The sequence below is a fragment of the Rhodococcus sp. PvP016 genome (assembly GCF_017832185.1).
In the GTDB taxonomy this organism is placed as follows: Bacteria; Actinomycetota; Actinomycetes; order Mycobacteriales; family Mycobacteriaceae; genus Rhodococcoides.
This window is the reverse complement of sequence record NZ_JAFIBH010000001.1, coordinates 342,963-398,494: the sequence shown is the minus strand read 5'-3', so window position 1 is coordinate 398,494 and position 55,532 is coordinate 342,963. Positions and strand designations below refer to the sequence as shown.

At 67.3% G+C, this 55,532-nt stretch carries 59 protein-coding genes (2 of these 59 cut by a window edge); 39 read left to right on the top strand and 20 right to left on the bottom strand.

The annotated features are described in order from the left end of the window. From JOE30_RS01705 to JOE30_RS01660, 10 genes are all read left to right on the top strand, one after another. A protein-coding gene (locus JOE30_RS01705; protein WP_204869126.1) for a 3-hydroxybutyryl-CoA dehydrogenase crosses the window boundary here: on the top strand, positions 1–441 show its final stretch. Its footprint begins 444 nt before the window's first position; 441 of the gene's 885 nt are visible here — the last part of the coding sequence; its start codon lies off the left edge, out of view; the stop codon is at positions 439–441. A gap of 131 nt (positions 442–572) precedes the next feature. Continuing rightward, positions 573–1,376: an ABC transporter permease gene (locus tag JOE30_RS01700; RefSeq protein WP_204869125.1), complete on the top strand. Its 804-nt coding sequence runs from the start codon at positions 573–575 to the stop codon at positions 1,374–1,376. Between the two features lie 4 nt (positions 1,377–1,380). After that, positions 1,381–2,250 (top strand): ABC transporter permease, encoded by an 870-nt coding sequence (locus JOE30_RS01695; RefSeq protein WP_204869124.1) that lies wholly within the window; start codon positions 1,381–1,383, stop codon positions 2,248–2,250. 6 nt (positions 2,251–2,256) lie between these two features. Continuing rightward, on the top strand, positions 2,257–3,303 hold the full coding sequence (locus tag JOE30_RS01690) for an MlaD family protein (protein WP_204869123.1): 1,047 nt from the start codon (positions 2,257–2,259) through the stop codon (positions 3,301–3,303). After that, positions 3,300–4,325 (top strand): MlaD family protein, encoded by a 1,026-nt coding sequence (locus JOE30_RS01685; protein WP_307806024.1) that lies wholly within the window; start codon positions 3,300–3,302, stop codon positions 4,323–4,325. The genes JOE30_RS01690 and JOE30_RS01685 overlap by 4 nt, the downstream gene beginning before the upstream one ends. Continuing rightward, positions 4,322–5,302: an MlaD family protein gene (locus JOE30_RS01680; protein ID WP_204869122.1), complete on the top strand. Its 981-nt coding sequence runs from the start codon at positions 4,322–4,324 to the stop codon at positions 5,300–5,302. Before JOE30_RS01685 ends, JOE30_RS01680 begins: the two co-directional genes overlap by 4 nt. 1 nt (position 5,303) lies before the next feature. Beyond that, positions 5,304–6,368 carry an MCE family protein gene (locus tag JOE30_RS01675; RefSeq protein WP_204869121.1) on the top strand — a complete coding sequence of 355 codons (1,065 nt, stop codon included), beginning with the start codon at positions 5,304–5,306 and terminating at the stop codon, positions 6,366–6,368. After that, a complete protein-coding gene (locus JOE30_RS01670; protein WP_204869120.1) occupies positions 6,365–7,435 on the top strand; it encodes an MlaD family protein in 1,071 nt (356 codons plus the stop codon). Before JOE30_RS01675 ends, JOE30_RS01670 begins: the two co-directional genes overlap by 4 nt. Then, the gene (locus JOE30_RS01665; protein ID WP_204869119.1) at positions 7,432–8,382 is read left to right on the top strand and encodes an MlaD family protein; all 951 of its coding nucleotides are present in this window, start codon (positions 7,432–7,434) and stop codon (positions 8,380–8,382) included. Before JOE30_RS01670 ends, JOE30_RS01665 begins: the two co-directional genes overlap by 4 nt. 40 nt (positions 8,383–8,422) lie before the next feature. Next, a complete protein-coding gene (locus tag JOE30_RS01660; RefSeq protein ID WP_204869118.1) occupies positions 8,423–9,004 on the top strand; it encodes a hypothetical protein in 582 nt (193 codons plus the stop codon). Here the strand turns inward: JOE30_RS01660 and JOE30_RS01655 are convergent. Then, complete coding sequence (locus JOE30_RS01655) at positions 8,977–9,807, bottom strand: class I SAM-dependent methyltransferase (RefSeq protein WP_204869117.1); 831 nt, start codon at positions 9,805–9,807, stop codon at positions 8,977–8,979. The two genes, JOE30_RS01660 and JOE30_RS01655, sit on opposite strands and share 28 nt — an antisense overlap. 104 nt (positions 9,808–9,911) lie before the next feature. On the opposite strand from JOE30_RS01655, the gene JOE30_RS01650 reads away from it, so the two are divergent. Both JOE30_RS01650 and JOE30_RS01645 read left to right on the top strand, forming a co-directional pair. After that, positions 9,912–10,172 carry a hypothetical protein gene (locus JOE30_RS01650; protein ID WP_204869116.1) on the top strand — a complete coding sequence of 87 codons (261 nt, stop codon included), beginning with the start codon at positions 9,912–9,914 and terminating at the stop codon, positions 10,170–10,172. Between the two features lie 64 nt (positions 10,173–10,236). Then, positions 10,237–11,277, top strand: coding sequence for an NAD(P)-dependent alcohol dehydrogenase (locus JOE30_RS01645; protein WP_204869115.1), 1,041 nt, complete (start codon positions 10,237–10,239; stop codon positions 11,275–11,277). 73 nt (positions 11,278–11,350) lie between these two features. On the opposite strand, the gene JOE30_RS01640 is transcribed toward JOE30_RS01645, so the two are convergent. The 3 genes from JOE30_RS01640 to JOE30_RS01630 are packed head-to-tail and all read right to left on the bottom strand — an operon-like array spanning position 11,351 to position 13,467. Then, a complete protein-coding gene (locus JOE30_RS01640; RefSeq protein WP_204869114.1) occupies positions 11,351–12,217 on the bottom strand; it encodes a PPK2 family polyphosphate kinase in 867 nt (288 codons plus the stop codon). A 30-nt stretch (positions 12,218–12,247) separates the two neighbouring features. Further along, complete coding sequence (locus JOE30_RS01635) at positions 12,248–13,039, bottom strand: SigB/SigF/SigG family RNA polymerase sigma factor (RefSeq protein WP_204869113.1); 792 nt, start codon at positions 13,037–13,039, stop codon at positions 12,248–12,250. After that, positions 13,036–13,467, bottom strand: coding sequence for an ATP-binding protein (locus JOE30_RS01630; RefSeq protein ID WP_056442299.1), 432 nt, complete (start codon positions 13,465–13,467; stop codon positions 13,036–13,038). The genes JOE30_RS01635 and JOE30_RS01630 overlap by 4 nt, the downstream gene beginning before the upstream one ends. Before the next feature lie 347 nt (positions 13,468–13,814). On the opposite strand from JOE30_RS01630, the gene JOE30_RS01625 reads away from it, so the two are divergent. The 3 genes from JOE30_RS01625 to JOE30_RS01615 all read left to right on the top strand — a co-directional run bounded on the left by JOE30_RS01625 (position 13,815) and on the right by JOE30_RS01615 (position 17,693). Further along, positions 13,815–14,183, top strand: a complete 369-nt coding sequence (locus JOE30_RS01625) for an STAS domain-containing protein (protein ID WP_204869112.1) — start codon at positions 13,815–13,817, stop codon at positions 14,181–14,183. A 120-nt stretch (positions 14,184–14,303) separates the two neighbouring features. Further along, positions 14,304–15,338 (top strand): PHP domain-containing protein, encoded by a 1,035-nt coding sequence (locus JOE30_RS01620; protein ID WP_204869111.1) that lies wholly within the window; start codon positions 14,304–14,306, stop codon positions 15,336–15,338. A gap of 120 nt (positions 15,339–15,458) precedes the next feature. Continuing rightward, entirely contained in the window at positions 15,459–17,693 is a 2,235-nt protein-coding gene (locus JOE30_RS01615) for an EAL domain-containing protein (protein WP_204869110.1), read from the top strand. Here the strand turns inward: JOE30_RS01615 and JOE30_RS21585 are convergent. Next, a complete protein-coding gene (locus JOE30_RS21585) occupies positions 17,619–18,650 on the bottom strand; it encodes a GGDEF domain-containing protein (RefSeq protein ID WP_204869109.1) in 1,032 nt (343 codons plus the stop codon). The two genes, JOE30_RS01615 and JOE30_RS21585, sit on opposite strands and share 75 nt — an antisense overlap. 126 nt (positions 18,651–18,776) lie before the next feature. On the opposite strand from JOE30_RS21585, the gene JOE30_RS01605 reads away from it, so the two are divergent. Continuing rightward, entirely contained in the window at positions 18,777–19,265 is a 489-nt protein-coding gene (locus JOE30_RS01605) for a PPOX class F420-dependent oxidoreductase (protein ID WP_204869108.1), read from the top strand. A 7-nt stretch (positions 19,266–19,272) separates the two neighbouring features. Here JOE30_RS01605 and JOE30_RS01600 read toward each other — a convergent pair whose 3' ends face one another. After that, positions 19,273–19,848, bottom strand: coding sequence for a type 1 glutamine amidotransferase domain-containing protein (locus JOE30_RS01600; RefSeq protein WP_204869107.1), 576 nt, complete (start codon positions 19,846–19,848; stop codon positions 19,273–19,275). 205 nt (positions 19,849–20,053) lie between these two features. Between JOE30_RS01600 and JOE30_RS01595 the strand changes: the two genes are divergently transcribed. Continuing rightward, positions 20,054–20,308, top strand: a complete 255-nt coding sequence (locus tag JOE30_RS01595) for a hypothetical protein (protein WP_204869106.1) — start codon at positions 20,054–20,056, stop codon at positions 20,306–20,308. A 43-nt stretch (positions 20,309–20,351) separates the two neighbouring features. Next, complete coding sequence (locus tag JOE30_RS01590; protein WP_204869105.1) at positions 20,352–20,534, top strand: hypothetical protein; 183 nt, start codon at positions 20,352–20,354, stop codon at positions 20,532–20,534. Between the two features lie 6 nt (positions 20,535–20,540). On the opposite strand, the gene JOE30_RS01585 is transcribed toward JOE30_RS01590, so the two are convergent. Beyond that, complete coding sequence (locus JOE30_RS01585) at positions 20,541–21,296, bottom strand: TetR/AcrR family transcriptional regulator (protein WP_204870684.1); 756 nt, start codon at positions 21,294–21,296, stop codon at positions 20,541–20,543. 231 nt (positions 21,297–21,527) lie between these two features. Between JOE30_RS01585 and JOE30_RS01580 the strand changes: the two genes are divergently transcribed. The 5 genes from JOE30_RS01580 to JOE30_RS01560 all read left to right on the top strand — a co-directional run bounded on the left by JOE30_RS01580 (position 21,528) and on the right by JOE30_RS01560 (position 26,097). Beyond that, positions 21,528–22,799 (top strand): DUF445 domain-containing protein, encoded by a 1,272-nt coding sequence (locus tag JOE30_RS01580; RefSeq protein WP_204869104.1) that lies wholly within the window; start codon positions 21,528–21,530, stop codon positions 22,797–22,799. Positions 22,800–22,846: 47 nt separating this feature from the next. Continuing rightward, positions 22,847–23,764, top strand: coding sequence for a ParA family protein (locus tag JOE30_RS01575; protein ID WP_204869103.1), 918 nt, complete (start codon positions 22,847–22,849; stop codon positions 23,762–23,764). A gap of 208 nt (positions 23,765–23,972) precedes the next feature. Next, positions 23,973–24,308, top strand: a complete 336-nt coding sequence (locus JOE30_RS01570) for a hypothetical protein (protein WP_204869102.1) — start codon at positions 23,973–23,975, stop codon at positions 24,306–24,308. 137 nt (positions 24,309–24,445) lie between these two features. Next, a complete protein-coding gene (locus tag JOE30_RS01565) occupies positions 24,446–24,985 on the top strand; it encodes a MerR family transcriptional regulator (protein ID WP_204870683.1) in 540 nt (179 codons plus the stop codon). A gap of 215 nt (positions 24,986–25,200) precedes the next feature. Next, positions 25,201–26,097, top strand: a complete 897-nt coding sequence (locus JOE30_RS01560) for a DUF6615 family protein (RefSeq protein WP_204869101.1) — start codon at positions 25,201–25,203, stop codon at positions 26,095–26,097. A gap of 344 nt (positions 26,098–26,441) precedes the next feature. On the opposite strand, the gene JOE30_RS01555 is transcribed toward JOE30_RS01560, so the two are convergent. Continuing rightward, on the bottom strand, positions 26,442–28,193 hold the full coding sequence (locus JOE30_RS01555) for an SIR2 family protein (protein WP_204869100.1): 1,752 nt from the start codon (positions 28,191–28,193) through the stop codon (positions 26,442–26,444). Between the two features lie 509 nt (positions 28,194–28,702). Here JOE30_RS01555 and JOE30_RS01550 point away from each other — a divergent pair. Beyond that, positions 28,703–29,179: a helix-turn-helix domain-containing protein gene (locus JOE30_RS01550; RefSeq protein ID WP_204869099.1), complete on the top strand. Its 477-nt coding sequence runs from the start codon at positions 28,703–28,705 to the stop codon at positions 29,177–29,179. A gap of 29 nt (positions 29,180–29,208) precedes the next feature. Next, positions 29,209–30,027 carry a zeta toxin family protein gene (locus JOE30_RS01545; RefSeq protein ID WP_204869098.1) on the top strand — a complete coding sequence of 273 codons (819 nt, stop codon included), beginning with the start codon at positions 29,209–29,211 and terminating at the stop codon, positions 30,025–30,027. A 212-nt stretch (positions 30,028–30,239) separates the two neighbouring features. Here the strand turns inward: JOE30_RS01545 and JOE30_RS01540 are convergent, their stop codons facing one another. Beyond that, on the bottom strand, positions 30,240–31,073 hold the full coding sequence (locus JOE30_RS01540) for a hypothetical protein (protein WP_204869097.1): 834 nt from the start codon (positions 31,071–31,073) through the stop codon (positions 30,240–30,242). Between the two features lie 158 nt (positions 31,074–31,231). After that, positions 31,232–32,497, bottom strand: coding sequence for a HEPN domain-containing protein (locus JOE30_RS01535; protein ID WP_204869096.1), 1,266 nt, complete (start codon positions 32,495–32,497; stop codon positions 31,232–31,234). Positions 32,498–32,837: 340 nt separating this feature from the next. On the opposite strand from JOE30_RS01535, the gene JOE30_RS01530 reads away from it, so the two are divergent. Both JOE30_RS01530 and JOE30_RS01525 read left to right on the top strand, forming a co-directional pair. Then, positions 32,838–33,458, top strand: coding sequence for an HNH endonuclease (locus tag JOE30_RS01530; protein WP_204869095.1), 621 nt, complete (start codon positions 32,838–32,840; stop codon positions 33,456–33,458). Between the two features lie 278 nt (positions 33,459–33,736). Beyond that, on the top strand, positions 33,737–35,152 hold the full coding sequence (locus tag JOE30_RS01525; RefSeq protein ID WP_204869094.1) for a hypothetical protein: 1,416 nt from the start codon (positions 33,737–33,739) through the stop codon (positions 35,150–35,152). 234 nt (positions 35,153–35,386) lie between these two features. On the opposite strand, the gene JOE30_RS01520 is transcribed toward JOE30_RS01525, so the two are convergent. After that, entirely contained in the window at positions 35,387–35,713 is a 327-nt protein-coding gene (locus JOE30_RS01520; protein ID WP_204869093.1) for a hypothetical protein, read from the bottom strand. 236 nt (positions 35,714–35,949) lie between these two features. Here JOE30_RS01520 and JOE30_RS01515 point away from each other — a divergent pair, with 236 nt between their 5' ends. The 3 genes from JOE30_RS01515 to JOE30_RS01505 all read left to right on the top strand — a co-directional run bounded on the left by JOE30_RS01515 (position 35,950) and on the right by JOE30_RS01505 (position 37,644). Further along, positions 35,950–36,417, top strand: a complete 468-nt coding sequence (locus JOE30_RS01515) for a helix-turn-helix domain-containing protein (RefSeq protein WP_042574932.1) — start codon at positions 35,950–35,952, stop codon at positions 36,415–36,417. Continuing rightward, positions 36,414–37,283, top strand: coding sequence for a heparin-binding hemagglutinin (locus JOE30_RS01510; RefSeq protein WP_204869092.1), 870 nt, complete (start codon positions 36,414–36,416; stop codon positions 37,281–37,283). The genes JOE30_RS01515 and JOE30_RS01510 overlap by 4 nt, the downstream gene beginning before the upstream one ends. A 67-nt stretch (positions 37,284–37,350) precedes the next feature. Continuing rightward, complete coding sequence (locus JOE30_RS01505; RefSeq protein WP_027506325.1) at positions 37,351–37,644, top strand: DUF2516 family protein; 294 nt, start codon at positions 37,351–37,353, stop codon at positions 37,642–37,644. Positions 37,645–37,651: 7 nt separating this feature from the next. Here the strand turns inward: JOE30_RS01505 and JOE30_RS01500 are convergent, their stop codons facing one another. The 3 genes from JOE30_RS01500 to JOE30_RS01490 form a co-directional block, all read right to left on the bottom strand. Then, entirely contained in the window at positions 37,652–38,908 is a 1,257-nt protein-coding gene (locus JOE30_RS01500; protein WP_204869091.1) for an Nramp family divalent metal transporter, read from the bottom strand. Between the two features lie 68 nt (positions 38,909–38,976). Beyond that, positions 38,977–39,189 (bottom strand): helix-turn-helix transcriptional regulator, encoded by a 213-nt coding sequence (locus JOE30_RS01495; RefSeq protein ID WP_027506327.1) that lies wholly within the window; start codon positions 39,187–39,189, stop codon positions 38,977–38,979. Then, entirely contained in the window at positions 39,189–39,668 is a 480-nt protein-coding gene (locus JOE30_RS01490) for a DUF2975 domain-containing protein (RefSeq protein WP_204869090.1), read from the bottom strand. Before JOE30_RS01490 ends, JOE30_RS01495 begins: the two co-directional genes overlap by 1 nt. A gap of 76 nt (positions 39,669–39,744) precedes the next feature. On the opposite strand from JOE30_RS01490, the gene JOE30_RS01485 reads away from it, so the two are divergent. From JOE30_RS01485 to JOE30_RS01475, 3 genes are read left to right on the top strand one after another with little or no spacing between them, the layout of a single operon-like run. Then, positions 39,745–40,578, top strand: coding sequence for a MerR family transcriptional regulator (locus JOE30_RS01485; protein WP_307806022.1), 834 nt, complete (start codon positions 39,745–39,747; stop codon positions 40,576–40,578). Next, the gene (locus tag JOE30_RS01480) at positions 40,575–41,591 is read left to right on the top strand and encodes an alpha/beta fold hydrolase (protein WP_371831695.1); all 1,017 of its coding nucleotides are present in this window, start codon (positions 40,575–40,577) and stop codon (positions 41,589–41,591) included. Before JOE30_RS01485 ends, JOE30_RS01480 begins: the two co-directional genes overlap by 4 nt. Continuing rightward, on the top strand, positions 41,588–42,181 hold the full coding sequence (locus JOE30_RS01475) for a bifunctional 2-polyprenyl-6-hydroxyphenol methylase/3-demethylubiquinol 3-O-methyltransferase UbiG (RefSeq protein ID WP_204869089.1): 594 nt from the start codon (positions 41,588–41,590) through the stop codon (positions 42,179–42,181). The genes JOE30_RS01480 and JOE30_RS01475 overlap by 4 nt, the downstream gene beginning before the upstream one ends. A 13-nt stretch (positions 42,182–42,194) precedes the next feature. Here JOE30_RS01475 and purU read toward each other — a convergent pair whose 3' ends face one another. After that, the gene (gene purU / locus JOE30_RS01470; protein ID WP_204869088.1) at positions 42,195–43,085 is read right to left on the bottom strand and encodes a formyltetrahydrofolate deformylase; all 891 of its coding nucleotides are present in this window, start codon (positions 43,083–43,085) and stop codon (positions 42,195–42,197) included. A gap of 75 nt (positions 43,086–43,160) precedes the next feature. Here purU and deoC point away from each other — a divergent pair, with 75 nt between their 5' ends. Beyond that, positions 43,161–43,838, top strand: a complete 678-nt coding sequence (deoC, locus tag JOE30_RS01465) for a deoxyribose-phosphate aldolase (protein ID WP_204869087.1) — start codon at positions 43,161–43,163, stop codon at positions 43,836–43,838. 18 nt (positions 43,839–43,856) lie between these two features. Here deoC and JOE30_RS01460 read toward each other — a convergent pair whose 3' ends face one another. Beyond that, positions 43,857–44,594, bottom strand: a complete 738-nt coding sequence (locus JOE30_RS01460; RefSeq protein ID WP_204869086.1) for a DUF2993 domain-containing protein — start codon at positions 44,592–44,594, stop codon at positions 43,857–43,859. A 112-nt stretch (positions 44,595–44,706) separates the two neighbouring features. Between JOE30_RS01460 and JOE30_RS01455 the strand changes: the two genes are divergently transcribed. Next, positions 44,707–45,282, top strand: coding sequence for a hypothetical protein (locus JOE30_RS01455; protein WP_204869085.1), 576 nt, complete (start codon positions 44,707–44,709; stop codon positions 45,280–45,282). 15 nt (positions 45,283–45,297) lie between these two features. Beyond that, positions 45,298–47,370, top strand: coding sequence for an aminodeoxychorismate synthase component I (gene pabB, locus JOE30_RS01450; protein ID WP_204869084.1), 2,073 nt, complete (start codon positions 45,298–45,300; stop codon positions 47,368–47,370). On the opposite strand, the gene JOE30_RS01445 is transcribed toward pabB, so the two are convergent. From JOE30_RS01445 to JOE30_RS01430, 4 genes are all read right to left on the bottom strand, one after another. Next, a complete protein-coding gene (locus tag JOE30_RS01445; protein ID WP_204869083.1) occupies positions 47,329–48,120 on the bottom strand; it encodes a class I SAM-dependent methyltransferase in 792 nt (263 codons plus the stop codon). The genes pabB and JOE30_RS01445 overlap by 42 nt on opposite strands. Positions 48,121–48,232: 112 nt before the next feature. Continuing rightward, positions 48,233–48,736, bottom strand: coding sequence for a DUF2505 domain-containing protein (locus JOE30_RS01440; RefSeq protein ID WP_027506337.1), 504 nt, complete (start codon positions 48,734–48,736; stop codon positions 48,233–48,235). A 22-nt stretch (positions 48,737–48,758) separates the two neighbouring features. Continuing rightward, positions 48,759–49,277 carry a DUF2505 domain-containing protein gene (locus JOE30_RS01435; protein ID WP_204869082.1) on the bottom strand — a complete coding sequence of 173 codons (519 nt, stop codon included), beginning with the start codon at positions 49,275–49,277 and terminating at the stop codon, positions 48,759–48,761. An 81-nt stretch (positions 49,278–49,358) separates the two neighbouring features. After that, a complete protein-coding gene (locus JOE30_RS01430) occupies positions 49,359–50,468 on the bottom strand; it encodes a beta-mannosidase (protein WP_204869081.1) in 1,110 nt (369 codons plus the stop codon). A 294-nt stretch (positions 50,469–50,762) separates the two neighbouring features. On the opposite strand from JOE30_RS01430, the gene JOE30_RS01425 reads away from it, so the two are divergent. The 3 genes in view from JOE30_RS01425 to JOE30_RS01415 are tightly spaced (each overlapping or abutting the next) and all read left to right on the top strand, a layout consistent with a single transcriptional unit that may run on beyond the window. Further along, positions 50,763–52,793 (top strand): hypothetical protein, encoded by a 2,031-nt coding sequence (locus JOE30_RS01425; RefSeq protein ID WP_204869080.1) that lies wholly within the window; start codon positions 50,763–50,765, stop codon positions 52,791–52,793. Beyond that, a complete protein-coding gene (locus tag JOE30_RS01420) occupies positions 52,790–54,250 on the top strand; it encodes a hypothetical protein (RefSeq protein WP_204869079.1) in 1,461 nt (486 codons plus the stop codon). The genes JOE30_RS01425 and JOE30_RS01420 overlap by 4 nt, the downstream gene beginning before the upstream one ends. Next, a protein-coding gene (locus JOE30_RS01415; protein WP_204869078.1) for a glycosyltransferase crosses the window boundary here: on the top strand, positions 54,247–55,532 show its 5' portion. Its footprint extends 217 nt past the window's final position; 1,286 of the gene's 1,503 nt are visible here — the first part of the coding sequence; it begins with the start codon at positions 54,247–54,249; the stop codon falls past the right edge of the window. The genes JOE30_RS01420 and JOE30_RS01415 overlap by 4 nt, the downstream gene beginning before the upstream one ends.

Below are 55,532 nucleotides of genomic sequence, written 5' to 3'. Positions count from 1 at the left end.
GTGCCGGTTCTGCCTCTCGTGGAACTCATCTCGTCGCTGAAGACGTCCGATGCCGTCCTGGCACGCGCGGAACGCTTCGCGGCGGACGTCCTCGGCAAGCAGGTCGTCCGCGCGGCCGACAGGTCTGGCTTCGTCGTCAACGCTCTGCTGGTGCCATACCTCCTGTCGGCGATCCGCATGGTCGAGTCCGGCTTCGCCACGCGCGACGACATCGACAAGGCCACGGTGCTGGGCCTCGCGCATCCCATGGGCCCCCTCGCGCTGTCCGACCTCATCGGGCTGGACACCGTGAAGTCGATCGCCGACTCGATGTACGCCGAGTACAAGGAACCGCTCTTCGCGCCGCCGCCTCTCCTGCTCCGTATGGTCGAGGCCGGCCTGCTGGGCAAGAAGACCAGTGCCGGGTTCTACGAGTACGTCAACGGTCGCATCGCGACCTAGCCCGGGGCCCGATGTTTGTCAGGCGTCACTGAACTCGCGAGAAACCAACTCGATCCCCGTTCTGCCGCGCTAGTTTTCAGCGCGGCGCACCACCTGCGTCCGACTGACTCGAGACGTACGGGGGGATCGACATGGCGCGCAGCATGCCGCTCGTCTCACGTGTCACGACGGGCACCCGCACACTGGGTCGTTTCGCCGACCTCGTGGTCGCCGCGTTCGGTCACCTGGTGCGGGACCTGGCGGGCCTGCGCTTCGCCTGGCGCGAGTTCCTCGACCAGGCGTGGTTCATGGTCACGGTCACCGTGCTTCCCGCCATTCTCGTCTCGGTGCCGTTCGGCGTCATCGTCTCGGTCCAGGTGGGCAGCCTGACCAACCAGATCGGTGCCACGTCCATCGCGGGCGCCGCGGGCGGTCTCGGAGTCATCCGGCAGGGAGCGCCCATCGTGACCGCGCTGTTGCTCGGCGGCGCAGCGGGATCCGCGATCGCGGCCGATCTCGGTGCCCGCACGGTGCGCGAGGAGATCGACGCGATGCGCGTCATGGGCATCGACCCGGTGCGCCGGCTCGCGACCCCTCGGCTCGCCGCCATGCTCGTCGTCGCACCGCTGCTGTGCTCGCTGGTCATCTTCATGGGCCTGGTGTCCGGGTACGTCGTGAACGTCGGGTTCCAGGGCGGTACGCCGGGCAGCTACCTGTCCTCCTTCGCGTCCTTCGCCTCGACCACCGACCTGGTCGTCGCGATGGTGAAGGCCGAGATCTTCGGCATCATCGTGGTTCTCGTCGCGTGCCAACGCGGGTTCGAGGCCACGTCGGGCCCTCGCGGTGTCGCGAACGCGGTCAACGCCTCGGTCGTCGTCGGTGTGCTGTCGGCCTTCATCGTCAACGTCCTCGCCACCCAGTTGGTGTCGATGTTCCTTCCGCAGCGGCTCGGGTGACGCGATGACCGTCTCTCGCTACACCCCGCCCGGCACCGCGCCGCTCGTCCGCGGCGGCAAGCGCATCGCCCGAGTGCCGCTCGGGCTGGTCGAGCATCTCGGGCATCAGCTGACCTTCGTGTGGCAGGTACTCGTCGCGATTCCGCACACCCTGCGTGCCTATCGACGCCAGACCATGATCGTGCTCACCGACATCACCTGGGGCAGCGGCAATCTCGTGGTCGGCGGCGGTACCGTCTCGGTGCTGGTCATCCTCGGTGTGGCCGTGGGTTCGTCCATCGGGATCGAGGGCTACAACGCCCTGAACCTCGTCGGTATGGGTCCTCTCACCGGCTTCATCTCGGCCTACGCCAGCACGCGGGAACTCGCCCCGATGATCGCCGCGATCGGGTTCGCCTCCCAGGCGGGATGCCGCATGACGGCGGAGATCGGCGCGATGCGTATCTCCGAGGAGATCGACGCGCTCGAAGTCGTGGGGATCCGGTCGATCCCGTTCGTCGTCACCACGCGCGTCATCGCCGGCGTCGTCACGATCATCCCGCTGTACCTGCTCACGCTGATCCTGAGCTACGTCTCGTGTGCGTTCATCGTCGCCGCGTTCGGCGATCAGTCGTCGGGGACGTACGACCACTACTTCTCGGCGTTCCTGCAGCCGTCGGACCTGCTGTACTCGCTGCTCAAGGCCACCATCTTCGTCGGCGCCGTCATCATGATCCACGGCTACCAGGGCTACTACGCGACGGGCGGACCCGAGGGTGTCGGCCGTGCGTCGGGCCGCGCGATCCGCGCGTCTCTCATCGTCATCGTCGTGCTCGACATGATCCTCACCGTGGTCATCTGGGGAGTCGACGTCGGCATCAGGATCTCGGGGTAGGGGATCATGGCAGTCTTCGACGATCTGTCCCGCAGATCCGCGGGCCCTCGCTCGCTCCGGATACGCGGCCTCGTGGTGGCCGTCGTGCTCGTGGTCCTCGGTGTGGTGCTCGGCAAGTACGCCACCGGTGACTTCGAGTCCCGTTTCGATCTCACGATCGACAGCACCGCGGTCGGTGACGGCCTCGCGATCGGGTCGGACGTCAAGTACCGCGGACTCCCCGTCGGCCGTGTCGACGAGATCGAGCCGCTCGGGTTCGGATCGCAGCGAGTGCACACGCATATCGAGCCGGCCGTCGCCTCGGTCCTGACCGACGACGTCACCGCGCGGTTCTCCTCCGCGACGGTCTTCGGTGCGACGGTCATCGAGTTGTACTCGGAGGGACGGGGATCCCCTCTGCGCGAGGACACCGTCCTGGCGCTGGGCGACGACACCGAGACGGCGACGGTCACCGGCGTCTTCCGCCGACTCGCCGATCTGACCGACGTGCTCGACGCGGACAACACCGAGCGGGTGCTCGACCTGGCGTCCCGAGTGTCGTCGGAGTTCGGCGACAGCCTGAAGCCCTTCTTCGACACCGCGCAGATGATGGCCGAGACCCAGCGCGCGCCGCTCGCCTGGAAGCTGCACCGTGGTGGTGAGTTGGCGGACGGGCTGGGCGCCTCCATCGGACCGGTCACCGACGTGATCGACCAGGTCGTCACCAGCAGTGAGTACTTCGAGAATCCGGAGAACAGTGCGCGGGCGATCAAGGCCATGTCCGGCCTCGGGTCCGGCCTCTCGATCCCACTGGGAGATCTGTTGCGCGACAACGGTCCGTACCTCCGCCCGCTGCTCGACACCCTGCTGGACGTGCTGCTGCCGGTGGCCCTCTCGGCGGGAACGCTGGCGCCGGCCTACCAGCGCGTGCCCGGCGTGATCTCCGGCGTCGAGGACGCATTCCCGAACGTCGACGGCCGGACCCAGCTGCAACTCCAGGTGATCGTGAAGAACATGCCCGCCATGGCCGGTCCGGTGGAGGCCTTCGCTGCGGGACTCGGCGGTGTCCTGTGACGCGCTCGTCGGTGGTGGGGACGCCCGTGGCGACCCTGCTGAAGCTCGGTGCGTTCGCCCTCGTGGCCGTGCTGTGTCTCGTCCTCGTGGGCGGCGCGCTGCGCAACGGCGGCGGCGACGACCGGTCCACGTTCGACGCGCGTTTCGACGACGTCTCCGGCCTCTACGCCGGTGACGACGTCCGCCTCTCGGGTGTGCTCGTGGGATCGGTGACCGACATCGAGCTCGACGGGAATCGGGCCAGGGTGTCCTTCGAGGTCGACTCCGACCGGCCGGTGCTCACGACCACGAAAGCTGCTGTGCGCTACCAGAACCTGCTGGGTCAGCGGTATCTCGAGCTGATCCGCACGGACGACTCGGGGTCCGAGTTGGCACCGGGGTCCTCGCTGGCGGACGACATGACCGTGCCGTCGTTCGACATCACGACGCTCTTCGACGGGTTCCAGCCCATCTTCGAGACCATCGACACCGACCAGGTGAACCGGTTCGCGCAGAACGTGCTCGACCTCGTGCAGGGCGACGGGTCGGGTCTCGGGCCGGTCCTGCGAGACCTGGACGGGCTGACCACCTATGCCTCGCAGCGCGAGGACCTCATCGTGCTCCTCATCCGCAACCTGGGCGCCATCTCCGGTGTGGTGGCCGAGCGCTCGGAGCAACTGGGTCGACTGTTCGCCGAACTCGACCGCGTGGTGTCGACGTTCGCCGACAGGGCCGACACCCTGCTCTCGTCCGTCGACGACATCAATTCCGGCCAGGGACCGTTCATCTCGATCGGAGAGCAGTTGCGCGACACCTACGACTCCGAGTACGGCCCGGTGGATTCGGCCTTCAAGCGGCTCGTGCCGGGAGCCCAACAACTGGTGGACCTGCTCGCGATGGTGCCCAGCCTGCTGCGCGGCGTCGACCAGTCGGTGCGCAACGCACCCGAGGGGCAGGTCTCCGCGTGCTCGGCCGGCGACACCGAGATTCCCGGCATCGGCTCGGTCGTGCTCGGAACCCAGCGCCTGGTGGTGTGCCGATGAGCTCCGTGCGGCAGGGAAGCCAGACCGTCTGGGGGATCGTGGGTGTGCTCGCACTCGTCGTCGCCGTGGTGGCCGCCGTCGTCGTGTACTCGCTGCCCATCGGACACCGCACGTACACAGCGGCATTCGAGACGACCGGCGGAGCGCACGCCGGTGACGACGTCCGCATCGCCGGCATCTCGGTGGGGTCGGTGACGTCCATGAAGCTGGACGGCGACCACGTCGAGGTGGCCTTCGAGGTCGACGAGAACGTCGTACTGGGCGACGCGACGTCGCTCGGGGTGCGTCTGCTGACTCCGGTGGGTGGTCACTACTTCTCCTTGATCCCGGGCGGTACCGGCGAGTTGCAGGACGGGGAGATCCCGCTCGAGCACACCCGCGTGCCGTTCTCGTTGTCCGACACGGTCGAGGCGGCGACGCCGATCCTCCGCGATCTCGACGGAACGACGTTGCGGCAGAACATCGTCGAGATCGATCGGGCCGTCCAGGCTCAGCCGGAGTCGATCCGCGACATCACCACGACCCTGACGTCCATGACCGGCGCGATCGCCGATCGCCAGGACGATCTCGATCGGAGCCTCGACGTGGCCGACGAGTACATCGGCGAACTGGCGACCGATCGCGAGATCCTGCTGGGTCTGCTGAAGCAGATCGGCATCATCACCTCGAAGTTGGGCGCGAAGCGCGCCGACGTCGCTGCGGCCGCCGACAAGCTCTACCGGCTGTTCTCCCTCCTGCACCGCCCGATCATGGCGCTCGACGAGGGGCTCGGCCCCACGATCGACGAGGTCGAGAATCTCGTGGCATCGCTGAAGGAGCGCACGGGGTCCATCGACGACGCGATCTCCGCCGGCCGCGAGTTCTCCGAGTCCATGGCCGGCCTTCTCGACACCGGCGCCGGACCCGTGATCGACCGCAGTGCCGCCGTCGTCACGGGATCGACGCTGTGTGTCCCGGTTCCCGGAAAGGTGTGCTGACGTGGCCGCTCGCAGCAAGGTGGTGGCAGTGGCCGTCGCCGCCGTGGTCCTGGTCGGCGCCGGAACCGCGGCGTCGTCCGCAGCCCAGCTCGTCGGGACCCCGCGCTCGGATCTGTGCGCCGAGATGACCGACTCGGTCGGTCTCTACGAGGGGAACGACGTGACGCTCCTCGGGATCCCCGTCGGCGAGGTGACCGGCATCGAGCCCCGCGGCGACCACGTCCGGGTCACGATGTCCGTCGACGACTCGCTCACGCTGCCGGCCGACGTGGGCGCGGTGACGATGTCGGACTCGATCGTCACCGATCGTCGGCTCGAACTGACCACGCCGTATCGCGACGGCGTTCCCCTCGATCGTGACGAGTGCATCCCGCTCGAGCGCACCCGCACACCCATCGGGATCAGCGACACCCTCGAGGCAGTGAACAAGCTCGGCGCGGAGCTTCTCGGAACGACGTCGACGACCGATCCGGACAACCCCCGGCCGCCGGACGAGGAGATACTCGGCGACACCCTGCGCTCGCTCGACACCGCTCTCGACGGCAGCGGAGAGCAACTCGGTACCGCGCTGTCCCAGATCTCCGACCTGGTCGGCAATCCGGCGAACAAGGACACGCAGGTGCGCCGCATGGTCGACAGCGTCGACACGCTGACGGCGGCCCTGGTGGACCGGTGGCCGGACATCACCCTGCTGATCGAGAACCTGAAGCAGGGTCTCGGGGCCGCGGGCGACTTCTCGGAGCGGTTCGCCCAGGCGATCGATCTGACGGTCGAGTTCCTCCCCGTCCTCGAGAAGACGCTGCCGAAGTTCGCACCCACGCTCTACCGCGTGCTCGACGTCGTGGTTCCGATCGTGGCGATCATCGTCAGCAGGGTCGGCGACATCGCGAGCATTCTGTCGCGGGTGCCGAAGCAGACGGAACAGCTGGCCTCGTTGCAGGATCCGGACACACAGGCCGCCCGGCTGACCTTCGCACCTCCGCAGTTCGCGGTGCCCGTCGCGGGTGGGTCCACCGTGAACGTCGATCTGGTTCCGCTCGTGCTCGGATCGGCAGGGTCCCGGTGAAGCGGCTCCTGGCGGCGCTGACCGTGGCGGCCGCGGCCGTGACGGCGTCGGGCTGCGGTGCCTCGATCGCCGACCTGCCGGTGCCTGGCAGTTACGTTCCGGGCCCGACCTACCGGGTCGACATCGAGTTCTCGAGTGTGCTGAATCTACCGGCGCGCGCCAAGGTGGTCCTCGACGGTGTGGACGTCGGCCTCCTGGAGTCGGTCACCCTCACCGGTTCGACCGCCGTCGCCGCCGTGAACGTCGATCGCACCGTCGCACTGCCGGCACTCACGCGAGCGGAACTGCGCCAGGGCACGATCCTGGGCGAGATCTACGTCGCGTTGCAGCGTCCGGAGGACGGATCCGACACCTCGGGTGCCACCCTGCAGGACGGCGACGTCATCCCGCTCGAGCGGACGACTCCGGCGGACAACGTCGAGGACGTGCTGCGCGGACTCTCCGAGGTGGTGGCCGGCGGGCACATCGTCGACTTCCAGCGGTCCATCGATCGGTTCAACCGGGCGATCCCGCCGGATCCGGCGACGGTCGATCTCATCAACGACAAGGCCCGAGAGGCGTTGCGGGACTTGGCGACCAACACGACGGAGCTGGATCGCATCCTGGGCGGCGCCGAGGCGGTGACACGATCGTTCGCCGAGAAGACGGACACGCTCGACACCATCCTGACCAGTGGTCCGGAACGTGTCGCAGGACTCGCGGACGCCCTGCTCGTCGTGGTCGACGCCCTGATCGATCTGGGATACATGTCCCGGAACATCGGTGCCGTGATCAACCCGGTGGCGGGAGATCTGCACGACGTGATCGCCACTCTGCAGCCCATGATCCGGACTCTCGCCACGGCCGACCTGACGGCGCCGATGCTGGCGTCCCGCATGGACGCCCTGCTGCGCGAGAAGCTGGTGCCGTTCTTCACGTCCTCGCCGAACGTCCGCATCGCCTCCGTCTCGGGCGACACGCCCGCGGGAGAAGTTCCAGTCGATCGGGAAGGCCGGAGGCCGGCCGACGGCCTCGATCGGGCCGACGAGATGATTCAGGTCCTGCGATCGATCGGATTCGTGCGATGAGGGGTTCGATCCTGTCCGCCACGGCGCTCGCGGCGGTCGCCGTGCTGGGTGTCGGATACCTGTCGCTGAACGTCCTGGACATCGATCCGCGGCGCGACCACGCCGAGATCACCGTGCCGCTCACGACCTCCGGCGGCCTGATCGACACCTCGCAGGTCACGTTGCGAGGATTCGCGATCGGCAGGGTCGAGCGAATCGACGTCGAGCGCGGTGGACTCCGGGCCGTGGTGAGAGTGGATGCCGCACAGAAGATTCCGGTCGACACCGAGGTGCGGGTCTCGAATCTCTCCGCGGCGGGCGAACAGTTCCTCGACTTCCGTCCACACTCCGATACCGGGCCGTACCTGGCGGACGGAGACGTGGTGGACGCGGCCGACGTCTCGGTCGCTCCCAGTGTCAGCGACACCCTCGCGGTCGCCGAGGCGCTCACGCGGGAGATCGACACCGACGCGCTGGGCGGCATCGTCGACACGGTCGACACCGCCACGCGGGGCCGGGAGTCGGACATCGACAACGTCGTCGAGGTGCTGCGCCTGCTGTCCGTCACGTTGGCCGACAAGAAGGACGAGATCCGCCGGCTGTATCGCAACCTGCAGGTGCTCGGCGAGAACGCGTACGCCGATGCGCTGGGGCCGCGGCTCGCGGACGCCGTTCCCGAACTCGAGGCCTCCGGGGCAGGTCTCGACCACCTGATCTCGTCGTACCAGGACTACTCGTACGTCGGTGAGACCGTGTGGGACGGCGAACTGGCCCGGTTGGTGCCGAAGATCGACGAGTACCTGAGTCAGTTGTCGCCGGACCTCGGCTTCATCGCCACCGTGCTGCGCCCGGTCACACAACCGATCCGCCCGCTCCGAGTCGATGCCGGAGCCCTGGTGACGATGCTCGAGCAGGTCTTCCCGCGCGGCGGGCCGGCTCGGGTGGCCGTGACCCTGCCCGGTAATTGACGTACCACTCCTGCACCAGACGGACGACGAGAAGGCCATCATGACAACAGAACTCGACACCACTTCGACCGAGGACGACGCAGCGCCGGACGCGGCAGCGCCCGCGGTGTCGTCCCGGACGCGCTTCGTGGCGATCGTCGCGACCGTGGTCGCCGTGCTCGCGACCGTCGCCGCCGTGGTGGCAGGTGTGCAGTGGCAGTCCGCCCACTCGGCACTGGCCGCGGAACGCGGAGCCGATGCCGACCGCGCCACCGCCGAGAACACGGCGCGGGCCTACACGGAGCGGTCGTTGACCTACGACCACACGGACATCGACGGCTTCTTCGGCGGCGTCGAGGAGGGCACCACCGACGCTCTGCGTGAGCGCTTCGACGGTGTGCGCGAGGTGTTGACGCAGATCATGACCGACTCGCAGGTCGTGGCGTCGGGTCGGGTGAATGCGGCGACGGTCACCGCGCAGGAGGGCGACACCTACACGGTGTCGGTCTTCGCGACCCAGACCACGCAGAACCTGCAGCAACCCGAACCCGGTGCCGTGCCGACACTCTTGACGGTGACCGTCGAGCGCACCGGCGACGAGTGGTTGGTCTCGGACTACGGAGCCGACACCGGCACGTCCTGACCGCTCCGGCACAGCCGCCCGGTGACGAACTGGGCTGCGCCGTGGATGCGCTGCTCCACATGCTCGACTCCGCGTTCCCGCAGGACGTCGGTGATGTCGTCACGTCGGAACATCTCCAGTCCCACGGTGCTCGCTGCCGCCGCGGTGACCGCCCCGACCGGCTGAGGGCCGCGCCGCACCGTCGTCATGAGCGCGATGCGGCCGCCCGGTCGCAGCACCCGGATCATCTCGTCGAGCACCCGGTACGGCTCGGGCACCAGGTACAGCGCGGCGTAGCAGCACACCGCGTCCACGGCGTCGTCCTCGAACGGGAGCTCTCGGGCGTCGCCGAGCAGATAGGCGACGTGCTCGTCGTCGTCGGTGTCCGCCGACGCCCGAGCGATCATCGGCTCCGACGCGTCCAGGCCGATCACCAGGGGCTCCGACACGTGCGCGGCGGTCAGCAGTGCGTCGGCCAGCGACCGGGAGAAGTTCCCCGGCCCGCACGCGACGTCCAGGACGACCGACACGTCGGGGGACACGAGCCCGAGGTCACGCACCGCGTAGGCCCGCTGTTCCTCCACGGAGGGCCCGCCGGCGCCCATCCACAGGCGGAACAGGGGTCGCCACGCGCGTTCGTAGACGGCCGCGAGGGGGGAGAAGGTCATCAGGCGCCCGGCGACGGACGACGCGGAGGCAGGGGACGCCTGTCGCGCTGTGGAGTCCGTCACCCGGACGTCGAGCACTCCGCGCATCGGCGACGACGCGTCGACACCCGTTCGGAGCAGTTCTCGGGTCCGCCGTACCGCGGGTGTCTCGGCCATGCCGACCACGCTAGCGCGACCACGCCCACGGCGGTGCGGACGTTGCTACTGTGACCGACGGGGTCCGGTCGGACCCGTACGCGTACAGGGGAGGACGTCACGTCATGGCTTCGATCACGGTGCCCACCATCGCTGGAATCGGTCTCGCTGCAACAGGTGCCGCGCACTTCGTGGCGCCCGACGCCTTCCGCTCGATCACCGAGCCGGCGTTCCCGAAGGACACTCGTACGTGGACCTACCGCAACGGTGCGTCGGAACTCGTGATCGGCACCGCCATCGCGGTCCCGGCCACGCGCAAGGTCGGTCTCGTCGCGCTCGCGGGGTACGTCGGCTTCCTCGGGTACCGGATGGCCACCGCCCGCTGATCCGTCGCCGGGGACGAACCGGACATGGTTTACGAGTCAACGATGCACGGGTAGACATGTGTACATGTCCACAGCAACTGCATACGCCGCCACCGCACCAGACGCACCGCTCGAGAAGACCACCATCGAGCGACGAGAGCTCGGTCCGAACGACATCCTGATCGACGTCAAGTTCGCCGGTATCTGCCACTCGGACATCCACACCGCCCGTAACGAGTGGGGCGGCACCACGTACCCCGTCGTCCCCGGCCACGAGATCGCCGGCATCGTCGCCGAGGTCGGTTCCGACGTCACCAGCCGCAAGGTCGGCGACCGCGTCGGCGTCGGCTGCTTCGTCGACTCCTGCGGCACCTGCGAGGCCTGCAAGGACGGCGACGAGCAGTACTGCACCAAGGGTGTCGTCCAGACGTACAACTCGAAGACCTACGAGGGCGAGTTCACCCACGGTGGCTACTCGACGCAGATCGTCGTCACCGAGAACTTCGTCCTGGGCATCCCCGAGGGTGTCGAGCTCGACGTCGCCGCACCGCTGCTGTGCGCCGGCATCACCCTCTACTCGCCGCTGAAGCACTGGGGAGCCGGTCCCGACAAGAAGGTCGCCATCATCGGCATGGGCGGACTGGGCCACGTCGGCGTCAAGATCGCCCACGCGCTCGGCGCCCACGTCACCGTGCTCAGCCAGACGCTGAGCAAGGAGGAGGACGGCAAGCGACTCGGGGCAGACGAGTACTACGCCACCAAGGACACCACCGCGCTGAAGGACCTGCGTGGAAAGTTCGACCTCATCCTCAACACTGTCTCGGCGAACCTCCCGATGGGCGACTACCTCGGCCTGCTCGCCCGTAACGGCACGCTCGTCGAGCTGGGCGTTCCCGAGAAGCCCCTCGAGGTCCCGGCCTTCAACCTGCTGGCGAACCGTCGTTCGTTCTCGGGCTCCATGGTCGGCGGTATCGCCGAGACCCAGGAGATGCTGGACTTCTGCGCCGAGCACCACATCGGCGCCGAGATCGAGGTCATCTCCGGCGACCAGATCAACGAGGCGTACGACCGCGTCGTGAAGTCGGACGTGCGCTACCGCTTCGTGATCGACACCGCCACCCTCTGATCCACAGCCGCAGCACTCGGCAGCTGCGACACCACCTTCGGGCGCCGACCTCGCGGTCGGCGCCCGTCGGCGTTCACGGCCGCGGCAGGGACGCCAGACGCTGCTTCTCGTGCTCCACGTCGAAGTCCGCGGGCGGCCACTGCAGGTCCAACGACGTCAGCGCGCCCGTCAGCAGTTCGGTGACGGCGAGCCGGCTGTACCACTTGTGATCGGACGGCACCACGTACCAGGGAGCCCACTCCGTGTCGGTGCGATCCAGGACCGCCTGGTACGCCTCCTGGTAGGCGACCCACTTCTCGCGCGCCTCGATGTCGCTCGGGTCGTACTTCCAGTACTTGTCCGGCCGGCGCAGTCGACGAGCGAGACGCTTGCCCTGCTGCTCCCACGACAGCGCCATGGCCACCTTCACGATGGTGGTGCCGCTCTCGACCACGCGGCGCTCGAAGTCGTTGATCTCGTCGTAGCGGGTGCGCCACACACTCGGGGGCGCGAGTTCGTTCACACGGACGATGAGGACGTCCTCGTAGTGGGACCGGTCGAAGACCCCGATCTGGCCCGGTCGCGGCAGCTTCTTCTCCACGCGCCACAGGAACGGGTGCGCCCGCTCCTCCTCCGTCGGGGTGCCGAAGGTCGCGTGATCGACACCCTGGGGCTCGACCATGCCGAGCACGTGCCGCACCATGCCGCCCTTGCCCGAGGTGTCCATCCCCTGCAGCACGAGCAGGACCGATCGATGATCCCCGCTCTTACCGCAGGCGTACAGGCGCTCCTGCAGTTCCGACAGGATCTTGCCGCGCGCCGACATCAGCTCCTTGCCGGCGTCCTTGTCGCGATCGAAACCGGGTGTCGACGCGGCGTCCACCGTCGACCACGACGTGCCCGAGGCGGCCAGAGCCGCGGGCAGATTCGTGGTGAAACCGGGCGACGGTGAGCTGCTCATCCCGCGAGCGTAGGCGTACGCCGCGCTCGGCTAGTGCAGTTCCTCGCGGAGTTGGGCGAGTGTCCGGGCGAGGAGACGAGAGACGTGCATCTGCGAGATCCCCATCTTCTCGGCGATCTGCGTCTGCGTCATGTTGCCGAAGAAGCGCAGCAAGAGAACGTTGCGCTCACGCTCGGGGAGCTTCTCGAGCAGCGGACGGAGCGCCTCGTGGTTCTCGACGTTCTCCATCTCCTTGTCGTAGTCGCCGAGGGTGTCCGCCAACGACAGGCCCTCGGAATCGCTTCCGCTGGAGGCGCTGTCGACCGAGAGCGTCTGGTACGCGTTGCCGGCGGTGAGTCCCATCGCGACCTCGTCGCGGTCCAGATCGAGGTACTCGGCCAACTCGGAGACGGTCGGTGACCGACCCTGCGTCTGCGACAGATCCGCGATGGCTCGGGAGAGCTGCAGGTGCAGTTCCTTCATCCGCCGAGGGACGCGGACGGCCCATCCCGCGTCGCGGAAGTGTCGGCGGACCTCGCCCATGATCGTGGGTACCGCGAAGGACACGAAATCGGATCCGCGCTCGACGTCGAAGCGATCGACCGCGTTGACCAGCCCGACGCGGGCGACCTGCACCAGATCGTCGTGCGCCTCACCGCGGCCGTCGAATCGGCGGGCGATGTGTTCGGCCAGTGGCAGGCACCGCGTCACCAGCTCGTCGCGCAGCTTGCCTCGCAGGGGATCGCCCTCGGGCAGCGTGCGGATGCGCGTGAACCGTTCCGCGACGTCGGCGTACTCGTCCGCCGAACGCCGTGACTTCGTCTTGCGTTCGCTTGTCGTCACTCGTCCCAGCCGTGCTTGCTCTTGGTGAACTCGATGGTGGTCGAGACGACACCGTGCTCGTCCTCGGACTGCGACGTCGACACGGAGTCGGTCAGGGCGTTGAGAACGTGCCAGCCGAAACCGCTCGCGTCCAGATCGGCGCCGGCCTCGGTCGTCGTCGTCACCGACACGTGGAGGGCGTCGTCCGCCGTGAGGAAACGGCACACCATGCGGGCACCCGGGGTGGCGCGCACGATGAGGCGGCTGCAGGACTCGTCGATGGCGAGCCGGATGTCGGCGATGCTGTCCAGATCGAAGTCGTCCTGGGCGGCGAGTGTCGCGGCCACGGCGCGAGTGACCGACAGCTGGCTCGCGTCGGCGTGGACACCGAGCTCGATGGTGGCGTCGGCCCCCTCCGTGTTCGGCTCCGTCGTGATGGCCCGTGTCATGAGGTCTCCCACTTCTTCGTGTCGCGTGTCGGTTCAGACGAACCTCGTACGTGTTCGACCGGTCGAGATTACCCGGGGGCGGTTCTCGCAAAACGTGCACCGTACCGGCGGCGTCTTCCATGGCGTCGCTCGATGTTCACCACGATCCTCACCGAAGTGGTTGGCAGACCGCTCCGGGTAGCGTAGGTTCAGAGACAGGTTGAGTCAGCAGCCGACGTACGAAGCACCGTCGATGGTCGCTCGGACTCCTTTCCATCAACCGCCACTCATTCTGCAGTCGCGGTCGGGTTCTTTCACCTGTAGCACCATTGCTCTGCTTCTCCAGCTAGATCGGCATTTGGAGAATCATGACTGTTTCGACTTCACACGCATCCACCACCACCACCACTCTCGGCGACGACGTCGTCATGCTCGGCGGACTCATCTCCGTCGTGCGTACCGACTCGGAGACCACGTACCGCGTCACCGGCAGTGTGGACCTGTCCAACTCGTCCACCTTCTCGGACGTCGTGAGCAACGACGTCGAGGCGGGACGAAGCATCGTGCTCGATCTGTCCGGAGTCGACTTCTTCGGCACCGCAGCACTTTCCGTCGTGGCGGGTCTCGACGACCGCAGCGCGGCGAACGGTTCCCACCTGACCCTCGTGGTCGGCGACGCGGTCACCCGCGTCATGGGTGCCGCTCGGTGGGAACCCACAGCACGCGTGGTCCGCTGACCAGGCTGCACCGAAACTCGGCGTGATCCGGTTCGTCCGGGTCGTCGCTCCCCCCTGCCCCTGTCGCCGGTTCCCGGTGGCAGGGGCAGTGTCATGTCCGGGGCCGTAGGCTCTGACGGCATGGAACCTGTTGCCGCACTGCGAGAGGTGGCGTTCTGGCTCGAGCGGTCGCGGGCCGAGACGCGCCGGGTCAAGGCCTACCGCGCCGCCGCCGACGTCCTGGCCACACTGGACGCCGACAGGGTGGCCGAGCTCGCTCGCACCGACGGCTGGACCACCCTGCGCGGGATCGGTCCGAAGACCTCCGCGGTCGCCTCGGCGGCCGCAGCCGGTGAGGTTCCCGAGTACCTCCTGCAGCTGCGCGCCGAGGCACAGCCCATCGGTGTCGGCGGCGAGAAACTCCGGGCAGCTCTGCGCGGAGATCTGCACACGCACTCCGACTGGTCGGACGGCGGCAGCCCGATCGAGGAGATGGCGGAGACCGCGCGCAGGATCGGGCACGAGTACTGGGTGCTCACCGACCACTCGCCGCGTCTGACCGTCGCCCACGGGCTCTCCGCCGACCGCCTGCGCGCCCAGCTCGAGGTCATGGACGGGGTGCAGAGACGGTTCGAGACCGACGGCGGACGGCCGATGCGGGTGCTCACCGGCATCGAGGTCGACATCCTCGACGACGGGTCGCTGGACCAGGAGCCGGAGCTGCTCGACGACCTCGACATCGTCGTCGCGAGCGTCCACTCCCACCTGCGGGCGGACAGCGCCACGATGACGGCGCGCATGATCGCCGCGGTGACGAACCCGCAGGTCGATGTTCTGGGCCACTGCACCGGTCGTCTCGTCGAGGGTGGGCGCGGAACCCGCCCCGAGTCGACGTTCGACGCCCGTGCCGTGTTCGAGGCGTGCCGTGACCACGGGACCGCGGTGGAGATCAACGCTCGTCCGGAGCGCCAGGACCCGCCGGAGCGACTGATGGAGCTCGCTCTGGAGATCGGCTGCCTGTTCAGCATCGACACCGACGCGCACGCCCCCGGCCAACTGGACTGGCTCGGCCACGGTTGTGCGCGTGCCACCGCGGTGGGCGTTCCGCCGGACCGTATCGTCACCACCTGGCCGGTCGACCGGTTGCTGGACTGGGCGTCGTCGAACGGAGCGTGACGCGAACAGGTACCGGTCCCCGAGAGGAAAAAGCGGGCAAAGAACGGGCAGAGTGCGGCGAAAGTGGAACAATCGCGAGGTGTTGCTGGGGGCGGAAACGGGTCTGGGGGCGGAGACGTGGTGACCGGAAGCCTGAACTCGGGTGGTTCGGACTCGGGAGACGTCGGCGACAGGCGCACCGTTCTGGCAGCGCTGACGGCGATCGCCGAGTCGTCCCAGGACGGTGTCGTGGTCTTCGATCGCAACACCTCCGTGCGGTACGCCAACGCCGCCGCGCGCACCATTCTCGAGTTCCCGGCCCACGAGAACCCGTCCGCGCGAGATCTCGTCGCGGACACCGCGGCCTCGACGCTCGACCTCGTCCTCGCCGAGCTGAACGCCACGGGAGCCTGGACCGGCCGGATCGCAGTGGGATCGCCGGCCAGACCGATCCTGGTGTCCGCCTGGGTACTCGGGCCCACCGACGGACACGAGGTCGTGGTCGCCACACTCGTGGACGGCTCCGAGCGGCAGGAGCGCGAGGAGGAGCTCGTCGACGCTCTCACCGCCGTCCGCCGCCGAGCGCGCGAGCAGCGCATCATCGCCGGGCTCAACCGTGCGGCGCTCACCGGTTCCTTCGACGACCTCGTGGCCACCGCCCTGCAGTCCATCGTGGACCTCGTCGGTGCCACGCACGCCGTGGTGTTCCGCAGACGCGGTGCGGACCGCCTGGCCGTCCACGCGGCCACGTTCGAGCCGCCGGACGAGGAGACCCTGCCGTCGGGCAGCTCGACGCTGGCCGGTCACGCGCTCGAGCGCGAGGAGGTGATCGTGTGCGCGGACACTCGCGACGAGACCCGTTTCGATGTCACTCTGCTCGAGGACCACGACCTCCGCAGCGGTATCGCAGCTCCCGTCCGCGGGGGTGACGGCACGTGGGGTGTCCTCGTCGTCTATCGCACCGAGCCGCACACACCGTCGGCAGACACGCTGTCCTTCGTCGTCACGGTGGCCGCGGTGCTGGCGTCCGCCGTGCGCCGCTCCGACCTCGAACGCGAGCTGCGGTACCGCAGCCTGCACGACCCGCTGACGCAGTTGGCGAACCGCACGCTCGCGTACCAGCGCATCGACTCCGCGCTCGGAGTCTCGCGTGAGGACGGCACGCTCACCGCGGTGATCCTGGTGGACCTCCACGACTTCCGCACCATCAACGACAGCTTCGGCCACGGCGCCGGGGACGCGGTGCTCACGGCGGTGGCACCGATGCTCACCCGCACCGTCAGACCCTCCGACACCGTCGCGCGCTTCGGCGGCGACGAGTTCCTGCTCGTGTGCCCGGGCCTGCGCAGCACCTTCGACGCCATCGGCGTCGCCCAGGGCGTGCTGGCCATGTTCCGGCGTCCGCTCACCATCGGGAATCGGACGACGACCGTCACCGCCTGCATGGGCATCTCGGTCGGCTACGGCGAGCACACAGCCGCGGAGATGGTCCGCCAGGCGGACGTGGCCATGGGCGGCGCGAAGAAGGAGGGGCCGGGGAGCTACGAGCTGTACGACAAGGTGCAGGGCGGAGAAGCATTGCGGCGCTTGACCATCGCGTCGGAACTGCGCTCCGCGATCGAGAACGACGACCTCGACGTGGCCTACCAGCCCGTGTTCGACGTCCGATCCGGACGCATGACGGGGGTCGAGGCGCTCGCGCGGTGGACCACGTCGAGTCTCGGCGTCGTCGGGCCCGACGAGTTCGTTCCCGCAGCCGAACGCGCCGGCCTGATCGGGCCGCTCGGCAGCTGGGTGCTGCGCCGGGCGTGCACCGAGGCCGCGCGCTGGCAGACCGGTGATCCGGTGGAACTCCGCGTCAACGTCAGTCCCTTGCAGCTTCGTCAGCGCACGTTCGCGTCGTCTCTCGCGGACACCCTCGAGCGGACCGGTCTCGCCCCGGACCTGCTGGGTATCGAGATCACCGAGACCCTGTGGCTCGAGGACACCTCCGCCGTGAAGAACAACCTCGACGAGCTGCACCGAATGGGCATCAAGATCCTGCTGGACGATTTCGGTGTCGGCCACAGCTCGCTGGACTACCTGACGCGCTTCCCGATCCTCGACGCCATCAAGATCGATCGGTCGTTCGTCGCCGACCTGCCGACCGAGCAGTCGGAGGCGGTCATCCGCGCCGTCGTGTCGGTGGCCGACGCGTTCGGCCTCGACGTGGTCGGCGAGGGCGTGGAGACCACGGCCCAGCTCGACAGCCTCGTCCGGTGCGGATGCGGGTACGCGCAGGGCTACCTGATGGCGCGTCCACTACCGCCGGGCGACGTGACCGCCCTGGTGGCGTCCGGGGGTCGGATGAATGTCGACGCCGGACCTGCTCGATGACCGACGCTTCGACACGTACATGTTCTCGTCCGCGAGCGACCACGACGCGGTGATGCTGCCGGCCTCGGTGACGGTGCTCCAGCCGACCGACATCGGCACCTCCGCCGCATACGCGGAGGATTCCAGCGCCGTGAGCATGTCGTCGACGTCGGTGGCGTCGCGGTCGAACACCAGGACACCGAACTCGTCGCCGCCGAGCCGGGCCACGACGCCCGACTCGTGAGCCCACGACCGCAGCAGTTCGGCGGCGCGTCGAATCACCAGGTCACCCGCGGCATGGCCGTGACGGTCGTTCACCTGCTTCATGCCGTCGAGGTCGACGACCACCACGGCACCGGGGTCGGCGAAGCGTGTCCAGCGCGCGTCCTCGGGCTCGAGCACCCGGTTCCAACCACGCCGGTTGAAGAGTCCGGTGAGGGGGTCGGTCTCCGCCTCGCGTCGAGCCAGTTCGGCGGCCCGCTCCGCGACCGCGCGGGCGTGGTCGGTCTCGAACACCGTGGTGAGCAGCCCGGACAGGAGATCGAGCAGCGCGGTCGTGCCGGCGGGGAGCGGCCCGCTGATCGGCCGCGAGCCGAAACCGCACATCGTGCCGAACAGCGAGCCGTCCGCCCGCCGGATGGGCACACCGATGTACGACCGGACCGGGTCGTGCCCGGGGACGCCGATGCGCGGGATGCCCGCGCCGTCGAGGTCCTCCACGACGGACGGGATCTCGCCCTCGGTCATCGAATGGCACAGCGACTCGTTCCACCCCACCACGAGGCCGGTGTCGATACCCAGGCCGTTGGTGTTGGTGCGGAGGAAGATCTGCTTGTCGTCGACGACGCGCGAGACGGCCCAGGCCGTCGCGGGAACGATGCTGTCGAGATACGCGACGATGGCCGCACCCGCGGCGTCGAAGGTGGACAGAGTGGAGAGCGGCGGTGCGATCGAGAGGGGACGAGGTGGAACGGTCACGGTCTGTCCTGAGGGCGGGAGGTCGACCGCGGCACCCCCGGAACCGCGTGGCCGGTGAGTCCGGACCGAGTGTCGTCTGACGGCACCGATTCTAGCCCCCGGCGGGGGAGCACCTACCCTCGAATCATGGCACCGACGTACGCAACAGCCGACCGAGTCGATCTCGATGCCCTGCATCGCTTCGTCGCCGAGCGGCATCACGCCACCCTGGTCACCACGAAGCAATCCGGTGGACTGCAGGTCTCACCCGTGACCTGCGGGCTCGACGCGCAGGGGCGCATCGTCGTCTCGACGTACCCGCAGCGCGCCAAGACCGTGAACATCCGTCGGTCGTCGGCCGTCACACTCTGCATCCACTCCGACGACTGGAACGGCCCCTACGTGCAGATCGACGGCACCGCGGAGGTCATCGACCTGCCGGACTCCGTCGAGCCGCTCGTGGACTACTACCGGGCGATCGCGGGCGAGCACCCCGACTGGGACGAGTACCGGCAGGCGATGGTGACGCAGGGCAAGTCGATCATCCGGATCGCCATCGACACGTGGGGACCGATCGCGACCGGCGGTTTCCCGCCGCCCACGCAGGATCAGCCGGCCGACGAGTCGAACGGCTGACCAAGCCTCACTCGGCCGTGTCGAGAGCGGTGACGGCGTGGACCACGGCTTCGCAGAACGCCGGGATGTCGTCGGGGTTGCGGCTGGAGATCAGGTTGCCGTCCACGACGACCTCCTCGTCCACCACCGTGCCTCCGGCGTTTCGGATGTCCGTGCGCACGCTCGGGTACGAGGTCAGCGTGCGACCCCGGACGACATCGGCCTCGACGAGCGTCCACGGGCCGTGGCAGATCACCCCCACCGGCTTGCCCGAGTTCACGAAGTCGCGGACGAACGACACCGCGTCGGCGTCGAGGCGTAGTTTGTCCGGGTTGGTGGTCCCGCCCGGCAGGACCAGGGCGTCGAAATCGTCGACGGAGGCCTCGGCGACCAACTGGTCGACGGCGAAGGTGTCGGCGGGTTCGGTGTCGTTCTCGAATGCCTGGATCTCACCGTGGGTCAGCGAGAGCAGCACCGTGGTCGCGCCGGCCTGATCGAGTGCCTCACGGGGAGCGGTGAGCTCGATCTGCTCGACACCGTCCGTCGCGAGGAACGCCACGGTGCGGCGGGGCGACCCGGAGTCGGTGTTCGGGGTGTCAGTCATCGTGAACCTCTCTCGTTGCGGGCCGTGTCGCGGGACGCGAGGCGGCCGTCCCGATCTACCCGCCACCCAGTGGTGGGAAACGGCACACCCTCGGCTGGTTGGATCGGCCCGGGCGCGGGTATCTGCCCTTCGACCGGATGGTGAGCACGTCCGATCGAGGCACCGCTGAGTTCACCGCGAGGTGACGCGGGAGAGGGGAACAGCAGTGAGCACACCGACAGTGGACGCAGCCGGAGCGATGGCGTCCGACTCGGCCGGCGATGCAACCGAGGCACCCGTGGTGACCTGCCTGTTCGAGCACACCACGGCGGGAATCGTCCTGATGGTCGCCCTGTGCGCCGGGATGGCGGCGTTCGTGGCGGCCGCGGTGAACTCCTTCGCTCTCGGAGCTCTGGTCGGCGTCCTGATGGTCGGCGTGGCAGGGATGGCCGTGGTGTTGGTTCCGGTCGAGCGCCGGTAACCTCGGCACGGCAGTTCGCAGACATCGAGGGAGGGAACGACAGATGCCCGATTTCACGAGCCCGGAACTTCCCGTCGAGGACGCTCTCGAGCAGGAGCGCGACACGGTGGAGGACGACGAGACGGCGGAGGTCACGCCCAGTGTCGCCGTGGCGTACGACGCCTCCGACGCAGATCTGCTCGAACAGAGTCGCGACGTCCCGCTCGACGACGAGCACGACCGCTAGGCGCCTCTACTCGTCGACGAGTGGGTGGTCGACCGCGTTGAAGCGCGACGGCGATCCACCCGCTTCCGCGACACCGTGGATGCCGCCCCACACCATCATGGTGAGGTAGTCGATGAGGTCCGCCGCCGACATCGACCGGTTGGAGATCCACCAGTGCGTGGCCAACTGGACGCCGCCCACGATCCCGTACGACCAGGGCAGTGATCCGCCCGAGTCCATCTCCATCCGGCGCAGGCGCTCACCGAGCACCGTTGCCAACAGCTCGGCGATCATGCGCTCCGACTCGGCGACCACGTCGCGGTTCGGCCCCGAGCTGTTCGACATCGCGTAGAGGTAGACCTCGGGGTCGTCCGCGACGGTCTCCACGTACGCGGCGACCACCTGGCGGGTGAGGTTGTACTCGTCGAGTTCGACGCTGATCGCGTCGTAGATGCGCGGCGCGAGAGTCGTCTCCACGTACCGCTCGAGTGTCGCGTTGGTCAGATCGTTCTTGTCGTGGAAGTAGCGGTACAGGACGGTCTTCGAGATGCCGATCTCGCTGGCGATCTCGTCCATGCCGATGTTCCGGCCGCGCAGCCGGATGGCGGCGAGGGTGCCGTCCACCAGCTCCTCACGGCGCGCGATCTTGTGCTCGCGCCAGCGCCGCTTACGGCCGTCGGGCTTGTCGGTGCGGGTGTCGGTCGCGGAGTCGTCGGAATCGGGCTTCGCTGTGGCACCCGCCTCGGACTTCGCGGATCGGGTTCGTCCGGCCTTCCGTGCCACGGTCTCGTCGGCGTCCTGGTCGGCGCTGTCCCCGTCGCTCTTCCTTGCTGCCGATCTGCTCGCCACGCGCGTGTACTCCGTCCCGATGTCCGACTGCGCTTCTGGCGCACTCGTGTGCGGCGGCGCATGTCACGTCGCCCACCCCAACAGTAGTGCCCGATGCCGTCGGACCCGCGTCCGGGCGAGACGTCGTCGCCGGTCGGGGCACGAGTCGCGCGCCGACCCTGCACAATGGAGTCGGTGCAGCTCATGACATTCGACGAGGACGTCAAACGACGCGACCTCCGCAAGATGAAGATCGTCGCCACCGGCTTCCTGGTGTTCGCCTCCATCGTCTATCTCTTCTGCCGGTGGCAGGAGTCCCGCGGCGCCGGCGGCTGGGTCGGTTTCGTCCGGGCGGCGTCGGAGGCGGGCATGGTCGGTGCGCTCGCCGACTGGTTCGCCGTCACCGCCCTCTTCAAGCACCCGATGGGTCTGAAGATCCCGCACACCGCGATCATCAAGCGGAAGAAGGACCAGCTCGGCACCAGCCTCGGATCGTTCGTCGGGCAGAACTTCCTCGCCGTCGACGTCGTGTCGCAGAAGGTCGAGTCCGCGCGCATCCCGCTGCGCCTCGGCACCTGGCTCGCAGACCCGGCCCACGCCGACCGTGTCGCCGAGGAGACGGCGACCGTGCTGCGCGGCTTCCTCGACGTGCTCGACGACGAGGACATCCAGCAGGTCATCGACAACACCATCGTCAAGCGCCTCGGTGATCCGCAGTGGGGGCCGCCGATCGGACGCGTCCTGGGCTCGCTGCTCGAGGACAACCGGCAGAAACCGCTGATCGACCTGCTCGCCGAGCGCGCCCACGAATGGGCCCAGAACAGCTTGCCGACCATCGACCGGATCGTGTCGAGGGACTCTCCGTCCTGGTCGCCCAAGTTCGTCGATGTGCTTCTCGGCGAACGTATCCACCGCGAACTCGTGGAGTTCACGTGGAAGGTCCGGTCGAACCCGCAGCACGAGTTGCGGCTCGCGGCCGACAAGTTCCTCACCGACTTCGCCGACGATCTGCAGAACGACCCCGACACCATCGCCAAGGCCGAGTCGATCAAGTCGGAGATCATGGGCCGCGACGAGGTCACCGGTCTCGCAGCGGCATCGTGGAAGGTGGCCAAGCGGCTCATCGTCGACTCGGTGGACGACCCGAAGAGCACTCTGCGCGCCAAGATCAGCGAGAACGTGCAGAAGTTCGGGCTCCGCCTGCGCGACGACGACGCGATGCGCGGCAAGGCGGACGGCTGGCTGATGGCCGGCGTGCGCTACATCGTCGAGAACTACACCGACGAGATCACCACCGTCATCACCGACACCGTCGCCCGATGGGACGCCGACGAGGCCAGCCGCAAGATCGAGCTGCAGGTGGGACGGGACCTGCAGTTCATCCGCATCAACGGCACGGTGGTCGGCTCGCTCGCGGGTCTGGCGATCTACGCCGTATCGCAGCTGCTGTTCGGCTGACTCACGGCGCATTGCGCTCTGTAGTACATCGAGAAGGAGAGCCTGCAATGACAGATTCAGTAGCAACGGCACTGACCCGAGTGGTCACGTTCGCCAACGGCAAGGGCGGTGCAGGCAATACCTCTACAGCGGTGAACGTCGCGGGACTGGCAGCAGCCGGCGGTTGGCGGACACTCCTGATCGACCTCGACCCGCAGGGCAACGCCGGCCACGATCTCGGCTACTACTGGGACGGCCGAGGCGACTCCGGTCAGCTCCTGTGCAACGCCCTCGGAACCGGCTCAGCACTGACTCCGGTTGTGGCAGACGTCCGCCCCGGCCTGGACGTCATCAGCGGTGGCGACGCGCTCGACGATCTCGAATCCATTATCACCGGTCGCGCTCAGCGGTCGCGCCCCTTCCGCTCGATGCTCGCGGAAGCGCTCGCTCCCATCGCATCCGACTACGACCTGATTGTGTTGGACACCCCGCCGACTCGACAGAACCTGCTCCAACTCGCCCTGTGCGCCACCCGCTGGATCGTCGTACCCACCCGTGCCGATCGAGCCAGTATCGAAGGCTTGCGCGTTCTCTCCCACCAGATCGAGACCGCCCGCGACGTGAACCCCGCCGTCGAACTGCTGGGCGCGGTCCTGTTCGACGTCTCGACCTCCGCCAAGGTCGTCCGACGCAACGCTGCCGCCGACATCGAGTCGGCGCTGAACGGCGCGGCTCCGTTGCTCAAGGCCGTCATCCGTCACGGCGAGTCGGCTGCAGTGAACGCACGCGAACGCGGAGTCCTGGTGCACGAACAGGCCGAACAGGCCGAGCACGCCGAGCCATTCTGGAAGGCGCTCCGTGCCGGACGCACACCCGACCGGATCCCCGGCAGCGCCTCAGCGCTCGCCGAGGACTACCTGGTGCTCTGCCAGGAAGTCCTGCAGCGCATCCAGTCCGTCGAGCAGACCGCGGAGGTGACGGCATGACCGAACGGCCGGCATTCCCGCCCGTTCAGGGCCTCTCCAAGCGCACGGCATCGATCCCAGGCCCTTTCCGCCGCGGCGCGCCGCCGCTCCGCCCCCCACACCCACCTCAGAGGCCACCGAGGCCCCTGAGCGGCCGCAGGCACCTACGCCCCGCAGAACGGCGTCCACACCGACGAGGAACGCCAAAGAGCGCGTCGACACAGCGCCGGTGACACTGTCCCTTCCGACGCCGCTGGCCGAACAGTCGAGCGCGATCGCCAAGAAGACATCCGTCTCGTACCCGGACCTCGTCATGAACGCGATCGTCGCCTCACACGAGGTACTGCGTGATCTCATCGCCGCGGCCAACGCCGAAGCGTCATCGGACGGGCTCTTCGTCCGCACCCGCCGTCAGTCCGCGGGTCCCCGGTCGACCAAGTCGTTCCGCATGCGCCGCGACAACCTCGAAGTGATCGACCAGCTCGTCCAGGACGTCGAAGCAGAGTCCCGATCGCAGCTGTGCCGCGTCGCGATGGAGCACTACTTCAAGAACGGCACCAAGTAGGACCGTGCGAGATACTCCTCGTACGCAAACCAACGACCTGCGCCGATGTGAGACAAGCCGACGCAGTTCGCACAGAAGGAGAGGGGACAGGTGTGACCACTGACCCGACAACCGGGCAGGCATCCCTCGACGAGTGGATGCCGGAGGCTTTCACCGTCCCCCTGACCAACAGCTACGCCGGTATCGACGCCGGCCGCGGCTACCGTGTGCCGGCAGTGCAGCAAGCCGCCGGTGTGACGTACCGCCAGCTCGACTACTGGGCACGGACCGGCCTGATGGTGCCGTCCATCCGCAGCGCAGCCGGCAGCGGATCTCAGCGCCTGTACTCCTTCGCCGACGTCGTCGCCGTCCGAGTCGTCAAGAGGTTGCTCGACACCGGGGTCAGCCTTCAGAACGTACGGATCGCCGTCGACCACCTCCGTGCCCACGGCCAGGACGACCTCGCGACCCTCACCCTCGTGTGCGACGGCGTGTCCGTCTACGAATGCACCACCGACGACGAGATCGTCGACCTCCTGCGCGGGGGACAGGGCGTGTTCGGCATCGCCATCGGCCACACCGCCACAGACGTCGCAGCCGTCGTGCGACACCTACCGTCGGTGGACGCCACTGAAGACGCTGACGTCGGCCCCGGCGCCGACGAACTCAGCCTGCACCGCGCGCGCCGTAGCGCGTAAGGCACTCGTATTCTCGAAGCGCTACATGGTCATTCCTCGGCAGCGCGTTGGCCGCCGGGTTTGGGGCGACAGACGAGGAGTGGCAGTGAGCAGCTATGCGTCACAGGTAATGAACAGCGTCGCATCCGGCACGTGGGCCTTGATGACCGAAGGCATAGCAGCAGGGATCGGCCCCGGGGAAGAGACCCTGACCGACCGACATCAATCTCATTCGGTTGAAGCAATCTCTGCCGGGCCTGAACGTCAAGAAATTTGACCGACACGAGGAGAAGGGCAACGGTGCCGACTGGGAGTGGTGGATCGGGTCGAGCACCGAGAGGCGCTGGATCAAATTAAGGGTTCAGGCGAAGCGATCCAGCCACGCCGGCAACCAGTACGCGGAGATCGGTCGCAAACCTAAGGGCAGTCCCTTCAGGCAATATGACACGCTCATCGCCGCGAGTATTCGAGACCGGGCAATACCGCTCCACGTCTTCTATAACGGCTGGCCAGAGAACAGATTCAAAGTCGCCGGCAAGTACCACGATGTGATTGCCCGTCACCGCAGAGCGGCAAGAGACGGATTCCATCCGAGTTCAGCCTGGGACACTGCCAACTGGGGATGCTCGATCGCCGCGACCGAGAACGTAAAGAAGATCCACGAAGACCCGACCATATCCGACTTCCCACGCTCATTGGTGTCTGGTGCCACGCTGAGCAACCTCACTTACGTTCCGCTATACCTCATCCACTCCGTTCCGTGGGCGTTGCTACTCGACTCGGGTGGTAACTACCGCGGGCCGACGGTTCGAGAAGTGGCGCAGAACCTCCACCTGATCCAAAACGGCGATGGAACGCTTACCAACGACGAGTTCGAAAGGATGACCTACCCGAACCCGTCAGAAGCTGCTCAGGCCCTTGAGATGGGCGAGCCTGGCCCCGAGTTCGACGACGCGACTGATGGTGGACGGGAGCAGAGGGTGGATCAAGCGGTGCGCTATCTCCAGTCGCTTGAGTATGTCTCCCGCGACCCGATCGGGTCGAACATATCGCGAGAGAGCCTCGACGCATTCTTGCCGAGTGCGGTGAAGTACATGCTGACTTTCGACCTTGCTCGTCTCCAGTCGTTTTGACAGCTGTTGGTCAGTTTCCCCAGACAAGTAAGAACAGTGAGAAAGCGGCGATGGCTGCACCTGCTGAGGCGAGCAAGCCCATCGGTATGCGGGTCATCCCAATGCTCAGATCGGAGTGCCGAGCAGCGACTCCGGCTCCGACTGCTGCGGCGATGACTCCGACAACCAAAAACGTGATCCAGAGAGGTGTCAGTTCTCCCACGAGTTCTTTTATGAAGGGAGGGGCCTCGGGTGTTGGACTGGGTACCTGAGCGTAGAAAGACATTATGACTCGTTCCTTCTCACTGCAATCGTAACGGTAAGTACGTAGAGTACTTGCACTGCTGCGGCCGGGGCCCGCGCCGTCACCCGAAGCGGACGTACTGCTTCAAAACTGCACGGTAGGAATCGAACTCCGAGTCGGTGAGGATCCCGGTCGCAGTCATCGTGCCCCACACGCCTTTCCCATGTCTTTCGATGTGCTCACGGAATCGTGTCTCGGCGGGGAGGCTCCCATCGCGTCTCTGATTGCGGTCGCCGACAAACTCACCCGAATTTGCGTGCCACATGCCGAGATCAGGCACCCGAAGGAAATGCTGCACAAAACCCGTCCGGTACTCGACGTCATCCATCAGCCGTCTGAACTGTTCGCCGCTCGGGAGATGGTCGGCGAAGACTGCTTCCAGGTCGTTCCGGAGCATGTGGCTGGGGGGATACGACCACCGATGTCCGTTCCATCGTGGAAGTACAAGGACCGTACCGTCGTCCAGGACCTGTCCCATGTGTAGGACGTCGAAGGCAGGGGACGGATCGCGGCCGATGTCTGCCCACCTGGGCGCGGTGAGCAGCTCCGTAAACAGTCCGTCTCGGCTGCGCTCCACCGCGACGATGTTCATGGATTGCAGCGCGAGAAGCGCCGGGTAGTGCTGCAGTGGGAGCAGCGCGGTGGGGCCGGTGAACGTTTGCCTCAGATCGAGCAAGCGCTGAAGAATGTCCACCCATAGTCGCGTGTGCGCTCCCTCGTCGTCGTGATAGACGCCCGCAATCAGGAGACGTAGCAGGGGAGTCGTGGCGGCCAAAAGTTCCGTGAAGTGCCCGTCTAGATCATCAACAGTGAGAACGTTGCTGCGGAAGGGGAGTGATCGGACCGCGGTGGCGACATCGTCGACCTTGCTCATCACTAGATCGTGGAGATCGATCCGCAGCACGGGGTTCGGTAGATACCGCTTCAGTCGGGCAATCGCCATCGCGGTCGTCAGCTGCGGTTCCGCAAGCCGATCCAGCGCATCGATGCTGCCTGCGAGGTCGCTGAACAGTTGCTCGGCCGTCTCGGCCGGCATCCGGTGCCCGTGCAGCGCCGTCAAAAGCTGACGCGCACCCGGCCCGTTCGAGGACCTGCTGTCCCAGTAGAGCGGGTAACGGCGCGGGGCCGACTCCAGCGCAGCCACGAGGGCCTTGTCCCACTCGCCCGACCATCCCGAGATGACGAGCCCGAACTCGGTGAATACCTGGCGAAGAAGTTCTGTCCACTCTTTGGGATAGGTAGTCAGCTCATCCAACGTGTTGCGCGTGTCCAGCTCGGTGTAGTCACCGTGCAACTTGATGACGGTCACTGCTGCGTGCGTCAGCGGGGTCATCCCCTTCACGGCGTCCGCACGGCTGATCACCTGGGCCTGGACCCCTTCTGCATCGAGTGCCTGCTCGATCAGTCGGTCGAAGTTGGTGGTCAGAATGACTCGCACCGTTCCGCGTTTTGCCAGCTCAGCGACTGCAGTGTGGGCGGGTCCAGGGACCTTGTTCCCCTCTTCACGCTCTCTGTCCGTTGCTACGAAGTACTCGCGTAGAAGACCCTGCCGGGTCGAGGCCGATGGCGCAGCTTCAGCGAGCAGAGATGAGTACCCGAGTTCGCCGTCGGCGTGCGCGGACCACCATGCTTCGGGGTCCGAGGCGGCGAGGGCGTGCGACTGCGCGTCGTCGGGGTCTTCGGCGGCCGCAAGTTTCGAGACGAGACTCTTGACGACGCCCCAGCCTGTGGGAATGCCGGCGCTCGTGGAGATTCCCGACCCGAGCAACAACGCGTATACACCCGGCTGAGCGTGCATCGCCATCGCCAGCATGGCCCTAGGAGACAGCGCGTTCTTCGGAGACACAGACGTGACTGCGTCTGACTGCGTCATCCGCGGGGTTCTTCGGCGTAGGTATCGAGAGTCTGCGAACCAGTGCGGCGAGGCGAGACACCGAGCACCGAGAGCGCTCGCCGTCCAAGGTGGAGTGCCGGGTTGATCATCGTTGCGTCCGTTCGTTGTCCTCGGTGGGGTGGTCGAAAGTATGCCTGGGTTCATGCCGGGTCCCGAGCGGCTTCTCGGTCGCATATTCACCGGACCGGTGCCGTGTCGAACGCAGGCGCTAGGTCTCGTTCTATGGGTGCACTCCGCCTGTGGCGGGGGCCTCGGTCTCGGGCCTGGCTGTGATTGCCCAGTGGTGCGCACCCCGCCGGTCGTCTGCTCGCGCAATCAACCCACCGTCGCCTCTACGGTCGAGGGACGTCCGCCATTACTCGATCCACTACTGCATTGCCCGTGCTCAGGACCAAGCGTATGATTCATTATGAATCGAGGTGGTGGGTATGTCCGTCAAGGAACAGATCTCGCAGGAATTGGTGCGTCAAGGTGCCTTGGATCGGCTCGCAGACCGGAAGCGGACGCGGTTGATTTTGGGGGCCGCGGCAAGTGGTCTCCCGCAGCGGGAGATCAGTCGGTGCCTGCATAACGTTTCGCAGACGACGGTGAACCGGATTCTGGCTCGCGCGGAGACCGATCCGGACCTGGACCGGACGACTCCGGCAGAGGTGATCGACCGGTACGCGGCCGGGGAGATCGACGAGAAAGACATGATGGAGACGCTGGCGAACTGGGTGTACACGTTCGGTGGTGTTCGGTCGGTCGACGGTGTCGACACCGATGCGTACACGAGCGGAGACTGGGACCAGGTGGAGCGAGCGTTCTACCGAGGACTATTGAATGACGAGCAGTTCGAGGCGCTGATGCGCCGGCAGAACGAGCTCCTCGACCGCAACATCGCCGCATCGCGTCCCGCCCGGTGAGTGGCGACGACGCCACACTTCGCGGCGTCGTGGCCAGCGAACTGGACGCTCTGGATGACCTGCGAACCGAGGGCGCCCGTAACAGCGCTGCGGTGTACGAGCAGGATTTCGCACGCCGCAAGTTCCGGAGGGAGCTGATCACGGACCTGCTCGATACAGACGAGTCAATCGAGTGCGGACGGTCGGCCATCGTGACCGCGGGGGTGCCGGGTGCAGGCAAGTCGACGATGCTCAGAGCGAGAGGCACCGATCTTGGGGGCTATCGGTTTCTCGATGCCGACGAGATCAAGGTGTCGTTGATCGAACGAGCGCTCGAGGACGGTATCTACGACGACGTTCTCGGTGTGCGGCTGGCTGACGGACATTGTGTCGCACCGATGGAGCTGGCCTCCTTGGTGCACAGAGAGTCGGTCAACATCGTCGAGGCGGTGCGGGAGGAATGCCTGCGGCGCGGGGAGAACATCGTCGTCGAGGGCACTCTGAAATGGGAAGGACAGCCGCCCGATCTGTACGGAGAGTTCTCCGACGCCGGGTACCGCAGGATCGAGGTGCTGGCGGTAGAAGTGGAGGCGCAGACCGCACACAATCGGGCGCTAACAAGGTGGTGGGGCAAGCGCATGCGCTGGCGGACCGGTGATGACCGCTTAGGTGGCCGATTCACCCCGCCCGCGTCGATCGACAGCGGTTACGACGGTCTTGGCCAGTCGAAATGTGCGCGCCATGCCTGGACGTTCCTCGACCTTGCGAAGACCGGGCAGGTGGACTTGGTCTCAGTCGAAATCATGGCTCCGACCGCCGGATCTCGGCAATGGAGAACCCTACGCAGCGAGCAGTTCGCACGGCAGTAACCACGGGGTGCGCGAGTTGCGGGTATCCGCTCGCTCAGGCTCGGCCTGGTCGTCGCCGGTCGGCTGCTGCTCGGTGTGGGAGTGCTCGGCCGGCCTCTCGCGCTCGGGGTGCTCGGGTGCGGCCGCGGTGGCGAGCCGCAGGGTCTCGACGAGGGTGAGCGCGATCGCGTGGAGGGTGTGTGCGATCGCGTCGTGGCCGGCGGTATGAGTATTCAGCCGAGGTGACGAGAGGGGCGGGGCACTTTTTCGGGTTCGTTGTTGTCGACGACGTTCCAGTAGCGGCCGTTTGCATCCATGACCGAATACCAGATGAGAACAAATGGGGGAGCGGTCTTCTGTTCGGCGGCGTCAGCTGACTCCCACCGGACGACGAACCTTGCACCCGCGTCGAGCACGGACTCTTTCTGCCACCCCCCGGACCTGATCATTGTGTCCTCCGACAGACGTGTCTCTGCGAACGCACGCATGTGCACAGGCCCAGCATCGTCCTCGACATGAGCCCGAAAGCCGTGCACTTCGAGGTTGTAGAGCGGGTCTGAGCTGCGATTGGTGAACTCCGTGCGCCACTGCTGTCTACCGTCTGGGTCGAGGCCGTCCTGCAGCGGCAGCATCTCCAGTAGCCGAACTTGGTTAGCCTGGTCCTCCAGGTCTGCACGACGCGTCTCCTGGTAGGAACGTAGGGCGAGTATGACGCCGGCTGCGGTGAACAGAGCACCGCCTGCCGAGACCCACGCTGGAAGTGAGCCCATATCAACGTCGGTGTGAGTGGTCGTGACAACGAGCGCGACTGCGGTCACCAAAACTGCGGCCAAAGCCCACGCTCGATCTCGCTTGCGTGGACGCGCACGCCAAAGGCTGTAGATGGGACATCCGATCGCGATACAGCCTGAAGCGAGGGCGGTGAACGCTGCTGTCACCCAGGCGTCGTGTATGACTCGATCTAAGGTCCAGCCCATCCGCTGCAGAGAAGTCGCGCAGAAAAGGATTGCGAGCGTACCGCACACCACACCTGTGACGCGGAGCCAATTACCAAGCGTTGCTTTCACTCAGCCACCTTAGAAGGCTGCTGGATAACTGGGTCGAGTCGCACCGAGGAGGCGCTGCATGTCGGTGCGTACGACAAAGCCGCACATATGCCGCGCTCCCGACCGGCGGGAAACCGATGGGTGGGGAACAGATGCGAAAGCTCCACGTAGTCTCCGGGTCAGATCTGGTTGGTCGCGCTTCGAAGAGCACCGGAATTCAGCGCCTTCACCTGAACATGTTCGGATATACCGAGTTTCGTCATCATGACCAGGACCAGCAGTGCGACAGTGCGTTCATGCAATCCGTACCAAATATCCTCTGGCACGGTGCGTTCGGTTGGCTCGTCTCCGTGTGCGAGGTGGTTTCGAGCCTTCGTAAGGTGTCCCGCCCATTCGTCGATGTCGGGGATGACAAGTGCGCGCGCCGCTTCTGGAGGAATAGCGGCGAGAGCTGCACACCTCTGTCGGTAGTCGACCTTCTTCGGGTCTGGGTAGAGCCCCCGGTGGAGGGCCTCGAGTGTTCCGCACACACCCAGCAAACGAGTTTCGTAGAACGTGGTTGTTTCGCGTAGCTGTGCGACCAAGGACGCCACACCATAAAAGGCGCCGGTATGGAGTTCGTTCCACCGACCGAGCAGCTGCTCGACATCGTCGACGTCGGACAACCGAAAATTGATTCGACGTCGACTGCGCTCGTCCAGGGCGGTGTTCTCCTCCGGGAGGTCATCCGCGCTCCACCATTCATAGCGGTCACTGATGCCGGAGGAGCCGACGGTCTCATGAAACGTAATGGCGCGGACACCTGCGGGACGGCGCATCGCGATCGTGACGAGGTCGGAGAGGCGGCGCGAAATGGCAAGGTGGTCGTCAACTGAGAGAAGCTCGACGCTCGATACGGAGATGATGTTCTTGAACCGGCCGGGAAGGGTCATATCGTCGCGGGTGAAGCGGCTCCGACCGGAATAGCTGGAATAGCTGCCGACCGTGACTTCGACGGCGCCGTAAGACGCGGTACGGGGTAGCGGATCGGGAACGGTGAAGGAGATTTTGCCGCCGGGCGGGTGCGAAATCGTAGGGTCGAACTCGGCCGTCCAGAACGTCAAGTAGTCCAGTTCGACTACCGCCTCGGCGAAAGCCAGAGCGCTCTTATCGGCCACGTGGTTCGGTCCGATCACTACGCCGGCACCCTCGACCGTCTGGCGACGGTGATCTTCGCCGTTACGAACGATGCCGCTCTCGGTCGTAACGTACGCGCCAAAAATCGAGACGGCTCGACCGCCCGAACTGCCGTGCACGGTGACGGAGTCGCGCGAAAAGCCCAGTAGTTCACTGCCGAGATCAAGCCGTGGCTCGGCGTCGTCGCCGAGGGTGAAAACGCCGTACACGGTGCGGTCAGCCGCGTCTGCCGCCCACCACTGACCATGCAATTGCTGTGCCGTCGACATGCGACGAGACTAGGGGCAAACGTCCTGCCGCGGGCGTGCTCGGGTGCGGCCGCGGTGGCGAGCTGCAGGGGTTCGAGGGTGAACGCGATCGCGTCGTGGCCGGCGTTCTGGTGGCGATCGCGGCGGCCTGGAGGGTGATGGCGACGAGCTCATCACGTTGTGTCGCCTCCAGTCGCTGACTTCACAGCTGCGCAGCAGACCAGCTGCCACCAGCGTTACGTCGGGCAGACACGCGGGCGGTTCGGCGCTGCGTCCGCACGCTGCGACCGTGTGATGATGGGCGAATGTCACGGCCACGTTCTCGACGCACCTGGCAGTTCTGCTGCCGCGTCTTGCACTCATGACGGTCGGTCCGACCGTGGGTGCCGGACCGACCGGGCCGCCGCAGAAGGCGGACGTGCTCGCACGGGCCTGCGTTGCGCTCAGTGCAGGAGACGTCGGCGCCGCCAAGAAGATCATCTTCTCCGATTACCCCCTGGTCATCGGCACAGCAGCCCAACGCGAATACACGCTCACCGAGAAGCTGCGCATCTTCTTCCGTGACGGTTTCCTCGACCGGTATTCCGGTGACCGACTGATCCATCCGGGGGCGCTCCGGATCCTGTCCATGCTGCTGCCGAATGAGTTCCCCGCTCATCCCAACGGGAAGATGACCGAGACCCACTTCGCGCAGTGGGAGCTGTTTCCGGCCATCGACCATGTCGACCCGGTCACCCGCGGTGGCGTAGACGACGCCTCGAACTGGGTCACCACCTCGATGTTGCGCAACTCCGCCAAAGCTCACTGGACGCTACGTGAGCTGGGATGGACTCTGCACCCTGCAGGCGACGCCGAGCATTGGGACGGCCTGTCGGGCTGGTTCACGCAGTACCTCGCCGACCACACCGATCTCGCATTCTCGTCGGACTACCTGCGCAAGTGGTTGCGCGCTACCCGCACGGTCCAGACCGAACGCGCCTAAACCGGGCACTTCGAGACCGAGGAATGAGACGGTGCCGTCATCTGAACGGGTGAATCTCCATGCGTCCCGTGCAATGGGCCAATTACTCGGCAAGACTGTTCCCGCGTGTCGGGCGTGCAAGAAAGTATGTCGAAAGGGCTCAAATGCATCGTGCGGGTGTCATGGTGACAGTGCTCGCTCTACTGTTCACGGCTGGATGTAGCCCCCCGGATTCCGGCTCAAGCGCTAATGAAGCGCCTGAAGCGCACCGGGCTGAAGCTGAGGTAACTGCGAACGGGGTGGAACTGACCCTGAACGACTTCACGATCAAGGGGCCGTCCACGGTTGGGCAGGGGTCGAACCTGGTCGTGTCGGATGAGATTCCTGCGGCACAGGCGGTCGTGCCGGGGGATGTGTCATGGTTGGACCCGTTTTCACCCACTGTGCAGATCACTCTCGACGGTGACCGTCAACCGGGGGCTCCACTCCGACTCGAATATCGGCTGCCGCAGGGCGCAAGCGCAAGTGGGCCCGACGGTGCGGTGCCCGTAGTGGTGTCGCGTAGTGCAGACGGCAGTGTCGACATGGTCGAAGCACGCGTCGAAGGCGACACCATGACGGCGGACCTCGGCCATCTGAGCTGGGATGTTTTTGCTTGGTTCAAGCCAGAAGAGGTGGTCAGGGAACTCACCGAGGTTGTGAAACCGATCCTGGGAACGGGGTCACCGAAACCGGACTGCGTAGATAAGCCACTGACGTACCCGAACTTGATCAAGACAGTTGCCCCCGTTGAGGGCAACGTTGCTTGGATGTGCATCTACGACACTCCTGGCCTGAACACAACCGAGCCGAGCACCAGCATCGGGATTACGATCAACTCGCCGTTCGCCTGGCGACTTTCAGCAAACCCCCGCGCACTAAAGGTGGTGCTAACGGACACCGACTCGGGGAATCAGTCCCTACGCGCCCTTTACAGGAAAATGGCCGATACCGACCAGGTAGCTGGGCCCGGTGACACCGTTCAGATGAATTTCGGACAATACGAGCAAGGTCCGCGCACCGGCACCTTGACTCGCAACTCGAAGATGGACGCCATCGCTCTGACAGCTTGGGCTTACGAAGAAGTCCTGCAGAATGGCCCCTTCAAAGGTGTCTTTGCCGCGCTAGATGTGGGTCCCGAACTCGTCAAGTGTTCTGGGACCCGAACAGATGTCGGCCTAGGGCAGTGGGGGGCGGACTTGAAATCTTGCGCCCAGGGTCTCGGTGCCGCAGTCGTTCGGCTGGTCATCGGTAAGACAGGCGTCGCTTTCGGTGCGTACCTGAGTGAGGCGCTGAGCAAGACCCCGACCAGCGCTACGTGGACCATCACGAGCCAGACACGCACCGAACAAGCCAACCAAGCGCCCACCTCTACATGGGACGGCACCGTGGTCCTTGGTCGCGCCGACGACCAATACTCCGTGGGGTACGGCACGTCGAAACCTGAGACGGTCTCGCTAAACTCGCTGTGCGCGAACACGATCAGCAACATCGATTGGTCCACTTGGGGTGGCTCGGAAGCAAAAGGCAGGGGCCAGCTGTGCGCCCCCGCTGGCTCGCCGGAGAGCGGCGGCCCTGTCGAGCTCACCGCGACCGATCTCGGCGACTGTAATGGTGCATCCGCCTACCGCAAACTTCTAATCGGTGGAAAGCAGGGTTGGGACATCTGCAACTAATCCTGCGTGCTGCAAGGCGGTTGCGTCCGATTCGGGTGTGGAGCCTTCGGCGGCGCGGAAGGCGTTGATCGGGGGGTCGGTCGCATTCTGCGCGAGGACGAGGTGGCGTACCTGTAGCGGGTCGGCTCGATGGGGTGCCCCGGCCTGTTGGCCGAGCCTTCCTCGTTTCCGGGTCTGCTTTTTCGGGGCCGGTGTGGCGCTGCGTGCTTCTCTGACAGCTCAAGGGGGGTCATGTCAGGTGTCGGGTTCGTCGTTGGTCTGCTCAGGCTCGTCCTGCTCCTCGTTCGGGCCCCGGTCATGAGCCCGGTCGTCGTCGGTCGGGGCCCGTCGTGTTCGGCCGGCCTCTCGCGCTCGGTGCCGGCGTGCTCGGCCGCGGCCGGCGGCATCGGGATGGCGGGCTAGTTGGGCGTACAGATTGTCGGCTGCTCGGTCGAGAGCGTGGTGCGTGGAGTCGAGGGTGTGTGCGATCGCGTCGTGGCCGGTGTTCTGGGTGGCGATCGCGGCGGCCTGGAGGGCGATGGCGACGAGTTCGACGAGCTGCTTGCGGGTGGGTCTGTTCATGTCCGGTGCCTGTCGTCACGGGATCGACACTTCGGGCGGTCCTCGCTACTTCTGCTGGCTCGAAGCCGTTTTCACAGGGTGGGGTCCCGGAGTTGCGGGGGCGGGCGCTGTCGATCTCGGTGCCCTGGTGGCGGTTTATTGTGATTCAGGGGTGCTAGCAGAGTGCTTGCTATTGCTAGCACCCTTCGTTACCCTGGAATGCGAGGCACACACTTCACCAGTGGAGGAGTTCACGAATGGCATCCCAGGAGAAGGAAGGCGACGACACCACAGTGGTGTCGGTGGCCGGAGATCTCGCCGCACGGGTCGTCAGTACGGCGACTCAGGACATCGGGAGTTTCATTCGCGCACAGCGAGAATCCGCGCAGGTGTCCCTGCGACAACTCGCTCTCTCCGCCGGAGTTTCCAATCCCTACCTCAGCCAGATCGAGCGGGGACTGCGTAAACCGTCGGCGGAAGTCCTCAGCCAGATCGCCAAGGGTCTTCGCGTGTCCTCGGAGGTCCTGTACGTGCGAGCCGGCCTGCTCGAGGAGCGGCCGCACAGTCCTATCGCCGATGCGGTGCTCGGTGACGACTCCATCACGGAGCGTCAGAAGCAGGTGCTCCTCGAGATCTTCTACTCGTTCCGCCGCGAGAACGAGACCGGCACCGAACCGCTCCGCCGCAGCACCACACCAGAAACGACATCAGGAGAAACCACATGACCGACCCGAAGTTCGACACCGTCAAGACCCCGCTGTTCGCCGCCGTCGGCGCCGGAGATGCCGTGGTCCAGGCCGTGGCAGACGTGGTGGCCCAGGTGCGCAACCGCGCCGAGAGCACGCAGGCCGACGTCAACGACCGCGTCGACACCGCCCGTGCACGTCTCGCGGACCTGCAGGAAGACGTCACCGAGAGCGTCGAGACGCTGCGTGGCCGACTGAACGCACTGCCCCAGGAACTGCCCGAGGAGATCGCCGACTTGCGTGAGCGTTTCACCCCGGAAGAGCTGCGCAAGGTCGCCGAGGCGTACCTCAAGGTGGCGTCGGACCTCTACACCGCACTCGCCGAGCGCGGCGAGGAGACGGTCGAGCGCATCCGCAAGAACCCGGCGGTCGAGGACGGTCTCGAGCGCGCCAACGCCGTCGCCAACGACGCTGTCGACCTCACCGAGCAGACCCTCGGCACCGTCGCCTCGCAGACCCGCGCCGTCGGTGAGCGCGCCGCAGCCCTCGCGGGCCGCGCGTCCGATCGTGTGCAGGAAGGTGCCGACGAGGCCACCGACGCGATCAAGGAAGGCGCCGAGGACGCCGTCGACAATGTCGACGAGGCTGCCGACGAGCTGAGCGAGAAGATCGACGAGCTCGGCCAGAAGGCGAAGACCGCAGGCCAGAAGGCGTCGGATCGCGCCTCGGGTGCAGCAGGCACGGTCGAGGGCAAGACGCGAAACAACGCGGGCTCGCCCATCAAGAAGACCCCGGCCACGAAGTCGGCTCCCGCCAAGGCCGCCCCGGCCAAGGCCTCGACTCCCGCCCCCGCCAAGAAGGCCACCCCGGCCAAGAAGGCTCCGGCCAAGAAGTCGACCAGCTAGTCGATCGCGACAATTCCGACCCCCGCGCTGACGAAGCGCGGGGGTCGGTGTCGTTTAGGATGACCGCATGCCCATGGCGTACAGCGCGACCAGCGCGATCATGAACATCCTGCAACTCATCGCTCTGGTGGGTGTGGCGTTCGCGCTCTTCCACGCCATCCGCCAGCGCCCCGACGCCTTCACCGCCGCGGACAAGCTGAACAAGCCGGGGTGGGTGGCCATTCTCGCGGTCGCGCTGCTGATCCTGCTCGTCTTCCCGGTGGTGGGCTTCGTCGGCATCATCGCCGTCGTCGCCATCGGTGTGTACCTCGTGGACGTGCGGCCCAAGGTCGACGACATCCAGCGCGGACCGCGCTGGTAGCGCGTCGCTACCCCTGGCCGGTGACCGTGAGCCAGAGCAGCGCCGCGTTGAGCGCGACGATCAGGCCGGTGGTGACGACGGCGAGGACCACGGTGGTCCGTGAGTTGATGCGGGTGCCCATCACCGCGCTGCTGGAGGTCATGCGCACCAGCGGGATGAGCGCGAACGGAATGCACAGGCTCAGCACCACCTGACTCAGCACCAGCGCCAGTGTCGGATCGACGCCGATACCCAGGACCACCAGTGCGGGGATCAACGTGACGACGCGGCGTACCTGGATCGGGATCCGCTTCTGCAGCAGTCCCTTCATGATCTCGGCACCGGCGGCGCAGCCCACCGACGTCGATGCGAGGCCCGAGGCGAGCAGGCCGACGGCGAAGATCGCGGCCACGGCGGACCCGAGATTGTTCTCGATGGCCGCATGCGCGCCGTCGATGGTGTCGGTGCCCTCCTCACCGCGGAACGCCGATGCGGCGAGCAGCAGCATGCCGATGTTGACACTGCCGGCGATGATGAGCGCGAACGTGACGTCCCACTTGGTCGCGCGCAGCAGGCGGTCGAGCTTGCCGGAGTCCTTCTCGACGCCGTGGCGGTCGCGGGCGAGCGCGGAGTGCAGGTAGATGGCGTGCGGCATGACCGTCGCGCCCAGCATGCTGGCCGCGAGCAGGACCGATCCGGAGCCGTCGAACCCCGGTACGAGACCGCCGGCGACGCCGCCCGCGTCGATGTCGGTGAACAGCAGGCCGGTGAGGAAGCCGATCGTGATGATGGCGAGCATGCCGATGACGACGAACTCGAAGGTGCGCTGACCGCGCCGCGACTGGACGGCCAGGATCACCATCGACACGACGCCGGTGATGAGACCGCCCACGAAGAGCGGAACGCCGAACAGGAGATTGAGCGCGATGGCGCCGCCGATCACCTCGGCGAGGTCCGTCGCGATCGCCACGGCCTCGGCCTGCACCCAGAACGCCCGCCTGGGCCAGGGACGCATGCGGTCGCCGAGCATCTCCGGCAGTGATCGTCCGGAGACCAGGCCCAGCTTGGCCGAGAGGTACTGGATCAGCACCGCCATCGCATTCGCGGCCACGAGCACCCACACCAGGAGGTAGCCGTAGCGCGCGCCGGCGGTGAGATTGGCGGCGACGTTGCCCGGATCGACGTAGGCGATGGCGGCGACGAACGCGGGGCCGAGCAACGTGAACAGCCGGACGGGAGTGATACCTCCGGATGTGGGTAGACGTGTTCCGATGCGGTCGACCATGACGGAAGTGTAGGGCACCCGGCGCGATCGTGTTCGCCCGGCCGTACCGATAAGTTAGGGGACCCGCATCATGTCTCGTCGTCCACCCATTCGAGCAGGTCACCCGGCTGGCACTCCAGCACCCGGCACATGGTCTCCAGGGTGCTGAACCGCACCGCGCGGGCCCGCCCGTTCTTGAGTACGGCGACGTTGGCGGGGGTCAGTCCGACGCGCTCGGCGAACTCGCCGACGCTCATCTTGCGCTTGGCCAGCTCCACGTCGATGCGGACGACGATGGGCATCAGATGACGCCCTCGAGGTCGGCGCGCAGGTCGGTCGCCTTCCGCAGTAGGGCACGCATGACCATCATCAGCAGTGCGGCGACGCCGACGATCATGCAGAGCAGGAACAGCAGGAGCACGGGCCCCGGATCGTCCGCGCGGAACCCGACGACGAGGAACACGACACCGAGCGACACACCGGCGGCCACGATCGCACGGACGATCGCATCGACCCACACGAACGCGGCACCGGAGAAGATGCGATCCCGGCGGACGAGAGTGAGCAGCTTCCAGGTGGCGATGACGACGATCTGCACGCACACCACCCAGAAGATGGTGAGCGCGGTGAGGGGCCATCGGAGGTACGCGGATTCCGGGTTCTCGCGGGCCATGTGCGCGAACTGTCCCGGCAACGACATGACCTGGAACAGGACGAGCAGGGCGAACAGGCCGGCGAGGAACACCCTGAGTGTCGCGACGACGCGTCTTTCCGTGATCATGCATCGAGTATCGGTCAGGATCTATCGAAAATCAATAGTTACTGGTGCGGGAGGGCGGCAGGGTTAAGGTCTGAGGGTGCCGGACTCCCCACTCGACGATGCTCGCTCGCGTGATCCCCGGGATCTCCGCCGAGTCGGCCTGACCGAGTACCGGATCGACGACCTCGCCAGGGAAGCCGGCGTGAGCGTCCGCAACGTGCGCGTCTATCAGGACCGCGGTCTGCTGCCGCCCCCGCGCAAGGTGGGTCGGACGGGCTGGTACGACGAGTCGCACCTCGCTCGGCTGCAGATGATCTCGCGCATGCTCGACCGTGGCTACACCTTCGTCACCATCAGCGAACTCCTCACCGCGGCGCAGTACGGACTCCGCGTCGAGGACGTCCTGGGCACCGAGGATCCCGACGGCGCCGCCAACGTCGACCACCCGGCGCGGCTGACCCGCGACGAGATCGACACCATGTTCGACGGACGGATCAGCGACGACGATCTGACGCGTGCGGAAGCGCTCGACGTCTTCTCCCGCGACGGGGACGGCTATCGCATCGAGAATCCGGCGCTGGTCCGTGCGGCCAAGGTGCTGTTCGACGCGGGTCTCGCGCTGCCGGACATCCTGTCCCGCACCGAGCGCGTCCACCAGGATCTGACGAGCGTGTCCCAGCAGTTCGTGCGTCTGGTCGTCGACAGGTTCGTTCCGGGCGGCGCCGATCCGTTCACGCTCGACCCCAGCGAACTCTCGGCCATGGCGGACCTCATCACCACCCTGCGTCCGCTGGCCAGCCGTGCCGTGCAGGCGCTCTTCTCGGAGACCATGGACGCCGAGATCGTGCACGCGATGGAGAAGGCGCTCAGCGGCGACAGTGACGGCAACGGCGCGAGCACCAGCTCGAGCGCCAGGACAGGAGACCGATGATGACCCGTGGTGCGGTGGTGACCGCCGCCGTGGCTGCGGTCGCGGTGGCCGGTGCAGCTTCGATCCGGGCGACTCGACGGGCGTCACCGCCCTCGGCGCGGATGGCGGACACCGATGTACTGCTGGCGCGTCCGGAGCTCACCCCACGGGTGCGCACGGTCGTCGCCGAGGACGGTGCCGCGCTGCACGTGCGCGAGTACGGCGACCCGGACGCCGCCCCGATCGTCCTCAGTCACGGATGGACCTGCTCCGCCGACTTCTGGGCGCCGCAGATCAACGACCTCGCCGGACGGTACCGCGTCGTCGTGTACGACCAGCGCGGGCACGGAGCCAGTGAGGTGGGGACCCGGCCGCTCGGTGCCGACGTCCTGGGGGACGATCTCGCCGCGGTGCTCGACGCGACGGTCGACTCGGACACCAAGGCAGTCGTCGCCGGACACAGTATGGGCGGCATGTCCGTGATGAGTTGGGCAGCACAGTATCCCGCGCAGGTGCGCCACTACGTGAAGGCGATACTGCTGGCCAACACGGCCACCGACAGTCTGGTCCGCGAGACCACTGTCATCCCGTTGCCACCCGGTGTCGCGCAGGTGCCGGCGCGGGTGGCGTCGAGCGTGCTCGGATCGGCACTGCCCATCCCGTCGAGTCCGTTCTCCGCTCGTGCTCTGAAGTACGTGACGATGGGCGCCGAGTCCACTCCGGCGCAGGTGGCGTTCTGCGAACGCATCGTGCGCGAGTGCTCCCCTCGAACGCGGGGCATGTGGGGATCGGCGCTGTCCGCGTTGGACATTCACGACGCGCTGGAGAACATCGACGTCCCGACGTCGGTGATCGTCGGTACTCGCGACCGCCTGACGCCGCCGGTGCACGCCCGCAAGCTCGCCGATCGACTCTCCCGCGCCGGAGTGCTGGGCCGGTTCCTCGAACTCGACGGTGTCGGACACATGAGCTCGGTGGAATCGATCGCGGAGTTCGACGCCGAGCTGGTCCGGCTCGCGGAGCTGCCGGCATGAGCGACGACACCAGAGGGGACGCCTACACCGAGCGGCTGCGCGAGCTGCAGGGTGCGCGGTGGAAACGCGTTCTGCGCGTGCAGGCTCCGTATCAGTGGAACATCCGACGCCATCTCGCTGGGCGGCGCGTTCTCGACGTCGGCTGCGGGATCGGCCGGAATCTGCGCAACCTTCCCGCGGGCAGCGTCGGTGTCGATCACAACGTCGCGTCCGTCGAGTTCTGCCGCTCGCAGGGCATGACCGCATACACACCCGAGGAGTTCCACGCCCTCGGCGACACGGGCTTCGACGGCATGCTCATGGCCCACCTGCTCGAGCACCTGCCGCCGGGCGCGGAGGGCGAAGTGCTGACGGAGTACCTGCCGTGTCTGCAGCCGGACTCCGTCGTCATGATCGTGTGCCCACAGGAAGTCGGGTTCGCCAGCGACCCGACGCACACGAGCTGGTTGGACGCCGCCGACCTGCTCGCCCTCTGCGCTGCCGCCGGCATCGAGCGCACGACGTCCGCCTCGTTCCCGTTCCCGCGTCCGGTGGGAAAGCTGTTCGTCTACAACGAGACCGTCGTGGTGGGTCGAACCCCAGCTGCCTGATACGACCAGCTGTCTAGTCGAACACCACGGTCTTGCGGCCGTGCACCAGCACACGGTCCTCGAGATGCCAGCGCAGGCCGCGGGCGAGCACCATCTTCTCGATGTCCCGGCCCTGACGGACCATGTCCGCGACCGCGTCCGCATGGTCGATGCGGATGACGTCCTGCTCGATGATGGGTCCGGCATCGAGCTCGGCGGTGACGAAGTGGCACGTCGCGCCGATGAGCTTGACCCCTCGTGCGAACGCCTGGTGATACGGGCGAGCACCCACGAACGACGGCAGAAAGCTGTGGTGGATGTTGATCGCGCGCCCGGACCAGTGCTCGCACAACGATTCCGGCAGCACCTGCATGAAGCGCGCCAGCACCACCGCGTCGGGGGAGTAGCCGTCGACGAGATCGCGGAGCGCATCGAAGGAGGGTCCGCGCTCGCTGGGGTCCCGGGGGAACGGCACGTGGTGGAACTGCACACCGTGTGCGCGCGTGACGGATTCGAGGTCGGGGTGATTGCCGATGACCGCCTCGATGGTCGCCGGCAGCTCTCCGCCGGCGGCGCGCCCGAGGAGATCGTGGAGGCAGTGCCCCTCCTTGCTCACCAGGAGCACGACCTTCTTGCGCTCCCCGGAATCGTGCAGCGACCACTCGGAATCCGGGCCGATCTCCGCGGCGACCGCCGCGAACCGTGCGCGCAACTCGTCGACACCGATGTCGATGGACGAGGCCGCGACGGCCTGGCGGGTGAAGAACCAGCCGCTGTCCGCGTCGGCGTGATAGGCGGCCTCGACGATCGAACCCCCGAGGTCGGCCAGGAAGGTCGAGATGCGCGCGACGATGCCCGTGCGGTCGGGGCAGCCCAGGGTGAGGACGTAGCGGCGAGAGTCGGAACGTGGAGATTCGGGCGGCATGGGCGCCATTGTCTCACTGACACCCGTCCCTTCCTGACCGATCCCGACCGGCCTCCGTCTGGAAAGGTGGAGCGCATGACAACCCTCACGCGCACCGACGTCGCCCGCATGGTCGACCACACTCTGCTCAAGCCCGAGGCGACGGTCGCCGACGTCCGGGCGCTCGTCGCGGAGGCGAAGGATCTGGGTGTCCTCGCGGTCTGCGTGTCGCCGTCGATGCTTCCGGTCCGCGATACCGGTGACCTGGTGATCGCCGCGGTGGCGGGATTCCCGTCCGGAAAGCACCACTCGTTGATCAAGGGGTCGGAGGCGCGTCTGGCGGTGCAGCACGGGGCGCGCGAGGTGGACATGGTGATCGACGTCGGCGCCGCGGTGGAGGGCGACTTCAATGCCGTGCTGGCGGACATCATCACCGTGCGAGAGGCGATGGGCGAGAACGCCGTCCTGAAGGTGATCATCGAGTCGGCGGCGCTGCTCGCGACGGCGGACGGGGAGCGCGCGGTGATCGAGTGCTGCCGGGCGGCGGAGCGGGCCGGGGCGAACTTCGTCAAGACGTCCACCGGGTTCCATCCCGCGGGTGGAGCATCGACGGAGGCCGTGAGTCTGATGGCCCGGACCGTCGGTGGCCGCCTGGGCGTCAAGGCGTCGGGCGGCATCCGCGATGCGGACACCGCCCGAGCGATGATCGACGCCGGCGCCACGCGCCTGGGCCTGTCCGGGACCCGCAGCGTGTTGGACGGGTTCTCCGACTGACCGGACTGCCTTCGCCTCCTAGCAGGTGACCTGCTGCTGACCGCCCTGCGCGGCGGGGATCGTGTACTGGCCGCCGCTGAGGGTCATTCGGATCCCGGCGTCGGTCACCTCGAGGGCGTCCGGTGTCATACCGAGCGGGTAGGCCTGCAGGCTGTCCGTGAGCACCGAGACGACGCTGTCCGCGAGGTCGGTGGGGATACCGATGCCGAGGATCGACGCGTCGGTGGTCTGAACCTCGATCGTGTCGCCCTGCACCACGGGCTTCACGGTGAGTTCCGCGAGTCCACCGACGATGGCGAACTTCAGCGTTCCGGCGGCTGGGTCGCTGGTCACACCGGACACGACGCTGCCGACGCCCTGCTCCTGCAGGGTCGCGAGAATGCCGCCGGTCGACCACGTGACGTCGGCCGAACTGCTGCCGATCTGACCGGACGTGGTGTCCGTGGACGTGAGGTCGACGTCGTTCACCGTCGCCTGGACCTGCATGTCCTGTGCCGGCCCGAACTTCGTGTCGTCGCTCGAGATGTCGACGGACGAGAACTTCTTCGTCGCGAGGGAGAACAGGACGGGCTGCAGGCCGAGGCCGACGTCGATCTGTGAACCCAGTTCGCTCTCGAACTGGGTCGTGAGGCAGTTCTCGACGCGGTTCCGGGCGTAGAACTCGCCGCCGACGAGTGCCGCGATGACGACGATGACCAGCACTCCGGCGATGAGAGGCACCCGGGAGCGTCGTCTGGATGCGGTGTCGTGAGTCATGGAAGACAGTGTGGACGAGATCTCTGAGGTTCCTCTGTGGACCGGCCGATCGGGTGCACGGCGGCAGCGCCATTTCTCTGTGACGCGTGACACAACCACGTAGTCTTCGAGCATGGCGGGCGACGATGTGGCGGAACGTCTGGACGGCGTGGTCGCCGAACAGGACGGGTACTTCACCGCAGCTCACGCGCTCGATGCCGGGTACCTGCCGTCCGAGATCGAGTCGCATGTCGCCGACGGATCATGGACCCGGGTCGAGACCGATCTGTTGCGGTTGTCGGACTGGCCGAGTCACGATCTCGAGGAGTGCTCGAAGTGGTGCGTGTGGCTCGGCCCCACCGCCGTGATCTCCCACCAGAGCGCCGCCGAGCTGCACGGCATGGGCAGCCTGCACCCGCAGTTCGTCCACGTCCGTGTCAGCGGGACGGCGCGAGCGCACGACCAGCGCCTCGCGATCCACCGGGGGCGCCTGACGGGCGCGGACATCGAGCTCTCCGGTGCCTTCCGCATGACGACGCCGGTCCGCACCGTGCTCGATCTCGCGGCGGGCGGCATCTCGCAGTTCACCCTCGACGAGGTGGTCGCCGACGGTCTGGTGCTCGGGCGTCTGGTCGTCGACGACCTCTTCGAGCAGGCGGTGGAGTGCGGTGACAGGGTGGCCGAGCGGGTGGAGACGGCGCTGCGCTGAGAGGATGTTCCTCTCATGCGCACGCTGCTGATCGACAACTACGACTCGTTCACCCACAACCTGGCCCAGTACCTGGAGCAGGTGTCCGGCACCGCGCCGATCGTCGTGCACAACGACGTCCCGTGGTCGTCGCTCCCGCTGGACCGGGTGGACGCCGTCGTCGTCTCGCCCGGACCGGGCCGCCCGAGTCGCCCGGCCGACATGGGCGTCAGCAGCAGGGTGATCCGAGACGGTGGGCTACCCCTTCTCGGGGTGTGTCTGGGGCATCAGGGCATCGCGGACAGCCTCGGTGGCGTCGTCGATCTGGCGCCCGAGCCCATGCACGGCCGGATGTCCGACGTGCGGCACGACGGCACCGATCTCTTCGCCGGCCTGCCGTCGCCCCTGCGTGTGGTGCGGTATCACTCGCTCACCGTCACGGACCTGCCCGACGAGCTCGAGGCGACGGCGTGGACCGACGACGGAGTGATGATGGCGCTGCGGCATCGGTCACGGCCGCTGTGGGGCGTGCAGTTCCATCCCGAGTCGATCGGCACGGAACGTGGACTGCAGGTGATCGCCAACTTCCTCGACCTCGCCCGCGACGCCCGTCCGAGCACCCACACCACCGTGCCGACCGCGGCGCCGCGTGACCCGGTGGTGCGCGACCCCCGCTACCGGGTGCTCGTGCGCCGTCTCGATGTTCTGCCGGACCCCGAGGAGGTGGCGCGCCCGCTCGGCGGACGGTCCACGTTCTGGCTCGACTCGAGCGCCGAGCTCGACGGCAGTGCCCGGTTCTCCTACCTCGGACCCGGTGACGGCCCGCTGGCTGAGGAGGTGTCGTACGACGTCGCCACCTCGTGCGTGACGACGACGACCGCCGACGGCACCACCGAGGAGACGGTCACGTCGTTCCTCGACCACCTCGGTGAGCAGATCGCGGCGCGGACCATCGCCAACGTGCCCGCGGTGCCGTTCGACTTCGTCCTCGGCTACGTCGGTCACCTCGGCTACGAGCTCAAGGCCGAGACCGGCGGGGCGGCGACGCATGCATCGCGGACGGCCGATGCACGGATGATGTTCGCGGACAGGCTCATCGCGCTCGACCACCGCGATCGGTGCACCTACCTGCTCACCCTCACGCTCGTCGGTGGCGACGACACCGCGGCGCTCGGATGGCTGGACGAGACCGCCGCGGCCGTGACCGCGATGCCCCGCTCGGAACGCGGTCGCCCGACGGCGTCCGGTACCCCGCTCGGCGCGCTGCCGCCGGCGGTCGACACTCGGCACGACGACGACGCGTATCGCGCGGCGATCGCGGACTGCCTGGAGCAGATCACGATGGGGGAGAGCTACGAGATCTGTCTGACCAACGAGATGAGCGTGCCGTTCGACGGCGACGCGGCCGACCTCTACCTCGCGGTGCGGCGCGCCAGTCCCGCCCCGTACGCGGCGTTCCTGCGTTTCCCCGGACTGGCGGTACTCAGCGCGTCACCGGAACGCTTCCTGCGGATCACGGCGTCGGGCATCGTGGACTCCAAGCCCATCAAGGGAACTCGGGCTCGCGGGCGCACGCCGGCGGAGGACGCGGCCGCACGACTCGACCTCGCGACGAGCGAGAAGGACCGCGCCGAGAACATCATGATCGTCGATCTCGTCCGCAACGACCTGAATCAGGTGTGCGTGCCCGGGTCGGTGCACGTGCCTGTGCTCTTCGACGTCGAGAGCCACACCCATGTGCATCAACTGGTCTCGACGGTCGAGGGTCGGGTGCGGCCGGGGCTCTCGGCCGTCGACTGTGTGCGTGCGGCGTTCCCGGGCGGATCGATGACCGGCGCCCCGAAGCGCCGCACCATGGCGATCATCGACCGCCTCGAACGCGGGCCGCGCGGCGTGTACTCCGGTGCGCTGGGCTGGTTCTCGCTCACCGGCGCGGCGGACCTGTCCATCGTCATCCGGACCGTGGTGCTCGCGGACGGCCGCGCGTCGGTGGGAACGGGCGGTGCCGTCGTGTCGCTGTCCGACCCGCAGGACGAGGTGGACGAGATGCACCTCAAGGCCGACGCGCTACTGCGTGTCCTCGGCGGGAGCGACGGCCGACCAGGGTAACGCGAGCACGTTGTCCCGGAGTCGTCGTCGTGGCACGGTGACCGGAAGCCCCTGCGCCGCCAGGGCGGTCACCGCCGCACGCCACCGGACGCGGGGTCCGAACGGTGCCAGCGGCGCCGCCACGTCCCACGCCCGATCGGCCGCCCGCAGCACCTCGTGCACGCGCTCGCCCGCGACGTTGCGATGGATCAGGACCTTCGGCAGCCGCTCCGCGACATCCGACGGCCGCTCCACCGTGAACGGGTCCCAGGCGATGGTCAGGCTGCGCGGTCCCGACGCGTCCACCGTGACCCACGTGGCTCGACGCCCCAGTTCGTCGCACGTGCCGTCGACCAGAAGGCCGCCCTCCGCGAGTGCCGAGGTGATGCGTGCCCACGCGCCCGGTACCGCGTCCTCGGGGTACTGCCGCAGCACGTTGAACGCGCGCACCAGGTGTGGACGCAGACCCGCGAGTTCGAAGCCGCCGCGGCGGAAGGAAACACCGTCCTGATCGGGGACGACGCGGGACGGCTCGATCTCCAGCCCGACGACGGCGACGTCCGCACGGACGGTGCGCAGGCGCGCGGCCAGCTCCAGAGTGGTGACCGGACTCGCGCCGTAACCCAGGTCGACCACCAGGGGACGCGTCGCGCCGCGCAGCAACGCTCGGACGTCGGGATCGTGCACCAGTCGGCGATCGCTGCGCCGCAACCGGTTGATGTTGGTCGTCCCGCGAGTGACCACACCCTCCGGAGCGGTCCGGGAGATCATGATGTCCAGCAGTTCGTTCCGTTCATCCCGACCGGCCTCCGGCCTACCCGCTCATCCCGACCGGCCTCCGGCCCACTCGCTCATCCCGACCGGCCTCCGGCCCACCCGCCGGTCAGGCGTTCTTCGTGAGCCAGTCGTGCGTGACCTCGCCCTCGCCCCGCCACAGGTCGACGAGGTTCACGAGCATCAACTGTTCGAGCTTGCCGCCGATGAAGGGGATGTACACCTTGGCCTCGGACGTGGTGCGCAGCGTGGAACCGGCCTCGGTGGCGAAGAGTGACGTCGTGCCGGTGAGGCTGCCCGGGCCGGCGGGAATCGAGGCGTCGTACTTCCCGGCGGTGGTCTCGGAGTACGCGTCGTGATGGATGTTGCGGGTGATGACCATGTCCTTCTTCATCACCGCCTGCGCGACGTCGGGCAGGGTGTCGCGCGGAATGATGTGCCGCATGACCACGTCGACACCGTCCGCCGTGACCTCGAAGCGCGTGAGCTCGTTCTCGGAGTACTTCCGCAGCTCCTCGATCACCGCGTCCCAGTAGTCACGCGTCGTCAGCGCCCCGTACACCTGCTCTGTGGTGAACGGGAGCCGAGCCGAGTAGTTCATGCGACGTGCCATGGTCGATGAGGTTACCGGTGAGTCAGAGGTGCTCCGGCGCCCAGGTGTCGGTGAACTCCTGCTCGGCGTCGATCAGCGCGAGAACCTGCTCGATGACCGCCTGCTCGATCTTGCCGCCGAAGATCGGCACCTTGACCTCGGCCTGACCCGTCGCCGTCAGGCTCGATGCGGATCCCTTCGAGCGCAGTGCCAGGGTGCCCGTGATGGACGCCGGAGCGCCCTCGACCTTGGCCTCGAACGTGCCCGAGGCGCCCTGCGCGTCGAGGGAACCCCACGACTCGGTCCGGTGGATGATCAGATCGCCCGGGCGGATGCTGGTGATGGCACCGGGCAGGAACTCCTCCGCGATGGCCTGGGTCATCGACACCGACACCGTGCGGCTGTCCGCGTCGTCGCCCGAGACGGTCACGTCGTTCAGCTGCGCCTTGGGGCCGCCGACGGCCTCGAGCCGATCGGTCCAGTACTGCTCGGTGGTGAGGGCGGCGTGGACCTCGGACGCGGCGAGCGTGGACGGGACCGTGTGATCGAACCTGCGTGGCATGAGCTGAGATTAGCCTGTGGCACGTCGTTCGAACCTCGAGCCCGGACCCTCGACCGTCACGACCTCGACGGGGAGCGGGGGTCAGCCGGAACCGAGTCGCGTGACGGTCGACCAGAGCGGATCGTCGTAGCCGATGTCGAAGGTGCACTCGCCCGGTCGCGGATCGGGAACGAAGGCCCAGAGCAGGAACCCGGCGGTGCCCGCTGCGCGCTGGCCGGCCACCTTGGTCTCGATGTTCTCGACCCGGTGATCCAGTGAGGAACAGGATCCGGCGTTCTGACCGATCTCTCCCACGAGCAGCGGTTTGCCCATCTCCGATGCCTGCACGAGACGGCGTTCGAGCCCGTTCCACCGATCACCGGGAAGCGGAACACCGTCCGCGCCGTAATCGTGGTACTGGACGATGTCGACGTACGGCGACGCGGCGATGTCGCGGTACTCGTCGCCCTGCGTGCCGCACTGGCCACCTCCGGTCAGGCCGGCCGTGATCGGTGTGGAGGCGTCGAGAGAGCGGACCAGCGCCCCGGTGTCGTCGACGAAACGACGCAGCACCGATGCTGCATCGGCGGGGCACGTCCGGTCGGTCCAGTCGCAGGACTCGCCGCAGACTCCCGGTTCCGGTTCGCCGACCACCTCCCAGGCCGCGAGCGCCGCGTCCCCGCGCCAGCGGTCGACCGCCCGCGTCACCCACTCCTCGAAGCTGACCACGGCGCGTGCGTCGGCGACGTCGCGCCACCCCTCGGCGTACCAGTAGCGGTCCTTGAACTGCTCGTCCTCGCACGCGCCGTCCTGGGCGGCGAGTACGGGTATCACCAGTTGGCCGTGTGTCCGGGCGGCGTCCATGACCGCGTCCATCGGGGCGAAGTTCAGCGTGCCCGTGGTGCCGTCGATCGCGAGTGCCTGGAAGGCGTCGAATCGGGTGACGGAGCGTGGCGGCAGCGCGGCGAAGTATCGATCGAGATCGACCATCGCCCCACATCCCTGATTGACCGACCAGTCCGTCGCCAGTTGATAGGCATTGAATCCGGACGGCCACCAGGGTCGGCCGTCGAGCGTCAGACCGTCGGCCGATGCCGCGACGCGCGCCGCGGTCCGCGGCGGTGCCGCGACGGAGGGGACGGCCTGTGCGCAGCTCGTCAGGAGGAGAACCACGACCACGGCCGCGCGCAGCACGGCGCCTGCGGATGACATTGCGACACTGTATCTCCGGACGTGTCCGCGGAAATGCCGACGCGACACGAGTCGAGCGCCCCGTTCGGACGAGGCAATCGGACCGAATCGACAATTCTCGTGCTGGTCTCTGATGAAACGGTTTGTACTGCTGCTCGGCACGAGTCGCAATACTGTTGCGACACTGCAAATTCCGGACGAGAACCGTTACCGTGCCGATGCGAGAATCTGGGTGGCCTCGTTTATGATCGACCGAATTCGCCATTCTGTGCGGCTTCTGTTTTCCATCGTTCTCGAGAAAGACGTGCTGCGCCGATGCGTGTGGTTCCCAGTCGTCGACGCGCCGTAGCCGCGTCGGTCGTCGTGTTCTCCCTGTTGCTCAGCTCACCGGGTCTCGCCGTCGCGCAGGAGGACTCGGAACCCGCACCGGTGTCGACGCCCCTGAGCTTCGCGTCGATGGGGCTCGGCGGCTCCATTGCTCTCGCCGGTCAGCGCGGATCCGCCGTCGTCACGGTTCCGGTGCCGCCCGGGACGGTTCCCGCCGCGTTGCGGGGCATCGTCGAGGTCCCGGCCGGACTCGAACGCGGGTGGCTGGACGTCACGCACCGCGGCCGGATCGTGGGGCGGGTCGATCTGCCCACCGGAGTGCCCACCGCCCCGGTCGAGATTCCGCTGACCGGCCTCGACGTCGTGGACGACACCGTGACTCTCGAGATGGCCACCACCGTGGTGCCGTCGGCCGGATACTGCCTCGACTCCCGTGAGTCGTCGACCGTGCGGCTCCAGGATCCTGCGATGGACGTCGTCGGAACACCCGCGAATCCCACGGTCGTGGCCGACTTTCTGCCGCCCGTGCTGTCCGGACTGCGGATCTTCGTGCCGGACGAGCCCACGGCGGACCAGTCGACCGCCGCACTCACTCTCGCCACCTCGGTGGTCGACTTCTACGGTTCGCAGCCCGTCCGAGTGAGCGTCGTCCCGGCGAGCGCCGCCGGGGGCGCGGCCCCCGACGGCCCGTTCGAGCGATCGGTGGTGCTCACGCAGAACACCGATCCCGACGCCCGTCTGATCTACCCCGCGACACCCGGCGCACCCCCGCAACTGTTCGTCTCGGGTGACGGGACCACCCTCGTGGATCAGATCGCGCTGCTGACCAGTGACGTGTCCGCGCTGGCGGTCTCGACCCGGGTGTCGGCCGGTGCCGTCCGCGAACGACCCACCCTCACCGCCGATGCGATGACCCTCGGCGACATGTCGCTCGGCCCACTGACGGCGTCGGGGTCCGGCGAGGTCACGGTCACCGTCCCGGTCGACCAGACGCGCCTGGGACGGGCGGCGTCGAATCTGCGTGTGCACGTCCTGGGTGACTACACCCCGCTGTCCTCGGAGATCGCGGGTGCGCTCCGGATCTCCGTCGGCTCGAACGATCTGGTCACCTGGCCGGCCGACGACACCGGGAGAATCGATCAGTGGGTCGACGTGCCCGCGGACCTGGTCGACCGGGTGACGTCGCTCGACGTCGTCATGCAGACCTCGGGTAACGGGGACGCGTGCTCCACGGGCGGGTCACTGACCCTGACCGTCGACGGCGGTACGACGATCGAGAGCTCGGGCGGGACACCGGACGCGCGTGGCTTCGCCTCCGTCCCGCAAGCGCTCATGCCGACCGTGGACGTGGCACTGGCGCAGCAGGATCTGCCGAACACCGTCCGCGCCGCGACCCTCCTGACCGGACTGCAGCGGTTGTCGGCTCGCGCGTTGTCGCCGGCCGTGGTTCCCGTCGAGCAGTTGCTCACCGGTTCCGATCCGGGGTTGCTGGTGGCGCCCGATGGTGTCGACGACCTCGGTGGCGACTCCGGGCTGACCCTGCCGCTCGCCACGACCGGGACCAGCATCCTGACCCTGCGCGACGCGGAGGGTGACGACGACGGTGCTCAGGTCACCGTCGACAGCGACGTACCGTTCGCGTCCGTGCAGGTGGCCCGCGACAGCGACCGGACCCTGCTCGTGGCCACGGCGTCCGACCCGGTCCAGCTCGACGGCCTGGTGAGCTGGCTGGGTGCGGACCCGACACGCTGGGAGGGTCTGACCGGCGACGTGGTGCTCGGTGCGGGCGAGCGGGAACCGGTGTCACTGTCGTCGTCCGCCGACGTCGCGGGGTCGGAGCCGGTGGCCGCCGGATCGACCGCCCCCTCCGGCGTCTCGGCGATCCTGGTGGCCGGGCTCGTCGCGTTGCTCGTCGGAGTGGTCGCGGCGGTGCTCGTGTTCGTGCGCAGTAGAGGTCGGCAGGACGAGGTGCCGCCGACGAGACCCGACGTGAGCGGCGGCTCGTCGGAGACGTCGTGACACGACCGGTCCGCACCCTTGCGCTTCGGTGGGCGGTGCTCGTCGTGTGCGTGGCGTTCGCCTTCGCGCCGACCTGGATCCGTCTCGCCGAGGAGGCGGACAGCGGCGCCGTCACCGCCTACGTCTTCGTCTTCCCCGTCCTCGCCGTGGTCGCGGGGCAGGGGACAGCCCGTCGACGCGAAGGAGAACTGCCGATCCACGACCGCCAGACCGATCTCATCGTCGGCGGAATCGGCGCCCTGCTCGCGCTGGCCGTCCAGGCCCTCTGGCTTCCGCGGTACTCGGATCAGTACGCGTTGCTGCACATCGACCTCGCCGCCGTGGTGCTGTTCACCCTCAGTGGTGCGATCATGCTCTTCGGCCTGCGCCCGGTCGGGCAGTTCTGGCCGATTCTGCTGTTGGCCTTCGCGATGTCGCCCATGCTGTACCGCCTCCTCGCGGTGTCGATGGGCGGCAGTCGATTCGCGTACGGCATGGTGCTCGTGCTCGTCGCCGGCGTCGCCGGGGCCATCGCGGTGGGTCGGACCCGAGGGCGCGCTGCGCTGGGGTTCCTCGTCACCGTGGCGGTCGGCGCCGCCGTGCTGCAGCTGTTGCTGGTTCTGGACCCGACCATCGACATCGTTCTGCTGCAACTGATTCCGACCGTGGGAGCCTCGGCCGCGACGGGGACCCTGTTCTATCTCCTCGCGCGGCGCGGCCGATCCAAGCGACCACTCGGGCGCCCCGTCGGTGCGCCGTCGGTGAAGAGTGCGCGATCGGCCGTGATCACGCTGGTGGTGGTCGCGGTCGCGCTGGTCACCAGGCCGCTGCCCGCTCCGCCGCCGCCCGTGGACACGGTCGGTCCGCCCGGCGTCGTCGCGGCCGCACTGGCCGCCCCCACCGGATGGCGTCTCCTCGACGACGAGACGTATCCGTGGGTCCGCTCGTACTTCGGGCAGCGCTCCTCGCTCGTGCGTCAGGAACTGCAGGCAGCGGTGGCGAATCCCGAGTGGGACGTGCGCGGGCGTCCGCGCACCGTCGTGGTGGACACGCTGACCACGACGAACGCCGCGTCACTCGCCGTCTACCCGGAGCGGACGCTCTACCGCTTGGCGAGCACCCGAAGCAGTCCGGAGCTGCCCGTCGAACTCGGACACGGCGTGACGGCCTCCCTCCACACCTCGGTGGACGACACGCTGCTGCTCACCTGGACCAAGCTGGTCTTCGACTGGGTACGCGACGGTGTCTTCCAACGGATCACGATCATCAGCGTGGACAACCACGAGCCGGGTGCGGAGTTCCCCGAACCCACCCCGTCCATGGCGTCGAATCTCTCCTCGGTGTTCGCCGTGTTCCTGCGGGGCAACACCGTCGTCGGGGACGACGACCCCGACTTCGACGATCGTGGTCTGCTGGCATCGGTGGGCGCATCGCTGGTCGACGCCCAGTTCCCCGCCGGCATGGAGGACGCCCGATGACGGCCGAGATCGGTCGTGCGAGGCCGCCACGGATCGGTACCGAGACCGCCGAGTTCCGCGCCGCCGCAATGGAGGACGCGATCGACGGCCTCGCGCGCCGTGACCCCCTGGCCTCGGCCGCGGTGGCGTTCGTCCCGTGGCAGCGCAACCTCGGACTGGGCGTCCTCGTGGTGGTCGTGGCGGCGCTCGTCCTCGCGCCCATCGCCACACTCGTGGTCGTCAGCGTCGTCTGCACTCTCGGGTACATCGCGATGATGGTGGATCGGGTACTGCTCTTCGCGCGCGGTCTCGATGCCTCGGCCATCGTCACGATCACCGACGCCGAGGCGCTCGCCGTGCCCGACGACGACCTGCCGGACTACACCATTCTCGTTCCGGCGTACGACGAACCGGAGGTGGTGGGCGATCTGATCGCCGCCATGACCGCGCTGAACTATCCCCCGGAGAAGCTGCAGGTCCTTCTGCTGCTCGAGGAGGACGACGACGTCACCATCGAGGCGGCCAGGCGCGCCGGCGTCAGTCGGGTGGTGGAGGTCGTCCTCGTTCCCGCCGGCGATCCCCGGACCAAGCCCAAGGCCTGCAACTACGGCCTGCACTTCGCCACCGGCACCATCGTGACGATCTTCGACGCCGAGGATCTCCCCGAACCGCTGCAGTTGCGGCGCGTCGTGGCGGCCTTCGCCAGGCTGCCGTCGACGGTGGCGTGCGTGCAGGCGAAGCTGGCCTTCCACAACGGATCTCAGAATCTGCTCACCGGCTGGTTCACCGCCGACTACGCGCTGTGGTTCGGATACCTGCTGCCCGGTCTGATGAAGAGTCGATCGCCGATCCCGTTGGGCGGCACGTCGAATCATCTACGCGCCGACGTCATCGCCGAGGTGGGTGCCTGGGACGGTTTCAACGTGACCGAGGACGCCGATCTCGGCGTGCGCATCGCGGCGTCCGGATACTCCACCGCCGTCCTCGACTCGACCACCCTGGAGGAGGCCAACAGCGATCCCATCAACTGGGTGCGGCAGCGATCCCGGTGGTACAAGGGCTATCTACAGACCTGGCTGGTGCACATGCGACGTCCGCGTCGAACCGTGCGCGCTCTCGGATGGGTGGGTACCTACCGCTTCACTCTGTTGCTCGCCGGCACGCCCGTCACCGCCTGCATCAACATGGTGTTCTGGTTCACCACCGCAGCCTGGATCCTGGGTCAGCCGAGTGTGATCGTGGCCTTGTTCCCGCCGTACATCTACTACTTCTCGCTCGTCTCGCTGATCCTGGGCAACGTCGC

Coding starts and splice junctions, on each gene's coding strand:
- JOE30_RS01700 (WP_204869125.1), top strand. CDS start 573: ATGGCGCGCAGCATGCCGCTCGTCTCACGTGTCACGACGGGCACCCGC.
- JOE30_RS01695 (WP_204869124.1), top strand. CDS start 1,381: ATGACCGTCTCTCGCTACACCCCGCCCGGCACCGCGCCGCTCGTCCGC.
- JOE30_RS01690 (WP_204869123.1), top strand. CDS start 2,257: ATGGCAGTCTTCGACGATCTGTCCCGCAGATCCGCGGGCCCTCGCTCG.
- JOE30_RS01680 (WP_204869122.1), top strand. CDS start 4,322: ATGAGCTCCGTGCGGCAGGGAAGCCAGACCGTCTGGGGGATCGTGGGT.
- JOE30_RS01665 (WP_204869119.1), top strand. CDS start 7,432: ATGAGGGGTTCGATCCTGTCCGCCACGGCGCTCGCGGCGGTCGCCGTG.
- JOE30_RS01660 (WP_204869118.1), top strand. CDS start 8,423: ATGACAACAGAACTCGACACCACTTCGACCGAGGACGACGCAGCGCCG.
- JOE30_RS01655 (WP_204869117.1), bottom strand. CDS start 9,807: ATGGCCGAGACACCCGCGGTACGGCGGACCCGAGAACTGCTCCGAACG.
- JOE30_RS01650 (WP_204869116.1), top strand. CDS start 9,912: ATGGCTTCGATCACGGTGCCCACCATCGCTGGAATCGGTCTCGCTGCA.
- JOE30_RS01645 (WP_204869115.1), top strand. CDS start 10,237: ATGTCCACAGCAACTGCATACGCCGCCACCGCACCAGACGCACCGCTC.
- JOE30_RS01640 (WP_204869114.1), bottom strand. CDS start 12,217: ATGAGCAGCTCACCGTCGCCCGGTTTCACCACGAATCTGCCCGCGGCT.
- JOE30_RS01630 (WP_056442299.1), bottom strand. CDS start 13,467: ATGACACGGGCCATCACGACGGAGCCGAACACGGAGGGGGCCGACGCC.
- JOE30_RS01625 (WP_204869112.1), top strand. CDS start 13,815: ATGACTGTTTCGACTTCACACGCATCCACCACCACCACCACTCTCGGC.
- JOE30_RS01620 (WP_204869111.1), top strand. CDS start 14,304: ATGGAACCTGTTGCCGCACTGCGAGAGGTGGCGTTCTGGCTCGAGCGG.
- JOE30_RS01605 (WP_204869108.1), top strand. CDS start 18,777: ATGGCACCGACGTACGCAACAGCCGACCGAGTCGATCTCGATGCCCTG.
- JOE30_RS01600 (WP_204869107.1), bottom strand. CDS start 19,848: ATGACTGACACCCCGAACACCGACTCCGGGTCGCCCCGCCGCACCGTG.
- JOE30_RS01590 (WP_204869105.1), top strand. CDS start 20,352: ATGCCCGATTTCACGAGCCCGGAACTTCCCGTCGAGGACGCTCTCGAG.
- JOE30_RS01580 (WP_204869104.1), top strand. CDS start 21,528: ATGGAGTCGGTGCAGCTCATGACATTCGACGAGGACGTCAAACGACGC.
- JOE30_RS01575 (WP_204869103.1), top strand. CDS start 22,847: ATGACAGATTCAGTAGCAACGGCACTGACCCGAGTGGTCACGTTCGCC.
- JOE30_RS01565 (WP_204870683.1), top strand. CDS start 24,446: ATGCCGGAGGCTTTCACCGTCCCCCTGACCAACAGCTACGCCGGTATC.
- JOE30_RS01555 (WP_204869100.1), bottom strand. CDS start 28,193: ATGCTGGCGATGGCGATGCACGCTCAGCCGGGTGTATACGCGTTGTTG.
- JOE30_RS01550 (WP_204869099.1), top strand. CDS start 28,703: ATGTCCGTCAAGGAACAGATCTCGCAGGAATTGGTGCGTCAAGGTGCC.
- JOE30_RS01535 (WP_204869096.1), bottom strand. CDS start 32,497: ATGTCGACGGCACAGCAATTGCATGGTCAGTGGTGGGCGGCAGACGCG.
- JOE30_RS01530 (WP_204869095.1), top strand. CDS start 32,838: ATGACGGTCGGTCCGACCGTGGGTGCCGGACCGACCGGGCCGCCGCAG.
- JOE30_RS01520 (WP_204869093.1), bottom strand. CDS start 35,713: ATGAACAGACCCACCCGCAAGCAGCTCGTCGAACTCGTCGCCATCGCC.
- JOE30_RS01515 (WP_042574932.1), top strand. CDS start 35,950: ATGGCATCCCAGGAGAAGGAAGGCGACGACACCACAGTGGTGTCGGTG.
- JOE30_RS01510 (WP_204869092.1), top strand. CDS start 36,414: ATGACCGACCCGAAGTTCGACACCGTCAAGACCCCGCTGTTCGCCGCC.
- JOE30_RS01505 (WP_027506325.1), top strand. CDS start 37,351: ATGCCCATGGCGTACAGCGCGACCAGCGCGATCATGAACATCCTGCAA.
- JOE30_RS01500 (WP_204869091.1), bottom strand. CDS start 38,908: ATGGTCGACCGCATCGGAACACGTCTACCCACATCCGGAGGTATCACT.
- JOE30_RS01495 (WP_027506327.1), bottom strand. CDS start 39,189: ATGCCCATCGTCGTCCGCATCGACGTGGAGCTGGCCAAGCGCAAGATG.
- JOE30_RS01490 (WP_204869090.1), bottom strand. CDS start 39,668: ATGATCACGGAAAGACGCGTCGTCGCGACACTCAGGGTGTTCCTCGCC.
- JOE30_RS01480 (WP_371831695.1), top strand. CDS start 40,575: ATGATGACCCGTGGTGCGGTGGTGACCGCCGCCGTGGCTGCGGTCGCG.
- JOE30_RS01475 (WP_204869089.1), top strand. CDS start 41,588: ATGAGCGACGACACCAGAGGGGACGCCTACACCGAGCGGCTGCGCGAG.
- purU (WP_204869088.1), bottom strand. CDS start 43,085: ATGCCGCCCGAATCTCCACGTTCCGACTCTCGCCGCTACGTCCTCACC.
- deoC (WP_204869087.1), top strand. CDS start 43,161: ATGACAACCCTCACGCGCACCGACGTCGCCCGCATGGTCGACCACACT.
- JOE30_RS01460 (WP_204869086.1), bottom strand. CDS start 44,594: ATGACTCACGACACCGCATCCAGACGACGCTCCCGGGTGCCTCTCATC.
- JOE30_RS01455 (WP_204869085.1), top strand. CDS start 44,707: ATGGCGGGCGACGATGTGGCGGAACGTCTGGACGGCGTGGTCGCCGAA.
- pabB (WP_204869084.1), top strand. CDS start 45,298: ATGCGCACGCTGCTGATCGACAACTACGACTCGTTCACCCACAACCTG.
- JOE30_RS01445 (WP_204869083.1), bottom strand. CDS start 48,120: ATGATCTCCCGGACCGCTCCGGAGGGTGTGGTCACTCGCGGGACGACC.
- JOE30_RS01440 (WP_027506337.1), bottom strand. CDS start 48,736: ATGGCACGTCGCATGAACTACTCGGCTCGGCTCCCGTTCACCACAGAG.
- JOE30_RS01435 (WP_204869082.1), bottom strand. CDS start 49,277: ATGCCACGCAGGTTCGATCACACGGTCCCGTCCACGCTCGCCGCGTCC.
- JOE30_RS01430 (WP_204869081.1), bottom strand. CDS start 50,468: ATGTCATCCGCAGGCGCCGTGCTGCGCGCGGCCGTGGTCGTGGTTCTC.
- JOE30_RS01425 (WP_204869080.1), top strand. CDS start 50,763: ATGCGTGTGGTTCCCAGTCGTCGACGCGCCGTAGCCGCGTCGGTCGTC.